The organism is Streptomyces endophytica (genome assembly GCF_026153355.1).
Classification (GTDB): Bacteria; Actinomycetota; Actinomycetes; order Streptomycetales; family Streptomycetaceae; genus Streptomyces; species Streptomyces endophytica.
Genome location: NZ_CP110636.1, coordinates 2,128,465 through 2,186,135, shown reverse-complemented (window position 1 = coordinate 2,186,135; position 57,671 = coordinate 2,128,465). Strand labels below are relative to the sequence as shown.

45 protein-coding genes and 4 pseudogenes (2 of these 49 only partly in view) are annotated in these 57,671 nt (G+C 74.0%); 29 read left to right on the top strand and 20 right to left on the bottom strand.

Annotated elements, in window-relative coordinates; all coding sequences use genetic code 11:
* The 12 genes from OJ254_RS09875 to OJ254_RS09820 all read left to right on the top strand — a co-directional run.
* On the top strand, positions 1–180 hold the 3' portion of the coding sequence (locus tag OJ254_RS09875; protein ID WP_265362043.1) for a hypothetical protein. Its footprint begins 165 nt before the window's first position; only the last 180 of its 345 coding nucleotides appear in the window; the start codon falls outside the window, past its left edge; the stop codon is at positions 178–180.
* A gap of 698 nt (positions 181–878) precedes the next feature.
* Positions 879–1,589: a Crp/Fnr family transcriptional regulator gene (locus tag OJ254_RS09870; RefSeq protein WP_265362042.1), complete on the top strand. Its 711-nt coding sequence runs from the start codon at positions 879–881 to the stop codon at positions 1,587–1,589.
* Positions 1,590–1,765: 176 nt separating this feature from the next.
* On the top strand, positions 1,766–2,686 hold the full coding sequence (locus OJ254_RS09865) for a nucleotidyl cyclase domain-containing protein (protein ID WP_265362040.1): 921 nt from the start codon (positions 1,766–1,768) through the stop codon (positions 2,684–2,686).
* Between the two features lie 5 nt (positions 2,687–2,691).
* Positions 2,692–4,389: a hypothetical protein gene (locus OJ254_RS09860; protein WP_265362039.1), complete on the top strand. Its 1,698-nt coding sequence runs from the start codon at positions 2,692–2,694 to the stop codon at positions 4,387–4,389.
* Positions 4,323–5,204 carry a hypothetical protein gene (locus OJ254_RS09855; RefSeq protein WP_265362038.1) on the top strand — a complete coding sequence of 294 codons (882 nt, stop codon included), beginning with the start codon at positions 4,323–4,325 and terminating at the stop codon, positions 5,202–5,204. Before OJ254_RS09860 ends, OJ254_RS09855 begins: the two co-directional genes overlap by 67 nt.
* The gene (locus OJ254_RS09850; RefSeq protein ID WP_265362037.1) at positions 5,197–6,384 is read left to right on the top strand and encodes a hypothetical protein; all 1,188 of its coding nucleotides are present in this window, start codon (positions 5,197–5,199) and stop codon (positions 6,382–6,384) included. Before OJ254_RS09855 ends, OJ254_RS09850 begins: the two co-directional genes overlap by 8 nt.
* Positions 6,321–6,812 (top strand): Pycsar system effector family protein, encoded by a 492-nt coding sequence (locus tag OJ254_RS09845; protein ID WP_481004503.1) that lies wholly within the window; start codon positions 6,321–6,323, stop codon positions 6,810–6,812. The genes OJ254_RS09850 and OJ254_RS09845 overlap by 64 nt, the downstream gene beginning before the upstream one ends.
* A gap of 152 nt (positions 6,813–6,964) precedes the next feature.
* Positions 6,965–7,822, top strand: coding sequence for a vWA domain-containing protein (locus OJ254_RS09840; protein WP_265362035.1), 858 nt, complete (start codon positions 6,965–6,967; stop codon positions 7,820–7,822).
* 1,535 nt (positions 7,823–9,357) lie between these two features.
* Positions 9,358–12,855: a tubulin-like doman-containing protein gene (locus OJ254_RS09835; RefSeq protein ID WP_265365108.1), complete on the top strand. Its 3,498-nt coding sequence runs from the start codon at positions 9,358–9,360 to the stop codon at positions 12,853–12,855.
* Between the two features lie 1,102 nt (positions 12,856–13,957).
* Positions 13,958–15,448, top strand: a complete 1,491-nt coding sequence (locus tag OJ254_RS09830) for a hypothetical protein (RefSeq protein WP_265362034.1) — start codon at positions 13,958–13,960, stop codon at positions 15,446–15,448.
* On the top strand, positions 15,445–17,553 hold the full coding sequence (locus OJ254_RS09825; protein ID WP_265362033.1) for a serine/threonine-protein kinase: 2,109 nt from the start codon (positions 15,445–15,447) through the stop codon (positions 17,551–17,553). Before OJ254_RS09830 ends, OJ254_RS09825 begins: the two co-directional genes overlap by 4 nt.
* Before the next feature lie 1,599 nt (positions 17,554–19,152).
* Positions 19,153–19,860, top strand: a complete 708-nt coding sequence (locus OJ254_RS09820; protein ID WP_265362032.1) for a hypothetical protein — start codon at positions 19,153–19,155, stop codon at positions 19,858–19,860.
* Between the two features lie 57 nt (positions 19,861–19,917).
* On the opposite strand, the gene OJ254_RS31565 is transcribed toward OJ254_RS09820, so the two are convergent.
* Positions 19,918–20,034: a chaplin gene (locus OJ254_RS31565; protein ID WP_423836007.1), complete on the bottom strand. Its 117-nt coding sequence runs from the start codon at positions 20,032–20,034 to the stop codon at positions 19,918–19,920.
* 443 nt (positions 20,035–20,477) lie between these two features.
* Between OJ254_RS31565 and OJ254_RS30740 the strand changes: the two genes are divergently transcribed.
* On the top strand, positions 20,478–21,557 hold the full coding sequence (locus OJ254_RS30740; RefSeq protein ID WP_279350276.1) for a TerD family protein: 1,080 nt from the start codon (positions 20,478–20,480) through the stop codon (positions 21,555–21,557).
* 99 nt (positions 21,558–21,656) lie between these two features.
* Here the strand turns inward: OJ254_RS30740 and OJ254_RS09805 are convergent, their stop codons facing one another.
* Positions 21,657–22,121 (bottom strand): DUF305 domain-containing protein, encoded by a 465-nt coding sequence (locus OJ254_RS09805; RefSeq protein WP_423835876.1) that lies wholly within the window; start codon positions 22,119–22,121, stop codon positions 21,657–21,659.
* 307 nt (positions 22,122–22,428) lie between these two features.
* Positions 22,429–22,899: a DUF6153 family protein gene (locus tag OJ254_RS09800; RefSeq protein ID WP_265362031.1), complete on the bottom strand. Its 471-nt coding sequence runs from the start codon at positions 22,897–22,899 to the stop codon at positions 22,429–22,431.
* A 288-nt stretch (positions 22,900–23,187) separates the two neighbouring features.
* On the opposite strand from OJ254_RS09800, the gene OJ254_RS31560 reads away from it, so the two are divergent.
* Together OJ254_RS31560 and OJ254_RS09795 are read left to right on the top strand one after the other, a co-directional pair.
* Positions 23,188–23,571, top strand: coding sequence for an SCO2400 family protein (locus tag OJ254_RS31560; RefSeq protein ID WP_423835875.1), 384 nt, complete (start codon positions 23,188–23,190; stop codon positions 23,569–23,571).
* The gene (locus tag OJ254_RS09795) at positions 23,532–24,098 is read left to right on the top strand and encodes a hypothetical protein (RefSeq protein ID WP_423835874.1); all 567 of its coding nucleotides are present in this window, start codon (positions 23,532–23,534) and stop codon (positions 24,096–24,098) included. Before OJ254_RS31560 ends, OJ254_RS09795 begins: the two co-directional genes overlap by 40 nt.
* Before the next feature lie 16 nt (positions 24,099–24,114).
* On the opposite strand, the gene OJ254_RS09790 is transcribed toward OJ254_RS09795, so the two are convergent.
* Positions 24,115–25,632, bottom strand: a complete 1,518-nt coding sequence (locus OJ254_RS09790; RefSeq protein WP_265362029.1) for a chitinase — start codon at positions 25,630–25,632, stop codon at positions 24,115–24,117.
* Between the two features lie 327 nt (positions 25,633–25,959).
* Positions 25,960–27,228 carry an MFS transporter gene (locus tag OJ254_RS09785; RefSeq protein WP_265362028.1) on the bottom strand — a complete coding sequence of 423 codons (1,269 nt, stop codon included), beginning with the start codon at positions 27,226–27,228 and terminating at the stop codon, positions 25,960–25,962.
* A 138-nt stretch (positions 27,229–27,366) separates the two neighbouring features.
* Here OJ254_RS09785 and OJ254_RS09780 point away from each other — a divergent pair, with 138 nt between their 5' ends.
* Positions 27,367–27,738 (top strand): LysR family transcriptional regulator, encoded by a 372-nt coding sequence (locus OJ254_RS09780; protein ID WP_265362027.1) that lies wholly within the window; start codon positions 27,367–27,369, stop codon positions 27,736–27,738.
* Complete coding sequence (locus OJ254_RS09775) at positions 27,678–28,370, top strand: substrate-binding domain-containing protein (RefSeq protein WP_265362026.1); 693 nt, start codon at positions 27,678–27,680, stop codon at positions 28,368–28,370. The genes OJ254_RS09780 and OJ254_RS09775 overlap by 61 nt, the downstream gene beginning before the upstream one ends.
* Here OJ254_RS09775 and OJ254_RS09770 read toward each other — a convergent pair.
* The 3 genes from OJ254_RS09770 to OJ254_RS09760 form a co-directional block, all read right to left on the bottom strand.
* Entirely contained in the window at positions 28,275–29,774 is a 1,500-nt protein-coding gene (locus tag OJ254_RS09770) for a protein kinase domain-containing protein (protein ID WP_265362025.1), read from the bottom strand. The two genes, OJ254_RS09775 and OJ254_RS09770, sit on opposite strands and share 96 nt — an antisense overlap.
* Before the next feature lie 155 nt (positions 29,775–29,929).
* Positions 29,930–30,670, bottom strand: coding sequence for a PP2C family protein-serine/threonine phosphatase (locus OJ254_RS09765; protein ID WP_265362024.1), 741 nt, complete (start codon positions 30,668–30,670; stop codon positions 29,930–29,932).
* Positions 30,671–30,712: 42 nt separating this feature from the next.
* Positions 30,713–31,861 carry a site-2 protease family protein gene (locus OJ254_RS09760; protein WP_265362023.1) on the bottom strand — a complete coding sequence of 383 codons (1,149 nt, stop codon included), beginning with the start codon at positions 31,859–31,861 and terminating at the stop codon, positions 30,713–30,715.
* Positions 31,862–31,984: 123 nt separating this feature from the next.
* Here OJ254_RS09760 and OJ254_RS09755 point away from each other — a divergent pair, with 123 nt between their 5' ends.
* Together OJ254_RS09755 and OJ254_RS09750 are read left to right on the top strand one after the other, a co-directional pair.
* Entirely contained in the window at positions 31,985–32,272 is a 288-nt protein-coding gene (locus OJ254_RS09755; protein WP_265362022.1) for a hypothetical protein, read from the top strand.
* A 256-nt stretch (positions 32,273–32,528) separates the two neighbouring features.
* The gene (locus OJ254_RS09750) at positions 32,529–32,942 is read left to right on the top strand and encodes a hypothetical protein (protein WP_265362021.1); all 414 of its coding nucleotides are present in this window, start codon (positions 32,529–32,531) and stop codon (positions 32,940–32,942) included.
* A gap of 71 nt (positions 32,943–33,013) precedes the next feature.
* On the opposite strand, the gene OJ254_RS09745 is transcribed toward OJ254_RS09750, so the two are convergent.
* Complete coding sequence (locus tag OJ254_RS09745) at positions 33,014–33,352, bottom strand: hypothetical protein (protein WP_341483599.1); 339 nt, start codon at positions 33,350–33,352, stop codon at positions 33,014–33,016.
* A 359-nt stretch (positions 33,353–33,711) separates the two neighbouring features.
* Between OJ254_RS09745 and OJ254_RS09740 the strand changes: the two are divergent.
* The 4 genes and pseudogenes from OJ254_RS09740 to OJ254_RS09725 all read left to right on the top strand — a co-directional run.
* Positions 33,712–35,183 (top strand): annotated as a pseudogene (locus tag OJ254_RS09740) (type III PLP-dependent enzyme domain-containing protein); the annotation flags it as partial.
* Positions 35,184–35,190: 7 nt separating this feature from the next.
* Entirely contained in the window at positions 35,191–36,510 is a 1,320-nt protein-coding gene (locus OJ254_RS09735; RefSeq protein WP_265362019.1) for a pyridoxal-phosphate dependent enzyme, read from the top strand.
* A gap of 4 nt (positions 36,511–36,514) precedes the next feature.
* Positions 36,515–37,717 carry an aminotransferase class V-fold PLP-dependent enzyme gene (locus OJ254_RS09730; RefSeq protein ID WP_265362018.1) on the top strand — a complete coding sequence of 401 codons (1,203 nt, stop codon included), beginning with the start codon at positions 36,515–36,517 and terminating at the stop codon, positions 37,715–37,717.
* A gap of 81 nt (positions 37,718–37,798) precedes the next feature.
* Positions 37,799–38,647, top strand: a complete 849-nt coding sequence (locus OJ254_RS09725) for a class I SAM-dependent methyltransferase (RefSeq protein WP_341483598.1) — start codon at positions 37,799–37,801, stop codon at positions 38,645–38,647.
* Here OJ254_RS09725 and OJ254_RS09720 read toward each other — a convergent pair.
* Positions 38,569–39,285 (bottom strand): LysM peptidoglycan-binding domain-containing protein, encoded by a 717-nt coding sequence (locus OJ254_RS09720; protein ID WP_265362017.1) that lies wholly within the window; start codon positions 39,283–39,285, stop codon positions 38,569–38,571. The two genes, OJ254_RS09725 and OJ254_RS09720, sit on opposite strands and share 79 nt — an antisense overlap.
* 41 nt (positions 39,286–39,326) lie before the next feature.
* Complete coding sequence (locus tag OJ254_RS09715; protein WP_265362016.1) at positions 39,327–40,376, bottom strand: 4'-phosphopantetheinyl transferase family protein; 1,050 nt, start codon at positions 40,374–40,376, stop codon at positions 39,327–39,329.
* Between the two features lie 326 nt (positions 40,377–40,702).
* On the opposite strand from OJ254_RS09715, the gene OJ254_RS09710 reads away from it, so the two are divergent.
* Positions 40,703–41,938: a sensor histidine kinase gene (locus OJ254_RS09710; RefSeq protein ID WP_265362015.1), complete on the top strand. Its 1,236-nt coding sequence runs from the start codon at positions 40,703–40,705 to the stop codon at positions 41,936–41,938.
* Between the two features lie 177 nt (positions 41,939–42,115).
* Positions 42,116–42,765, top strand: a pseudogene (locus OJ254_RS09705) (response regulator).
* A 41-nt stretch (positions 42,766–42,806) separates the two neighbouring features.
* Here OJ254_RS09705 and OJ254_RS09700 read toward each other — a convergent pair.
* A complete protein-coding gene (locus tag OJ254_RS09700; RefSeq protein WP_265362014.1) occupies positions 42,807–43,412 on the bottom strand; it encodes a TetR/AcrR family transcriptional regulator in 606 nt (201 codons plus the stop codon).
* A gap of 142 nt (positions 43,413–43,554) precedes the next feature.
* On the opposite strand from OJ254_RS09700, the pseudogene OJ254_RS09695 reads away from it, so the two are divergent.
* A pseudogene (locus tag OJ254_RS09695) lies at positions 43,555–44,711 on the top strand (FAD-dependent oxidoreductase).
* A gap of 72 nt (positions 44,712–44,783) precedes the next feature.
* On the opposite strand, the gene OJ254_RS09690 reads toward OJ254_RS09695, so the two are convergent.
* The 6 genes and pseudogenes from OJ254_RS09690 to OJ254_RS09675 form a co-directional block, all read right to left on the bottom strand.
* A complete protein-coding gene (locus OJ254_RS09690; protein ID WP_265362013.1) occupies positions 44,784–46,598 on the bottom strand; it encodes an FAD/NAD(P)-binding protein in 1,815 nt (604 codons plus the stop codon).
* Positions 46,599–46,686: 88 nt separating this feature from the next.
* Positions 46,687–46,764, bottom strand: a complete 78-nt coding sequence (locus tag OJ254_RS31555) for a class III lanthipeptide (RefSeq protein ID WP_410011375.1) — start codon at positions 46,762–46,764, stop codon at positions 46,687–46,689.
* Positions 46,765–47,051: 287 nt separating this feature from the next.
* Positions 47,052–47,129, bottom strand: coding sequence for a class III lanthipeptide (locus tag OJ254_RS31550; RefSeq protein WP_410011375.1), 78 nt, complete (start codon positions 47,127–47,129; stop codon positions 47,052–47,054).
* A 9-nt stretch (positions 47,130–47,138) separates the two neighbouring features.
* The gene (lanKC, locus tag OJ254_RS09685; protein WP_265362012.1) at positions 47,139–49,820 is read right to left on the bottom strand and encodes a class III lanthionine synthetase LanKC; all 2,682 of its coding nucleotides are present in this window, start codon (positions 49,818–49,820) and stop codon (positions 47,139–47,141) included.
* Positions 49,817–50,518, bottom strand: a complete 702-nt coding sequence (locus tag OJ254_RS09680; RefSeq protein WP_265362011.1) for a GNAT family N-acetyltransferase — start codon at positions 50,516–50,518, stop codon at positions 49,817–49,819. The genes lanKC and OJ254_RS09680 overlap by 4 nt, the downstream gene beginning before the upstream one ends.
* A 64-nt stretch (positions 50,519–50,582) precedes the next feature.
* A pseudogene (locus OJ254_RS09675) lies at positions 50,583–51,847 on the bottom strand (beta-ketoacyl-[acyl-carrier-protein] synthase family protein).
* Between the two features lie 449 nt (positions 51,848–52,296).
* Here OJ254_RS09675 and OJ254_RS09670 point away from each other — a divergent pair.
* Positions 52,297–52,476, top strand: coding sequence for a DUF5708 family protein (locus tag OJ254_RS09670; RefSeq protein WP_265362010.1), 180 nt, complete (start codon positions 52,297–52,299; stop codon positions 52,474–52,476).
* A 526-nt stretch (positions 52,477–53,002) separates the two neighbouring features.
* Here OJ254_RS09670 and OJ254_RS09665 read toward each other — a convergent pair.
* Positions 53,003–54,250 carry a helix-turn-helix domain-containing protein gene (locus tag OJ254_RS09665; protein ID WP_423835873.1) on the bottom strand — a complete coding sequence of 416 codons (1,248 nt, stop codon included), beginning with the start codon at positions 54,248–54,250 and terminating at the stop codon, positions 53,003–53,005.
* A 549-nt stretch (positions 54,251–54,799) separates the two neighbouring features.
* Here OJ254_RS09665 and OJ254_RS09660 point away from each other — a divergent pair.
* A complete protein-coding gene (locus OJ254_RS09660; protein WP_265362008.1) occupies positions 54,800–55,468 on the top strand; it encodes a DUF1707 SHOCT-like domain-containing protein in 669 nt (222 codons plus the stop codon).
* Positions 55,469–55,482: 14 nt separating this feature from the next.
* The gene (locus OJ254_RS09655) at positions 55,483–56,325 is read left to right on the top strand and encodes an ABC transporter permease (RefSeq protein ID WP_265362007.1); all 843 of its coding nucleotides are present in this window, start codon (positions 55,483–55,485) and stop codon (positions 56,323–56,325) included.
* 204 nt (positions 56,326–56,529) lie between these two features.
* Here the strand turns inward: OJ254_RS09655 and OJ254_RS09650 are convergent, their stop codons facing one another.
* Positions 56,530–57,671, bottom strand: the 3' portion of a protein-coding gene (locus OJ254_RS09650) for a thiamine pyrophosphate-binding protein (protein ID WP_265362006.1). 583 nt of this gene lie beyond the right edge of the window; the window shows 1,142 of its 1,725 coding nt (coding positions 584–1,725); its start codon lies beyond the right edge, outside the window — the gene reads right to left on this strand; it ends in the stop codon at positions 56,530–56,532.

Below are 57,671 nucleotides of genomic sequence, written 5' to 3'. Positions count from 1 at the left end.
AACCGGGGAAATGTCTTCGTCGGCTCTGTGCACGGCCTGGCCGGCTGGCTCGCCGGCTGGTCCCAGGACATCTTCACCATGGACACCGAAGGCCTGCGGGTATTCCTCAATTTCGGTCTGCCCGCAGTGATTTACCTCCTGGTCGGCCATGGGATCGCCGCACGGATACGCCGCCTCTGACCCGAATTCCCGCTGCCGGGGGACCGTTACGGCCGGCAGGCAGATCCGCCGGCGCCGTCGCGAGCCGGCGGATCGACCGCTCGGCCCCGGTGCGCGGACGACCTCACCCGGCCGCCGCTTCCCCTCTCGACGTCCACAACGTGCCGGTCCGCGGATCCGCCACAGTGCCGGTCCACCGATCCACCACGAGCCCGAGGGCGCCCGGTTGCGTACGACCGCGCGCGGGAGTGAATCCCGGCGGCCCCCTGTACGCCGTGTGCGCTACGTCACATACTCGCCATGTGTGGGGGAACCCTAGCGGGTGGAGAGCGGACAGGGCGGTGAAGTGCGGAAACCCGGGCTTTTTCGATCTTGGGCGTGGTGGCACCGAGGAAGGAGTGACTCCTCTTGTGTGGAATGGAATTACCGATCCGTTGGCGGAAACCTGAGTTTTGGCCAATTCGGAGTGGCGGGGGTCGCTCACACGGGTGGGGGTCTGACCTCCGGGTCGTTGGCTGAGGGACGGGGGTTGATGGCTGGATGGTGAGGGGTATCGGCCGCGCGGGCGGCTCGGGGTGGGGCCGTTTACCTGGGGGTTCGGGGGGTACTGCCGAGTATTCGAGGTGTGGCGTAATTCACTCGACCCAAAGGGTCACTCTGCGACCATCAACGCCTACGAAAAACCGGCCATACGGACTGCTGCCGTGGGGGGAGTGGCCATGGGGCTGCTCGGCGACGAGCTGGCTTTTGCGCGGGCTCTGACAGCCCAGGAGAACGAGAGCGTGATGGCTCTCGGGAGCCGGAAGCGTTATCCGGCCGATGCCCACCTTCTGACGGAGGGCGACCGGTCCAGTCACGTCATGATCATTCTGCGCGGATGGGTGACCGTTTCCGTGGCCACGGACCGGGGTGCCACCCGGCTGATACTCGGCCTGCGCGGCCCGGGTGAACTCCTCGGGGAAATGGCCGCGTTGGACAGTCATCCCCGCAGCGCCACCGTGCGCGCCCTGGGGCCGATCGAGGCCCAGGTCATCTCCGGCGACGCGTTCCGTCGCTTCCTCGCCCTGCACCCGCGGGTCAGCGGACTGGTGATCCGCCAGCTCACCTTCCGGCTCCGCAGCGCCGACCAGGAGCGGTCCGCGCTCGCCTCGCTCACCGTGTTGCAGCGACTGGCCGCCCGGCTCAGCGAGTTGTCCCGGGTCGAGCCCGCCGGCCCCTACGCCCCGCCGGTACCCGGCCGTTCCAGACCCGGGACCGTCGTCCACCTGGCCCAGGACGAACTGGCGGCCACCGTGGGGGCCACCCGCGAAGCCGTCGCCAAGGCCCTGCGGCTGCTGCGTACGCAGCAGGTCGTGCGTACCGGCAACCGGATGGTGGAGATCCTCGACCCCGCGCTGCTCGGCCTCCTCGCCGAGGGCCATCAGGAATGAGAACGGCAGGAATGCGCACCGCCGGAACGCGTGCGGCGGGAACGCGCGCGGCAGGGGCGCGGACCTGACGCAGAGCGCACGCCCGGCGTGTGTAAACGGCTACAGACGGCCCCGGTCCCGGGCCGGAAGCTGATGGGGACGGCAATCGAACGGAACGGCAGGACAGGGGGCTCGGGGTGGACGACGACGCGAGGGATGTCGCGGAGGCTCACTACGAGTTGGTGATCAGCGTCGACGCCCGGCGGTCCGGGGAATGGGACGACGTGGACAGGCCACGGATGCGCGACCGGATCTACCGGGTCCTGGAAACGGCGTTCAGCCACGCCAAGGTGGCGCCGGACGCGGTCCACATGGAGGACCGCGGCGACGGCGTACTGCTGTCGGTGGCCGGCCGGATCGCGGTGACCCGGCTGCTCGGCCTGTGGACGGTCGAGGTGCGGGAGAAGCTGCGGGACGAGAACCGCGGCCTGCGGGTCCCCCTCGGGCTGCGGGTGGGCATGCACGTCGGCCCGGTGGTGCACGACCGCCGGGGGATCAGCGGACACGCGGTCGACCTCGCCTGCCGGCTGGCCGACTCCCCCGTCGGGCGGCAGCTGCTGGACGCCGAGCGGGCGGATCTCGTGCTGGTGGTGTCCGCGTCGCTGTACGAGGACGTGGTCCGCCACGGCGGCAAGTTCATCGAGCCGACGCGCTACTCCCGGGCCCGGCTGGCGCTCAAGGAGGGCGCGGTCACCGCCTGGTTCCACCTTCCCGGACGGGACGCACCGGCGATACCGGACTGCCTCGATCCGGGCGAGGGGCGGACGCGCGCGGTGCGGGGCGCCGGGGACGCGGGGGGCGGGGCCGGGGCCGGGGCCGTGCACCACCGCGACGGCGAGGACGAACAGGACCACGAGGACGGCGGCGAGGACGGCGACCGCGACGGGGGCGGCGGATCGGGTGGGTCCGGTGGGTCCGGCGGGTCCGGCGGGTCCGGCGGGTCCGGCGGTGACCGGTACGTCGTCCGGGGCGACATGTCCCGGCACGAGAACAACGTCTACCACCAGGGCGTGCACATCGGGCGGGTCACCGGCGACACCGAGCGGCGGAAGGGCTGAGGCACATGGCCGAGGAAGAGCAGGCGGGGGGACCGGCCGAGCCCGAGGCCCCGAAGGCGGCCGGCGGGCCGTCCCCGGAGGACGGGCACAAGGCCCGCGGCAAGGACGGTGACGACCGGGCGCGCGGGGCGGACGACAAGGGGGACGGCGGGGACGCCACCGACGACGAGGCCGCGGAGCGGGAACGCGAACGGGAGCGCGCCGCGGGGCGGTTCAAGGAGCACACCGGCAATCCGCTCGCCGGGGAGGAGAGCGAGGACGGGCCGACCGACCTCGCCGCCGCGTCGCGGGCCCGCCGCGCCACCCGGATGCTGTTCGACACCGGGCGGGACCTGAACAGCTTCGACCGTTCGTACATCCAGAGCGCCCACATCGGGGACATCCACCTGCGGATGGACGCCCGGCAGGCCGCGGCGGGGGTACGCAGCGGGCCGGTGCCGGACGAGGAGCTGCGCCGGCTCCGGCGGGTGCACGTCGAACCGGAGGGGTACTTACGGCTGCGCAACGCGCTGCGGGCCCGCCGGCTGCTGGTGCTCGGCGCGGCGCCCGGCACCGGGCGCACCAGCACCGCACTGGCCCTCCTGGACGAGGTCACCGCCCTCGCGGAGGACGGCCCGGGCGAGGAAGCCGGGTCCGGGCCGCGGGTGCTGCGGGTGGACGTCGAGACGGACGGCGGCGTGCCGAAGCTCGCCGGTTCGCTGGAGGAGCGGCACGGCACCGGCTATCTGCTGGAGCTGTCGCTCGGCAAGCCCGGTGCGCTGCCGCCGGACGCGATGGACCTGGACGGGCTGGCCGCGGCGCTGGACGAGCGGGAGTCGTTCGCGGTGATCGTCGTGACGGTCGGGTCGGCGGCGAATCCGTTGCTGGCCGGGCGGTACGGACTGCTCTGCCCGCCCGTGCCCACGCAGGAGCTGCGCACCGCCCGGCTGCGGGAGCGGCTGGCGGAACACGTCGCGGCGGCCGGGGACGACGGCCCGGACGGCGGCACGCGGGTGGCCGAACTCCTCGCCCGTGCCGAGGAGTTGGCCGAGCAGACGGAGATCAGGGACGCGGTCGGGCTGAACGACCTGCGCCCCGCCGAGGCCGAACTGCTCGCCTCGCTGCTGGCCGGGCACCTGCTGGACGACGTCTCCTACGAGGAGCTGCTGACCGGCTGCCGGAGTCTCGCGACGGGCCAGGCCCACGAGTGGTTCGCCGGGGTGGACCGGGCGCTGGCCGCGCCGCCGCCGGCCGCGGACGGGAGCGCGGTGCGGCGGCCGGGGACGGCGGCGCTGTTCCACCCGGTGGCGTTCCGGATCGCGCTGGCGGTCCTGGGCGGCGCCCCGCACAGCGCGGTGGCCGCCGCCGCACACCTGCTGACCTGGGAACTGTCGGTCCAGAGCGATCCGGACCACACCCCGGCCCGGCCGCTGTTCTGTGACGACCCGGAGTCCGACCTGGCGCTGTCCCGGGCCGAACTGACCGACGGCACGGTCGAGGTGGCCGGCACCGAGGTGCCCGCCCAGCTGATCTGGTACCGGGGGCGGCGCTGCCCGGCGCGGTGCTCAGCGAGGTCTGGGACCGGCACTTCCCGGTCCGCGGCCCGGTGGTGCGCTGGCTGCGCCTGCTGGCCGACGACCCCCGTCCCCAGGTGTGGATGCGCGCCGCGGTGGCCGCCGGGGAGCTGTGCGTACGGGACTTCGACCACGGTTACGCGGAGCTGATCCGGCCGCTCGCCGAGGCGGGCACGCCGCTCCGGCGGATCTTCGCGGCCACCACGATGGACCAGGCGGCCGGGCACGCCTCGCACCGCAAGGCGGTGCGGCGGCTGGTCGACGACTGGAGCCGGTACGGGACGAAGTCGCTGCGCTGGACCGCGGCGATGGCGCTGGGCTACGGGAACGCCGCGGCCACCACGGACGACGCCCTCGACGCCCTGGCCCGGATCGGGGTGCGGGACGACGGGGAGCAGCTGGCGGTCGCCTCGTTCAACGTCGTACGGCTGCTGGCGCTGCCGGACGGGGCGACGGTGCTGCGGCGGATGGCGGAGTGGACGCACCACAAGCGCGAGCCGTACCAGGACCTCGGTCTGGTGACCACGGTCCGGCTCGCGGTGACCAAGGTGGACGAGGTGCTGGACTCCGAGCCCGACTCCGGGCTCGGGGACCGCGGGGACTGGCCGCTGCCGCTCGCCCTCGCCGTCGCGCACCCCGAACTCGTCGCCCCCATGGCCGACTTGATGTGGACCGCGCTGAACACCGCGCGGTCGCAGGAAGTGGCGATGGGCGCGCTGGAGGCCCTGCTGCGCACGGCCGTGCGCAAGGACGGCACGGAGTGGACCCAGCCAGGGCTGGCGGCGCTGCTGCCCGCGCTGGCGACCGAGGAGCACGACCGGCGGCGGCTGGACTGGCTGCTGCGCCGAATGATGAAGGATCCGGACAATCCGCTCCCCGACGCGCAGGCGCGCTCCCTGTGGTGGCTCGCCGTCCCGCCGCGGGACCGGACGGGCGAGAGGTACCAGGAGGAAACGCATGGCTGACGACCAGGGCGTGGCGGGGGGCGGGGCGGACGGCCCGGGGCCGGCGGGTCCGTTCCTGCGGGAGTACGCGCCGACGGGCCCGTTCCGGCACACGAGCGCGCGGACCGCGTCGGTGCTGTTCTACCGGAACGGCGGCTACAGCGTGGCGACCGTCTCCGGCGTCCAGCACCACGACAAGCGGGCGCTGGCCCGGCCGCACACCATCTGCGAGATCGCGCTCGGCACGTTCGTCACGACGCTCCAGCTGGAGCTGCCGGCCGCCGGGGGCACCACGTTCTTCAAGGCCGAGGTGGAGATCCACTGGACGGTGAGCGATCCCCATCTGGCCGCCACCGAGGTGGTGACCGACGTCGCGCAGCGGCTCACCGCGCCGACGCTGGAGCGGCTGCGGGAGGTCTCCGCGGAGTTCCCGGTCAACCAGGCCGAGCAGGCCGACCGCGCCATCACCCGGCAGTGCGCCGGCGGGCGCTGGGACGACCTGGGCGCCGATCTCGGGCTGCGGGTGCGGCTGTACGTACGGCTGCGGGTGGACGACCGGACGATCCATCACATGGACGACATCCGGGACGCGCACGCCTCGGCGGAGCTGACCCGGGTCCACCAGAACAAGTTCCGGGCCATGCTCCAGGGCGGGGAGCTGGACCAGCTCAGCTACATGCTGGCGGCCGAGCCCGAGGCGGCCAAGGCCTTCCTGGAGAAGATCCGCCAGGAGGGCCGGGCCGACGAGAAGGAGCGCGTCGAACGGCTCTTCGCCATGGTCGACAGCGGCCAGATCCACTCCACCGATGTGGAGACCCAGGCGCTGGAGCTGCTCAACCGGGGCCGCCACAGCGTCCAGGGCCCATCGGCTCGCTGCCCGCCCGCCGGGACACCCCGCAGCTGGGCCCCGGCACGTCCGAGCCGTTCACCCCGGACTGGGTCGCGGACGACCCGCCGTCCGGGCCGGGCGCCCGTCGTACCTGGACAAGGACGACCCGGCGGACGGCGGTCCGGTGGACGCCGAGCCCGAGCCGCCGCGCCGCCGCCGGCGCAGCCGCGACGACGGATGGTCCTGGGCGGAGGAGGACTGATGACGGCCGACGGCGGTACGAGGAACTCCCCGACCCGGTCGTGCCGGTGCCGGACGGGGGTCGGCACGGCCACGACCGGGCGGGGGAACGCATCGCCGAACGGCTGCTGAACACGGTCCGGGAGGACCTCGGACGGGCCGACTCCAAGGCGGCCGTGCTGCTCTCCGGGGCGCTGGCGCTGCCCGCGTTCCTGATCGGGTGGCACGGCGCGCCCGACTGGCGCGGTCCGGCCGACCTCACGCTGGTCGCCGCCGGGGTGCTCTGGGCGGCCGCGGTGGCCGCGCTGGTCCGGGCGCTGATGCCGCGTACCGGCACGCTCCGCACGCAGGACGGGGTGACGTTCTTCGGCGATCTGCTGGCCCCCACGACCTGCCCCGGCTGGCCGCGGAGGTCGCCGCGGCCGGGCGGGACCCGGCCGGGTGGCTGCTCATCCAGGCCGTGGACGTCAGCTCGATCCTGTCCGCCAAATACCGGGCCATCCGCTGGGCGGTGGGCGCGCTGGCCCCGTCGGCGGCGCTGGCCCTGGCCTGGAGCCTGACCGCGCGCTGACCGGCGGCCGGCCCGGCGCCGCCTGCCCGGCGGCGCACCACCACGCACACGACGCAGAAACGAAATAAGGGGACGGCCGTGGGAACAGTGAGGGGAAAACGGCGGAACGGAAGGGGCTGGGCGCGGCGCGGCGCGGTCCGTGTGCTGGGCGGCGCCGCGGTGCTGATATCCCTGCTGGCGCCCGCCGCCCATGATCCGGTGCCGGCGGCCGCGTCGAAACCGGCCTTCAAGTCGGTCAACTACGCGGTGGCGGTGGACGAGTCGGCCAGCCTGGCGCCCGACGACATGAAGGCGGAGAAGGCCGCCGCCGCCCGGATCGCGGTGGGCGACGTCTCCTCGGCGTCCCACGTCACGGTCTTCGGTTTCGCCGCCGCCGAGTCCGGTGACCAGCGTGCGGTGGACCCGGTGTGCCCGCGGACCACGCTGGACGCGGCCGGGCGGGACTCGATCGGCGGGTGCGTCGGCAAGCTGCACAGCCGCAAGAAGGACGAGGGCACCGGCACGGACTTCCCGAGCGCGATACGCCAGGGCGTGCACGAACTGAGCTCCGGCACCGACCCGTCGGTGCCGCGGGTGCTGTTCCTGCTCACCGACGGGCAGATGGACGTCACCGGCAGCCCCCAGTACGGCGACCCCGCGCACCGCAAGGACGAGGGCGAGCGGCAGCTGGACCTGGAGCTGAAGAACGCCCGGGCGCAGGGGGTGCAGATCTGGCCGCTGGGCTTCGGGCCCGACCCGGACAAGGCGCAGCTCGACCGGATGGCCGCCGGCGGCTACCAGAAGGGCTGTGTGGAACTGCCCTCGGCGCTGCCGACGGCCGACAAGGTCTCCGGCGCCAAGGACCTCGGCGCGAAGCTGGAGAAGGTCTTCGCCGCGGCGCACTGCCTGCGCTACCAGCCGGGCTCCAGCCCCCAACTGCCGCCGGCCACCATGGAGGTCGGTATCTCGCCGCTGGCGACCGTGGGCAGCATCGTGGTCGACAAGAGCGACCCAAGGTGACGATCACCTACATCGACCCGAACGGCCATCAGGTGCCCACCTCGGGGTCGTACCGCAAGTCGCACTTCGAGCTGGCGGGCGCCGGGGACACCGTCGAGGCGCTGAAGATCGTCGACCCGGTGCCCGGCGTGTGGCAGGTGAAGGCCGAGGCGCCCGAGGGGCACCGCTCGCTGCCGGTCGGGGTCAGCGTGCTGTGGCAGGGCGAACTGCGCGGCGCGATCACCATGGACCCGCCGTCGCCGCAGGCCGGCCAGAAGGCCACGGTGACCATGCGGCTGCAGACCCGCGAGGGCTACCAGATCAAGGACCCCCGGGACTACGCCGGGCTGCGGGTCCGCAGCGAGCTGACCGGGGACGGCTTCGCCGCGGTGCCGCTGCGGCTCACCGACGACGGGAAGGGGCCCGACCCCACGGCGAGCGACGGCTCGTTCACCGGTTCCGTGACGATCCCGCACGGCGCCCACGGGGCGCTGAAGGTGAGCGGCACGCTGACCGCTTCCGGGCTGAGCGCGGACACCCGCAGCGAGAGCGGCCTGGTCGCGCCGGACGTGCTGCCGGTGTCCGGCACGCTGCGGCTGCCGGCCGCGGACGCCCACCCCGGGGACGAGGTCACCGGCACCCTGAGCGTCCACAACACCGGCAAGACCCCGCACACCCTGCGGCTGTCGGTCACCGACCTCCAGCCGGGGCTGGTGTCGGTCACCCCGGCCGAGATCGAGCTGAAGCCCCATGACTCCGGGACGCGGACGGTGACGGTCCGACTCGGCCCGGCCGACGCCTTCGGCGACCGCCTCGACGACGACGGGCTGGAGCTCGGCGGCACCGTCACCGCCGTCGACACCACCGACCACGACCGGACGGTGGTGCGGTCCCCGCTGTCGGTGACGGTGACGCCGCAGCCCGGCATCTGGGACGCGTACTGGTGGGCGTTCCTCATCGCCGCCGCGGTGATCGCCGCGGTCGTCGCCGCGGTCCTCGCCTGGCGGCGGCAGTGGCGCGGCCGCGTCGACCCGTACGGCCTGGTGCTGCAACTGGTCTCCGAGGACGGCGACGTGGTCGCCACGCACCCGGCCGGACACGGGCACAAGCAGTGGTACGAGTTCGCGGTCGTCGAACCGCACCGCAGCCCGCGCATCGAGCGGCGCAACCACGGCCGGTACGCGATCCAGCGCAGCCCCGAGGGCGGCGCGTGGCTGCGCGAGCGGGGCGCCGGGCGGACCCGGCTGACCGCGCACGGCACCGTCCCGCTGGCCGACGGGCTGAGCCTCTCCCTCGGCGAGGAGACCCGCTCCACCAAGTCCCGCCGCAACCGGCCCACTGGGGGCCCGCGGTCGCGGACCGGCCAGACCCCACCACCCCCACGGCCGCCACCGAGGACGACGGCACCAGCACCTACGAGTCGTACCGGTGACGCGCGGGGCGGGCCGGTCGCGCACCGGCCCGCCCCGGCGCACCGCCCCGCGGCCGCCGGGCCGCGCGCACCGCACAGATCGACGACGGACCGGCCGCCGGTACGGCCACAACGGGAGGAACCCATGAAAATCTTCCAGCCGATGCTCTTCGTCGGCCTGGGCGGCACCGGTGGCCTGGTCGGCGCCGAACTGGAGCGCCGGCTGCGGGCCGAGCTGTGCGGTCCGGACGGCGTCGCGCTCAGCCACCTCAGCGGCCACGCCCCCTACCAGCTCCCCGACTGCCTGCAGTTCGTGTACGCCGACTACAGCGAGACCGACCTCCAGCGCCTGCCGCAGTTCAACGTGGACCCGTCGCTGCGGGCCGCGTACGCCCGTACCTCGCGGGCGACCCACAACCTGCTGCCGAACTTCGACAGTTCGCCGGAAGTGACCAAGATGCTCCGGGCGAGCCTGCGCGAGGAGGTCGCCGACTGGCTGCCGCCGCGCATCGACGAGCCGAAGGTCACCCCGCTCCACAACGGCGCCGGCCAGCTGCCCACGGTCGGCCGCGCCGCCCTGTTCGCCACCCTGCGGCACAGTCTGGCCCCGGTCCTGGAGCCGCTGCTCCAGGCGATCGACGCGATCGCCAAGTCGGCCGGTGAACTGAGCGAACTGGGCGGCGGCAAGGTCAACGGCTGCGACGTGTTCGTCGCCTTCTCGGTGGCCGGCGGCACCGGCGCCGGGATCTTCCTGGACTACCTGCACCTGATCAACCAGGCGTTCAAGATGCGCCGGTTCGACGGGGTGAAGATCTACCCGCTGGTCGTGATGCCGTCCTCGTTCTCCTCGGCCGCCGGCGGCGGGCGGGAGGCGGACCTCAACGCGGCCCGGGCGCTGGTCGACCTGTTCCGGCTGGTGGACGGGCAGAACGCGCCGACCGAGGGCGCGGAGATCGGCGACTTGGACCACGACTCCTCCGGCCTCGGCATCCGCTACCCGGGCACCACCCCGATCCGGCTGCGGACCGGCATCCTGCCCACCGCCTTCCTGTTCAGCCCGACCGCCGGCATCCGCCAGGACGACCTGCGGCGCTCCATCGTCTCCCTGGTGATGTCGCTGATCGGCACCGAACTGGGCGACGGCCGGTCCCGGGGCCGGACGACCGCGGCCGACGACGACTACCAGACCTTCGCCGCGAGCTTCATCAACCGGGGCGTGCACCGCAGCGCGATGTCCCCCACCGGCATCGGCCGGCAGGGCGTCTCCACCAGCCTGGTGGCGTCCATGACCGCGCCGATGGACCAGCTGGCCGACCTGGTGGCCGGCCGGCTGCTGCGGGAGGCGGTCACCGACCTCGTCGAGCGGCCGCGGACCACGCTGCGGGACGGCGCGGTGCCGATGATCCGGCAGCTGTTCGCCGACTCCGGCCTCGAAGAGCTGTGGGAGCGGCGGCAGTTGCCGGTCCCCGAGCCCGAGCCGCTGCCGCGCGGCAGCCGGGCCATCGAGCAGGCACTGGGCGAGCGGATCGCGGACATGCAGCGGCTGCTGGCCGACCTGCAGTCCGTCGCCGACCGCCAGACCGCCTCGATGGCCGACCGGTTCGTGCCCCGCCCCGCCATCGACAAATTCCTGCAGAGCGTCGACCCGTTCCTCGCCGAACGCATCGTGCGCGGCGTCCCGGACAGCGACGAACCGATCGCCCGGCTCGGGTTCCTGGGCATGCTCAACAGCCGCGCGGTCGCCCCCCAGCGCCCGGCGGGGGTCACCGACCAGCCGCCCAAGACACCGCGGATCAAGGGCCGGCTGGCCGGTATGTCCCCGGCCCGCTGGGGCGACGACGACGTGCAGGCGGTCCTCCAGGCACAGGACGCCTGGTACCAGTGGCGCAGCCGGATCGTCTGGCACGAGGCCTGGCGGGAGCAGCAGCAGCGCTGGCAGCCGCAGGCGGACGCCGCCGGCACCGACCTCGGGCGGCTGGTGAACGCCTTCCGCAAGCACTCCGAGCAGGAGCGGAAGCTCTCCGCGCAGAAGGGCCTCGAACTCTACGAGGACCGCACCGGCATCTCGTACCTGCTGCCGCCGCAGCGCACCCTCAACCACTTCTACGAGGACCTGGTCACCCGGCTGGTCCGCCGCGAGGGCCTGCGCGAGCACGACGACGAGGCCGCGCTGCTGCTCAAGATGATCGACGGGGACACCTGGCGCGCGGTGCACGCGCAGAGCCGCCGCAACCCGGACGGCGCGGTGGCGGCCGTCAAGGCCCAGCTGGAGGGCCGGATCACCCGGCTGTTCGCGGAGAGCGGCGAGCACCTGGAGGAGCGGCCGCTGCTGCCGCCGATGGGCACCCTGCTGGCCGCCGCGGCGGGCGACGCGGACGCCACCGACCAGGTCAGCAAGGAGGCGCTGGAGCTGTTCGGCCGCAAGCTGACCGGGCTGCTGCCGGTGGGCTTCACGCCGGAGGGCACCGGCCCGCTGCGGGTGCTGGTCACCTACCCGCGCGTCCAGGCCGTGGAGGAGGTGCAGGAGTTCCTCGGCAAGGCGCTGCGGCTGCCCTCCGACGCCAAGAACTCGGTGGAGTACCGCGGTGTGGAGAGCGACTCGATCACGGTGGTGCTGTTCCGCAGCGAGATGAGCCTCACCCAGGTGCCGGAGGCCCGCAAGGTGCTGCGTCAGTGGGCCCGGGCCAAGGACAGCGAGCAGGCGCACGACGTGCTGCGGTGGCGGCAGCGGCTCGGCTACCGGGACAGCTGGATGGTGAGCAGCGAGGAGGACCGCCGCGCCATCCTGCACCGGCTGCTGTGCTGCATGTGGAACGGCCAGGTGGACGTGGTGGACGGCGACACGTCCTCGCCGGACCGGGTGCGGCTGCGGCTGTTCCCCGAGAAGGGCGAGAACGTACCCGGGGTCCGGCTGCGGCTGGGCGACTTCCCCGGCGGGGTGTCGAGCTGGGCGGAGCTGCTCCGCTCGTACGAGCGCTGGACCGTCCTCGACGACGAGCGGATCGTCGAGGACTACTGCCGCGAGCTGATGGGGGCCCAGCCGAAGGGGCTGGCCCGGAGCGGCAGCGATCCGCATCCGCTCTTCGTCGAGCTGGTCGAGAAGATCGCGCCGGCACAACTGAGGCTGCTGGAGGACCGCCGGGAGCGCGGCGGGGAGCGGGTCGAGGGCTGGGTCCGGCCGCTGTGGGAGTTCTGGGCGGAGACCCTGCCGGCCGCGCTGGACACCGAGTTCGGCGACCAGCGCGCGATCCAGCCGACCCTGCGCACCCTGCTGGAGCACGTCCGCGGCGGCACCCCGGAGCCGCGGCCCCGCAAGGAGTTCTCCGAGCCCCGGCGCCCGGTGACCGAGGACGACGACTGGGGCACCGCGCCGCGGTCCTCGGCCGGGGCGTACCAGGACGACGACGGGTACGGCGAGGACGCGTACGGGAGCGGCCGGGACCGCGAGGACTCGTACGGGAGCGGCCGGGACCGCGAGGACCCGGGCCGCGACCGCGACCGGCTCAACGGGCACGCCGCCGGCGACGGCCGGCCGTGGGCGCCCTGGGACGACGAGGCCCGGGAGGACCGCTCGTCCGGCGGCACCGACGACGGCGGCCGGGACCGTGCCCGCCGCAACCCCTGGGACGGTGATGCGGAGTGACCACGACGGAGGAGGCCACCGCCGTCGTCCACCTGGACCTGCGGACGCAGGCGGGTCAGCTCGACACGTCCGCGGCCGTGCGGTCCGCGGTCGCCCGGCAGCTCGGCCGGGCCGGGCTGCCCGAGCCCGACCACCCGCTGTTCCTGGTGGTGGACACCCCGGCGGGACTGACCGAGCACCAGCGCCAGTACGAACTCCTCGCCGCCTACCGGGCGTTGGGCGAGGTCCGGATGCTGGTGCTGCTGGTGGGCAGCGCGCCCGCCGTGTACGCCGGCGACGAGGAGGTGCTGCCGCCGGACCGGCGGCTGGTGCGGCCCGCGGTGCTGCGCGGCTCCGGCACCGCGCTGCTGTGGGCGGGCGATCTGCGCTCCGCGCGGACCGCGCTGGAGCAGCCCGCGGCCGACGACCCGGCGGCGCTGGCGGTCCTGGTGGACCTGCTGTCGGTGCCGGACGTCTTCCAGCGGGTGCTCGACGACCTCGGGTCGCTGCCCGACACCGTCGCCGCGCCCGGGGTCCGGCTGCTGGAGCAGGACCTGCCGCCCGAGGTGCGGGACCGGGCCTGGCGCGATGCGCTCAGCCGGTTCGCCGGCGAGGACTCCGACCACGCGCCGGAGTTGCCGGCCACCCGGTCCGGCGCCGATCTGCCGGAACCGCTGCGCGGCCTGGTGGCCGGCCGCGGCGGCCGCGACCTGCGGCACCGCGAGACCGGCGGGGTGGCGGACGACGCGTACCGCGCGTGCGCGGAGGCGCTGGACGACGCCGAGGAGGAGCTGGCCGGGCTGCGGACCGTCCTCGGCCTGCTGCGGCCCGTCCACCGGGGACCTTCGAGGCCGAGCTCGACCGGGCGCACCAGGCGCTCGTCGACTACCGGGAGCTGGTCGCGACCGCCCTGCACAACGGCGGGGTCTCGGGCGCCGCACCGTCCGCCGCCGAATCCTCCGCCCGGCTCGCGGCCCTCGGCCTGCGGGTGCCCTCGGCCGAGGGTGTGGGCGAGCGGATCGGTGAGGGGCTGCGGGAGTTCGCCGGGAAGCTGCTGGGGCAGGGGCTGGCGCTGCGCGCGGTGGCCCGACGGTTCACCGCGCTGGCCGGGCGGGTGGAGCCGGTGCCGGGTTCGGCACTGCTGCCGCGGCTGGCCGAGCTCCCGATCGCCGACGCGGTGGCCGGGCGGTCCGGGGCGGCGGCGGGCCCGCTGCCGGTGGCCCCGGCCGCGGTGGTGGCGGCGGGCGGGGCGGGGCTGCTCGGCGCGCTGTGGCAGGGGCCGTTCCTGGCCCTGGCGCTGCTCGTCCCGCTGGTCTTCCTGGGCCTGGCGGCGCTCGGCGCGACCCGGCTGCGGGGTACGGGGCAGCCGGGCCGGTGGGCCGTGGGCCCCCGGATCGCGGCGTTCGTGGGCGCGGCGGCCGGAGTGACGGTGGCGTACGCGACCGACCCGCCGCTGTGGCTGAGCACCGCCGCGGCACTGGTCGGCGTCGGCGCCGCGGTGGAGACCGCGCGCCGGCTGTGGCGGAGCGCGGCCGACACCTGGGGCGCCGACCAGGGCACCCTCGCGATGCGCCGGGCCCTGGCCGGGGTGGACGCGCTGCTGGCCGAGGCGGTCCGGGAGCACTGGGCCGCCGACGAACGGCTGTACTGCGCCGACGCGGCCCGGTCCGTCGCCGGCATGCTGCGGGCGACCGCGGCCGCCGCGGACGCCGAGGCGGCCCCCGAGCCCGACCGGCCGGCCGGCACCGGCACCTCCGGCACCGAGCCGTCGGCCGCGGACGACTGGCTGTCCAGCGCCTCGGCCCTGGAGACGGGCACCTTCGCGGTGGCCGACGACGCCGACGGCGACTGGGCCAGCGCCTACGCCTGGGACGACGAGCCCTCCTGGGACGAGCCCGCCGCCCCGGCCGAGGAAGAGCGCCCCGCCGGGCCCGCCGATCCGTGGGAGGACCGCACCGCCGGCGCTCCGCGCTGGCTGGACCGGGAGAGCGGCGAGGGCGGGCCGGAGCTGGTCGCCACCCTCGCCGGGGACCTGACGGACGCCGCGATGGTCGCGATGGCGCCGTACTGGGGCGCCGTCGAACGCGGCCAGGCCGGGACGCTCGCCGTCCGGCGCACCGAGGAACGGGTCCGCGAGCTGCTCTCGGCGGCCCGCCGGCACCTCCAGCACAACGGGGTGCTGGCCGCACCGCCGTTCGCCGCCGGCCACCGGGTCCGCGCCACCTCGGCGAACCTCCTGGGGACCGACCCGCAGCGGGTGGCCGAACTGGTGGGCGCGGAGGCCGACCGGCGGGCCGTGGTGCAGCTGTCCTCGCCCGAGCAGGGCACGCTGCTCAACCGCGACCCGGCGGCCGCGGTGTGGCTCAGATTCGCGCCGGACGCGGTGCGCGGCGAGGTCGAGAAGGCCTGGCGGGCCGGCGGCGCGGGCCAGCCGGCCGACGCGCTGTGGACGTCGTCCGGCCGGTACGCCGGGCTGATCCGGCTCACCCCGCTGCGGATGGGCGTGGTCGACACCGTCCGGCCCCGCGAGAGCTCCGGGCCCGCCGGGTTCGGCGGCACCGACGGGCCCTCCCAGGTCGATGCGTACGAAGGAAGGGACGGCGAGCCCTGGTGACCAGCACCTCGCACCCCCACGTGGTGCAGCCGGACGGTACCCGGCGGGCCACGCTCGCCTTCACCGTCCCGTCGGGGCGGCGCCGGGTCGCCCCGGTCCGCTTCGGCCGCGAGTCCCGCCGCGATCCGCAACTGCCGCAGCGCATCCGCAACGGCCTGCTCGACGACGAGGGCCAGCAGTGCGTCCAGGTCCGGCTGACCGCCGCGGACGCGGCGAATCCGGCGGCCCGGGCCCTGCTGGACGCCGAGGCGGGCACCGCGCTGCGGCTGCACCGGGTGCTCGACGACCCGGAGCACGCGGCGCTCTTCCCACAGATCATCGGCTACGAACTCGACACCGCCGAGCCGTTCCTGCTGTACGCCGCGCCGCGCGGCAACGCCGCCGCACGCACCCATGTGATGTCCGCCAGCGACCAGCGGGTGTTCGCCCGGGACCTGCTGCGGGCGCTGTGCCTGCTGGACGGCCAGGGCCTGGTGCTGCGCGGCATCTCACCGGCCAACGTGCTCTGGGACGGCAACTCGGTGCAGCTCTGGGGGCTGGAGGGGGTGGCCCCCGTCGGGCGGCCGCGGACCCGGTGGGGCCGGGCCCCCTACTGCCCGCCCGAACAGCGCCGGGGAGAGGGGTTCGTGGACTCCCGGGACGCGGTGTGGAGCGCCGCCCAGGTGCTCTACCAGCTGGTGACCGGCCGGCCCGGCCCGGCCGACCGGGCGCCCGACGACCTCGCCGCGCACCGGGTGCTCGCCGAGACGCTGCGCGGCGCCTTCGCCCCGCGGGCCGCCGACCGCCCGACACCGGCCGGGCTGCTCGACCTCCTGGCCCCGGGGGCGGCCCGGCAGCTCACGCTCACCGGGCCCGCCGACGACGAGATGCGCCCGGACCGGGAGGCGTTCGACCAGTCCCTGCGCCTCAAACGGCAGGCCCCCGCCGCCGAGGCCCGGGAGGGGACCGGCGGCGGGCGGGGGACCGGCGACGTCCTCTGCCCCTACTGCCTGGAGCCCATCCAGCTCGACCTCACCGCGCTGTACGTCACCGACAGCCGGATGCAGTACCAGCAGCTGGACGTCAAGGGGATCACCAATGCCCTGCGGCGGCAGGACGTGATGCGGTCCGCCGTCCAGAAGTGCACCGCGGACCCGGACTTCCCCGAGCACTTCATCCCGGTGCCCTACCTCACCTACGGCCGGCCGCTGACCGTCGCGATGGTCGGCCAGTCGTCCACCGGCAAGAGCCATCTGCTGACCCAGATGATCGCCGAGATCACCGACGGCGGCCTGGAGCCGTTCGGCCTGAAGTGGCAGTCCGTCAACCCCGAGCAGCACGCCCGGTTCGTACGGGAACGGGTGCAGCCGCTGCGCAACGGCAAGGTCCTCGACCACACCGGCGGCATCGGGCTGGACGGCTTCGCCCGCTTCGTGGAATCGCTGCTGATCACCGACGCCCGCGGGCAGGTGCGCCCGGTCGCCTTCTTCGACCTCGGCGGCGAGGACCTGGTGCGGACCGACGCGGCGCTGCGCTTCCTGCTCGGGGTCGACGCGCTGGTCTTCGTCGTCGATCCGGCGCTGGCGCTCCCGCTGCCGCATCTGGACCACGCCAGGGAACGCTGGGGCCTGGAGGTGAACCGGGACGGCGATCTCGCCTTCGGCACGGTCCTGGACCGGCTGCCGAAGAACGGCCCGTATCTGGACGTGGCGGCCGCGATGGTGCTGGGCAAGGCCGACCTGCTGCGGTTCCAGCCGCCCGTCGACCGGTGGCTGGGCGAGGAACCGCCCACCACCCTCGACCCGGCGCGGGTGCGCGAGGAGAGCCGGGACGTCCACGCCCTGCTGCGCCGGCACGCCGGCCAGGCGTGGCTGCGCCCGTTCGACGCGATCCGCCGCTGCACCCTGCACGTCGCGTCGGCCACCGGCGGCCAGGAGGACCACGGCCGCTATCCGACCGGGGTCGGGCCCCGCCGGGTGCTGGCGCCGTTGGTGTCGCTGCTGGCGATGCACGGGGTGATCGAAGTGCCGGGCGGCGCCGAGGCGTTCGCCGTCGGAGGGGCGGCCGCGCGGCCATCGGCGCCGCCGCCGGAAGCCAGCGGATCAGGGGGAGAGGAAGCGGAGTGAGCGACTTCACGGAGCGGAGACCGGCGCACCGGACGCCGGCCGGCACCGGCGGGCCGGCCCCCGCGGGCGGAACGGCCCACACGAGCGGAACGGCCTTCACCGGCGGACCGGCCGGCGGCGGAGCCGTGGGCACGGTGCACCAGGTGGTCTTCCGGTGGGAGGGCAACCAGGGACGCCAGGGCACCGGGATGAAGGCCGTCGCCCACTCCTGCACGGCCGAGCGCGCCGAGGAACTGGGCCGGGAACTGGGCCCGTTGCTGTGGGTCTCCGGTACGGCCGCGTCCCGGCAGAGCGTCGTCCGCACGGTCTCCCGCGACGGCGACGTGATGCTCGTCCAGCGCTGGCCCACCACCGACCGGGGCGGCCGCCCCAGCACGGTCAGCCATGTCCTGCTCGGTGACCGGGAGACCCTCAAGACCCGCCTGTGCCTCGGCCTCGCCTACGGGGGTTGGGGCCCCCGGAAGTCCGCGGAAGAGGCGACCGGGAGGAAGCCTCCGGTGGAGTGCGGGGAGCTCGAAGCGCTGGCCTACGACCGCCTGCTGGAGATGGCGGAACGGCTGCCGACGGTCAAGCACCCGCTGATCCTGGTCACCGCGGAGTGGCTGCGCGACCCGTCCCAGCGGGTGTCGCTGCTCACGGACGGGGAGCAGCCGTCCGGCCGCGCGGACGGGGACCTCGCGCCGCTGGTCTACCTGGGCCTGTTCCTGCTCTTCGGCTCCTGGCTGGGGCACGAGTGGACGTTCGCCACGTACGACACGGTGGACAGCCATCCGCTGCGGCTGATGTGCGTACCGCGCTGGGAACCGGACGCGGGCGGGTCGGGCCCGCTCGCCCGGGTCGTGGTCCGCAAGCCGGCCCAGCCGCAGTTCGAGCACAAGGCGGCGAACCGGCTGGTCGAGCACCTCCTGGCCCACCCGCCGGCCAGCCCCGGCCTGCCGCAGCTGGTCGACGAGTTGCGGAACGGCGCGACGCTGGACTGGCCGCGGCGGCAGACCCTGCTCAAGGACATCCTCTCCACCGACCGGCCACCGGCCCCCCGCCCGGCCGCCGCGTCCCCCCAGCCGGACCCCGGACCGACAGCGGGCCCCGGACCGACAGCGGACCCCGGACCGACAGCGGGCCCCGCGCCCGCCCCCGCACCGACGCACCTGCCTGAGCCGACGCACGCGCCTGAGCGGACACACCTGCCGCCGCCCGTACGGGAGACACCACCGCTGCGGCAGACGGCGCCGGTACGGGAGGAACCGCCGGTGCGGGATACGCCAGCGGTGCGGGAGGAACCGCCGGTACGGGAGTCGCCATCGGTGCGGGATACGCCAGCCGTGCGGGAGGAACCGCCCGCCCGGGACACGCCACCGGTGCGGGAGGAACCGCCGGTGCGGGAGCGGGACACACCACCGCCGGTCCGCGAAACCCCACCGGTCCGGGAGGCACCCCCGGTCCGGGAGGCACCACCCGTCCGGGAAACACCCCGGCCCGGGAGACGCCACCCCCAGCGGCGCCCCGGCCCCCGGCGTCCCACGAGCCGCCCGCGGGGCACGAGCCGTCGCCCCAGGCCCCCGGCCGTCCACCACCCTCCAGACACCCAGCGCCTTCGAAGTGGCGTCCCTGCGCGAGGCGTTGCGCAATCCCCTGCCCCGGAACGACCAGCAGCGCGATCGCCTGAAGGAGCGGCTGCACGCCCTGCCCGACGAGGCGCTCCTGGACGCGCTGAGGGCCGGTGGGCTGCCACCGGAGCCCCTGGGGATGCTGCTGGACGAACTGGGGGACGACCGACGGGTGCGCGAGCGCCGGCCGGAGATGCGGCACGACCTGTGCCGGGAAGTGCTCGACAACGGCCTGTACTTCGAGCCGAACGGACCGGGCGCGGAATACGTCTCCCAGATGGCCATGGCGCGCCGGGCGGCCGCGCTCTTCCACTGGGCCGTCCTGCCCCTGGCCAAGGACGCGCGCTATCGGACCCCGCTGCAGGAGCTGCTGCACCACATGTGCCGGAACCCCAGCCCCGCCGCGGGCAACTGGCTCTGGGACAGCATCGTCGCCCCGGCGAACGGCATCGCCCCCGATCTGCCGCCCGAGGTCTGGCAGTCGCTCCTCCGGAGCATGTACGAGCAGCGCCTCGCCTCCACCCCCGCCGCCCCGGCGCCCACCGCCCAGCCGCCGGCCCCGGCGTCCCCTACGACCGCACCGGATCCACCTGCCTTCGGGAGCCGGTTCAACGAATGGACCTCCAGCCTGGGCTGCGTGGTGGGCAGCGGCGTCGGCGTGATCCTGGTGCTCCTCACCATCGTGCTGATCTTCGCGTAGCGGACAACGGGAGGGCCCCGGCCGGAAAGCAACCGGCCGGGGCCCTCCTCTGTCCGCTCAGTCGCTCATACAGGTGTTGCCGACGGCGGGGTTGACCAGCCCGATGATGTCGATGCTGTTGCCGCACAGGTGGATCGGGAGGTGGATCGGGACCTGGATGGTGTTTCCCGAGATGATGCCTGGCGAGTTCAGGGCCGCGCCCCCTGCCCCGGAATCGGCGGCCGCGACACCGGCACCCCCAGGACGGCGGTGGCGGTCAGGGCCGTGGCGGCAAGTGCGGTACGGATGCGCATGGTTCCTCCTGCTTGTGAGGGCACACTCGCCCGGAAGCGTCTCCGCGCCCCGGCCCGGAAAACGCCCATGGCGCGAGGCAGGGAACGAAACCCCCTGTACGGGTGGGAGCGTCGCGTATCGCGTTCCGCCGTATCCGCCGGCGCGCCACCGTAGTGATAGCGGCGCAATCTTGACCCTGCGTCAGGACCGGAGCGTCACCGCTGCCGCCACCGTTGCCGCCCAGCCCTCATCACTTCACGTATTGCGCAACTCAGGAACCACTGGGCCGGGTCCCGCGTTGAAGCCGACGGATGCTGCACGCCCGGACAGTTGTGGAGGAGCAGATGAGTGTGGCCCTGACCAAGGGCGGCAATGTGTCGCTCAGCAAACAGGCGCCCGGCCTGACCGCCGTGAGCGTCGGGCTGGGCTGGCAGGTGGGCGCCGCCGGCGGAGCCGGCTTCGACCTGGACGCCAGCGCCCTGCTGTGCGGCCGGTCCGGCACGGTCCTCTCCGACGACCACTTCGTCTTCTTCAACAACCTCCGCAGCCCGGACGGCTCGGTCCGCCACTCCGGCAGCGAACCGGTCGGCGGCAGCGGTGGTGACGACGAACGGATCCACATCGACCTGACCACGGTCCCGCCGGAGGTCGAGAAGATCGTCTTCCCGGTCTCGGTCTACGAGGCCGAGCAGCGCGGGCAGAGCTTCGGCCAGGTCCACCGCGCCCACATCCGGATCGTCGACGAGACCACCGGCACCGAACTTGCCCGCTACGACCTGCGCGGGGACGCGGCCGCCGAGACCGCCATGGTCTTCGGTGAGCTCTACCGGCACGGCGCGGAGTGGAAGTTCCGGGCCGTCGGCCAGGGCTACGCCTCCGGGCTGGCCGGGATCGCGCAGGACTACGGCGTGGACGTCCTCCGGCCGCAACCGCCGGCCGCCGCAGCAGCAGGCGCACCGGCCGTGCCCGTCGCGCCGTACCCGCCCGCCCCTCAGACACCGCCGGCAGTCGCCCCGTCGGCCCCGCCCACCTCAGCCGCCCCCTCACCCACCGGGAGTTCCCCCATGACCTGCTTCTTCGACCCCGGCCACGGCCCCGGCAGCACGCCCGTCACCTGGTCCCCGCAGTGGGGCGTCCCGCGCCAGATCCAGGCGTGCCCCGGCTGCGCCCAGCGCGTCCAGACCACGCCGCCGCCGTACTACTCCGCACCCCAGGCCGGGTACCCGGATCCGTACGCGCAAGGGGCCCCGCAGGGCTACCCGGCGCCGATGCAGCAGGGCTATCCGCAGCAGCCGGACCACCACCAGCAGGGCGGCGGCCGGCGGTTCGGCACCGGTGCGCTGATCGGGCCGGCGCGGCCGGGCTGGTCGGCGGCGCCCTCCTCAACGAAGCCTTCGACGACGACGAACCGGACGTCGTGGTGAACAACTTCTACGAGGAGTAGGCGCAAAGACGTGAACGAAGGGGCGGGCACCGGCGTCCGGGTGCCCGCCCCGTTCCGCGAATGCCGCGGAGACGACGCGTCAGCCGAGCAGCTTCCGCATCCGGGCGATCTCCGCGTTCTGGGCGGTGATGATGTCACCGGCGAGCGTCTTGGCCGGGCCGTACGCGCCCTGCTTGCGCTCGGTGCCGGCCATCGCGACCGCGCCCTGGTGGTGCTTGACCATCAGCTTCAGGAACTGGGTGTCGAACGCCTTCCCGGTGGCGTTCTTCATCGTCTCCATCTCCTGGGCGCTCATCATGCCGGGCATGGCCTTGCCACCGCCGTGGTCCATGCCCTCCATGCCGTGCGTACCGCCGGGCATGTCGGTCATGTCGTGGTCCTGCGGGACCTTCTCGCCCCAGGACGTCAGCCAGCCGGACATGGTGGTGATCTCCGGATCCTGGGCCTTCTTGATCGTGGCGGCGAGCGTCTTGACCTCCGCCGAGCCGGCCCGGGTCGCGGCCAGGTCCGCCATGGCCACGGCCTGGCGGTGGTGCGGGATCATCTCCTTCGCGAAGGTGATGTCGGCGGCGTTGTGCGTGCCCGCGGACGCGCCGGCCGTCGCGGACGGCTTGCCGCTCGGGGACGTGTCGTCGGTCCGCCGCCGCTGCCGCTGCCGCAGGCGGACAGGGTGAGGGCCGCCGCGGTCACGGCGGCCGCCGCCAGCGCGGCGCGACGGATCAGGACGGTTCGGGCATTACGGATCGCGTGCATGACGCAGAGCTCCTGGGATGTGGTGAAAGTGAAGGCGTGCTCGTCCGCGACGCGGGCCGGCCACGAGGGCGTACGGCGCCGCGCCGGGCGGGCGCGTCCTATATCCGCAGGACCTGGAGCTGGGCGAGGGAGGGCGGGGCGCGGGCCCCGGTGGTGCCGTCCGCCAGCCGCCCGGCGAGCGGCACCGTGCGGTCGGCGGTGTCGGGCAGGGAGGCGGGCAGCACGGGCAGGACCACGGCGCCGGGAAGCGCGCCCGAGGCGCACGTCGGGTCGGCGTGGTGGGCGTGCCCGGTGCCTCCGCCACTGCCGTCGGCGCCGTCGTCGTGGCCCGGGCAGCAGACACGCTGTCCGTGGTCGCGGGAAGCGGAGCCGGGGGCCGGCGCCGGGGCGGCCATCGCCCTCGCCGGCCGGAGGTGGTGGGCGGCGTGCGAGGGGGACGAGGTGGCCGGCAGCGCGCCGGTGTTCGCCAGGCCGTGCATGCCCAGCAGGCCCGCCAGCACGGTGAGGACGAGCAGCGCCTTCAGCCGCAGCCTCGGCTGCGGGGCGGACGCGTGCTGGCGGATGCTCACGGGCCCATCGTAGGGAAGGCCGCGCGAGGGGCCCGCGCCGGTACCGCGGGGGCCGACTGTGATCCGTGTCGCACAGCGGCGCCGTGAAGTCCAGCCTGCCCGTACCGGATTCATCAGGGCTTGTCGGTCATGCCGGGGCCGCTGCCCGGGGATCTGCACGGAAGCGTCACAAGCTCTTCGTATCGCGTCCGGGGGGTGCCGTTAGCGTTGCTGGTCGCTCGATCCCTCGTGCGAAAGTGAACCGGTCTCCGGCGTCCCTGGCGGCGCAACAGCACAGAAAGCTCGCAGATGGACTACTGCTCCTCGTGCCGCCGGAACCTCAACGGGGCGCTCGTCTGCCCGGGTTGTGGCGATTACGCCCCGGACATAGCCCCGCCCGCCCACCACCGGGCCCGTACGGGTGCCGAGGCGGCCGCACTGTGGGAGTCCTGGCAGGCGCCGGAAGCCACGGCCGCCGCCCCTACGAGGACGCCATGGCGCCGGCGCGGGCGAAGACGGCTGCCGCGACCGCCACCGAGGCGGGCCTCGCGGCCTCCGAGGGCACGGACGTCCCGGCCGCCACCGGCACCGGACAGGGCCGCGCCGCGCGGCGCCGCCAGCTGGCGCGGTGGAAGAAGTACCGCCGCCGGGCGGTGGCCGCCACCGCGTTCGCGCTGGTCGGCGGCACGGTGACCGCGACGCTGCTGCAGAACAACCGGCCCGCCGCCACCCACACCCAGGCCGCCTCGTCGCCGGACCCGGAGACCGTGTCCGCGCCCGGCACCCCGACCGCCTCGGAGGAGCCGGACGGCCGGGCCTCCCGGCACCCCGGCGACCGCGCGCCCCTGGGCCGCCACCGCAAGCCCGACGCCGGCACCGGCCACTCCTCCGCCCCGGCGGCGCAGCAGCCCGCCGCCGCCCCGACGCACTCCGCCACGGCCCCGAGCACGGCACCGCACACCGCTTCCGCGCCGGCCCCGGGCGGGCACTCCGGCCACACCGACTCGGCACCCGCGGCCGCACCGGCCTCCTCCGGACAGTCCGATCAGGGCTCGGGCGGCTCCTCGGCGCAGCAGCCCGCCGGTTCCGGCTCCGACTCGGGCTCGTCCACGACGAGCCCGACCGCCCCGGCACAGCAGCCGTCGACGACGCCGAGCTCGCCGTCCACCGAGCCGACCTCGCCGTCGCACCTCTGCGTGCTCGGCGTCGTCTGCCTCTGACCGGCCGGGCCGTCGTTCAGCAGGCCCCGAGGTCCTGCCAGACGCCCCATTCGCCGGTGGTGCCGGGTTCCTCGCCGGTCGTCCACCACTTGGCCTTCCAGGTGTGGCCCTGGTGGGAGACCTGCTGGCCGCCGGTGTAGACCGTGCCGGCCGACCAGGCCGCGGCGGTGCACTGGTGGCCGCTGCCGCCGGTGACGGTCAGGGCGTAGGTCGTGCCGTGGCTGCCGGTGGTGCCCGTACCGGTGACGGTGAGGGTGTACGTGCCCGACGCCGTCTCCGGGGTCGTGGCGAGGGTGAGCGTCGAGGTGCCGCCGGCGGTCACCGAGGCGGGGCTGAGCGAGGCGGTGACGCCCGCGGGGGCGCCGCCGACCGTGAGCTTCACCGGCTGCGCGGCGCCCGCGGTCACCGCCGTCTTCACCGTGGTGGTGGCCGTCCGGCCCGCGGCGACCGAACCGGCGACGGGTGCGGCGGTCACCGAGAAGTCGTCGGCCGGCGTGCCCGAACTGCCCGTGAAGGGCGCGAAGGTGTGGGTGAAGTCCCAGGTGTTCTGCTGGATGCCGGAGCAGTTGTCGGCGGCCGCGCCGCCGGGGCAGCCGCCGTTGTCCCGCTGGAGCGCCCAGAACGACAGGGTGTTGAGGCCCTTGGCGACCGCCCAGTCGTAGACCTGGGTGGCGTGGGCCGGGGTGAAGGTCTCGGCCGGGCCGAAGTCGTCCACGCCGGGCATCTCGGTGACGCCGATCATCCCCCACAACTGGGCGGCGGACTTGCCGGGGTAGAGCTGGGCCAGCTGGTCGTGCAGGCCCTGGGCGGCGGTCTTGGTGTCGGCCGCCATGTCGTGGGCGGCGTTGTCGTAGTAGTCGAACGTCATGATGTTGGCGACGTCCACCCGCGTGCCGTTGCCCACCGCGTTCCGCAGCACCGCGAGACCGCTGTCCGCGAGGCCGTGGGTGGTGGTCGGCAGGGTGTAGGAGATCTGCAGGGTGCGCCCGTTGGCCGCCGCCCAGTCCTGGACCTGCTTGAGGGCCTTGTTCCGGCGGTCGATGCCGGCGGCGTTGTTCAGCGAGTCGACCTCGATGTCCATGTCGAGCCGGGCCACGTCGTAGGTCGTGACGACCTTCTCGTAGGCGGCGGCGATCCTGCTCACGTCCGTACAGCTGTCGGCGATCTCGGTGCCGGTGGTGTCGGCGGTGTAGCCGCCGAACGAGGGGATGGCGTCCCCGCCGCGGGCCTGGAGGGTCTTGATGTCGTCGCCGAACGCGGCCGGGGAGACCGGCAGCCCGGTGTCGCCGTTCCAGTAGGGCGTGCACGAGCCCTTGGCCTCCGTCTGGAGGAAGGCCATGGTCAGGTGCTTCGCGCCGGAGGCGGCGGCCAGCGCGGCGGGGCTCTCGCCGGTCCACGCCTCGAAATAGGGGGCGAAGACCCGGCCCGGAAGGGGGGTCGCCGCGTGGGCGGTGCCGCCGCCCAGCGCGGTCAGGCCGGCCGCGGCCACCACGGCGGCGGCGAGAGCCGCCCGGAAGGAGCGCATACGTCTCATGTCTGTCCCAGGGGGGTGAGAGGGGAGGACGTCGCCAACTCCCGCCACTGACACGGGCGTTGGGCACGAGATACGCACTATGGGATAGCCCCGCGGGCGACGGCCCGTCAATGGACTGGACCAAGACAGGATTAGACCAATTCGCGTGCGGCGGCGCTGCGCGCCTGCCCAGCTTTCAGGCGGCGCCCTGGACCACTCGCCCACCCCGGGCGAGGAAGACGACGGCGAGCAGCCCGACGGCGACGAGCACGGCGCCCGCCACAGACGGGCCGGGCAGGGTGCCGAGGACGGCGACACCGAGCGCGGAGCCCGCCTGGCGGATGCCGTTCAGGGCCCCTGGCCGGTCGCGGCGGAGTCGGGCGGCGCGGCGGCGGCCATCTCGGCGGCGGCGCCGGGGATGGACAGGGTGCCGGTGGCGGCCAGCGCGAGTTCCGCCGCGACGAGGAGGGGCAGCGGCGGGTGCGGGCCGGTGGCGCAGGCCAGCAGCACACCCGCGAGCGCGGCGGCGGACATGCCGGTCAGCAGCACCGGGCGCGCCCCGTACCGCGCCACCAGCCGCCCGGTGAAGAACGGCATCACACACACCGGGAAGGTGAGCGGCAGGACGGCCAGGCCGGCCCGCAGCGGCGGCAGCGCGTACGCGTGCTGGAGCCACACGCTGAGCGTGTACAGCCCGCCGAAGTAGGCGAAGCAGGACACCGCCGCGGCCACCATGGCGACGCGGACCCGCGGCAGGGTGAACAGTGCGGGCGGGAGGACGGGCGCGGCGGCCCGGCGCTCCCAGAGGGCCAGTACGGCGAAGGCGAGCAGTGCGGCGGCGATCGGGGCCCAGGCGGCGGGCGCGGCCCAGCCGTCGAGCCCCGACTCGACCAGCCCGAAGGTGAGCGCCCCGAGCGCGGCGGTGGAGAGCAGCAGACCGGGGCGGTCAACGGCCCGGGTGGCCCGGACGGGCGGGGCCGGCAGCCGGCGGGCCAGCAGCAGCGCGGCCAGCGCGAGCGGCGGGTTGACCAGGAAGACCAGCTGCCAGCCGCCGAGTTCGACCAGGGCGCCGCCCAGGACCGGCCCGGCGGCGGCGCCCAGGCCGCTCAGCGCGGTCCAGGCACCGATGGCACGGGTGCGGCGGGCGGGCTCCGGGTGGAGCGCGATCAGCAGGGCGAGCGAGGCGGGCACCAGCCCGGCACCGGCGGCGCCGAGCAGCGCGCGGCCGGCGATGAGCAGACCGGCGTCCGGAGCGGCGGCACAGAGCGCGGACAGCACGGCGAACGCGCCGAGCGCACCGCGGTAGAGCCGGCGGGCGCCCCAGCGGTCGGCGAACACCCCGGCGGCGAGCAGCAGTCCGGCGAAGACGACGGTGTAGGCGTCGACGGCCCAGGGCAGCGCGGCGGGCGCCGGGTGGAGGTCGTGCGCCAGGTCGGGGACGGCGACGTTGAGCACGGAGGTGTCGAGGAGGACGAGCAGGTTCCCGGCCGCGATACCGGCGAAGGCGAGCCGCGAGCGGGGCGGCGCGGACGGCGGGGCGGACGGAGAACTGCCGGTGGTCGGGGAACTGCCGGTGGTCAGGGAACTGCCGGGGGACACGGCACGGTCGGTGGACATGGCAGAACCGTCGCCCGGGGACCGTTCGGCGCGCGACGACGCAACTCCGATGGCCCCATCGGGAATTCCGATGGCCGACGGCACGGAGCCGGCCACCGCCCCCTCAGGGGCGCCTGCGGCCGGTGGCATCCTGATCGGGTGGACACTCGCTATCTGCGTGCCTTCGTCGCCGTGGCCGAGCACGGCGGGATATCCGCCGCCGCGCAGCAGCTGGGCTACGCCCAGTCGAGCGTGAGCGCCCAACTCAAGCGGCTGGAGGCGGAGCTGGGCGCGACCGTACTGACCCGCGGCGGGACGGGCGCGGCGCTCACCGACGCCGGGCGGCGACTGCTGCCGCACGCGCGCGAGGCGCTGGTGCTGGAGGACCGGATGCGCCGGGCCGCGCTCGGGGACCGCCCCGGCTGCGGATCGGTGCCCAGGAGTCGCTGGCCCACGCCTGGCTGCCGGAGGTGCTGGCGGCGCTGGAGTACGGCGCGGGCGGCCCCGGCGCGAGCGCCGACATCGAGCTGACGGTGACCAGCCGCAGCCGCCTCCACCCCGCCTTCGCCGCGGGCGAGCTGGACCTCGTCTTCCAGTACGACAACGGGGTGCGCGCGCTCGGCCCGCACGCCGTGGTGGGCCACGACCGCACCGTCCTGGCGGCCGCGCCCGGCCACCCGCTGGCCCGGCAGGACACGGTGACGGCCGGGGAGTTGCTCGGGTACGACTTCCTGGTCGCCGAGCCGGGCTGCACCTCCGAAATGCTGGTGGACCGCCTCGGCCGGGACCTGCTCGCGGGGGCCCAGCTCACGATGGTCGTGGGCTCGTTCTCCGCGCTGCTGCGGCTGACCGCGCACGGGCACGGCCTGGCCCTGCTGCCGGAACTGGCGATCGCCCGCGAGCTGGCGGCCGGCGAGCTGACCGCGCTGCGGCTGCCCGGACGCCTCCAGCCGGTCGCCATCGTCGCCCACTGGCACCCCCGCCCCGGCCTGGCCGAACCCGCCCTGCGGGCCCTGATCGACCTGGCCCGCCGGGCGGACCCGCTGCCGGACGTCGCCCGCGGAGGGTCAGGCGGCCGACCGCGTGCGGGACTTGAGGACCTGGGTGCCGATGGCGAGGGTGACGGCGAGGAGGAGGACGTAGAAGACGCCTATCTTGCGTAGGTCGTCGAGGAAGAACCAGACGGCGGTCAGGGCGGTGAACCAGAAGGCCACCAGCGCGAAGCCGCCGGCACGTTCGTCGCGGTACCCGGCGGCGAGGCACAGCGCGGCGACGACCGCGAGGAGCAGGGCGATGACGACGTAGTGGGTGTCCCAGCCCAGGTAGCCGCGGGCCAGTTCGGACCACACGGCCACCGCCTCGGCGACCGGGCCCCACACCACCGCGCAGGCGAGCCGCGCCGACCAGAGCAGGAGCACCGCACCGGCGACCGCGGCGAGCAGCGCGACGCGGGAGAACTGGCCGACCTCGATCACCTGCGAGCGGGAGATGACCAGCGACAGCACACAGCCGAGCAGCGCCACCGCGCCCTCGGCGGTGGGCCGGAAGACCACCCCGCCGGCCAGCCACCGGCGCCGCGGCCGCGGTGCCGGCTCCGGTGCGGCGGCCGGCCCGCCCGACGGGGCCGGGTCGTGCGACGGTGCCGGGCCGGCCGGTGCCCCCGCCCGCGGATCGAGCGCGGTGGGGGTCGGGACGACGGCGGGGACGGCCGCGGGTACCCGTTCGGCGGCCGGTACGGGCTCGGGGGCGGGGGCGACGGCCTCGGTCAGGGCGGTGCGCATCGCGGCGGCGCTCGGGTACCGGCCGTCGCGGTCCTTGTGCAGCGCCCGGAGGATCACCGTGTCGAGGGCGGGCGGCAGTGCCGGCCGGAGCCGGGACGGCGGGACCGGGTCCGCCGCCAGGTGCTGGTGCATGACGGAGAACGGCGAGTCCCCGGTGTACGGCGGGCGCCCGGTCAGCAGTTCGTGGAGCAGGCAGGCCACCGCGTAGAGGTCGGTGCGGTGGTCGGTCTCGGCGCCGTTGATCTGTTCCGGCGCGAGGTAGGCGGGCGTGCCGACCGCCACCCCCGTGCCGGTCAGCCGGGTGGCCACCTCGCTGAGCGCCTTGGCGATGCCGAAGTCCACGACCTTGGCGGTGCCGTTGCCGGTGAGCATCACGTTGGCGGGCTTGATGTCCCGGTGGACGATGGCGTGCCGGTGGCTGTGGTCGAGCGCGTCCAGCACCTGGCAGGTGAGGTCGACGGCCTGCGCCGGGGGCAGCGGGCCCGCGTCGAGCACCCGGCTCAGGGTGCGGCCCTCGACGTACTCCATCACCAGATAGGGCTCGGTGGACCCGTCCGCGGTGTCCTCGCCGACGTCGTGCACGGTGGCCACACCGGGGTGGTTGAGCGCGGCCGCGGCCCGCGCCTCGCGCTGGAACCGGCTCAGGAACTCCGGCTGCCGCGCCAGCTCGGCGGAGAGCGTCTTGACCGCGACGGTGCGGCGCAGCCGGTGGTCGACGGCCCGGTGGACGGTCCCCATCCCGCCCTGCCCGAGCTGTTCCACCAGCTCGTAACGCTGCCCCAACATCCTGCGCTCCACCGGGTTCCTCCACGGACCGTCACCGTTTGCACCACGGCCGAAGACGTCACCGGGCGGGGGCGGGTTCCGTGCGGGGAGGGCGTGTGGGATCCCCCACTGCGCCCCGCGGTGGCCTGGGGTGGTCCGGGGCGCCGCCGGGACCGTCACTCCCCGATGCCGATCAGCGCCAGCGTGATGTTGTCCGGCCCACCGGCCTCGATGGCGGTCTTCCACAATTCGAAGGCGGCCCGGCCGGTGTCGTGGGCGCGCAGGAGGTCGCCGAGGGCGGATTCGGGGACCGGGTCGGTCAGGCCGTCGGTGCACACCAGGTAGCGGTCGAGCGGGGTGAGCGGGGCGGTGGTGACGTGCGGGGTGATCTCGTTGTACGTACGGGTGCCGCCGAGCGCCTGGGTGACCAGGGAGGTGGTGCGGTGGCCCGGGGCGAGCGGCGGGCTGTCGTCCACGCTCATCCGGTGCAGGCCCTCCTCGGTCACGGACAGCACCCGGCTGTCGCCGACGTTGAACACCACCAGGGACTCGCGCAGCACCACCGCACCGGCGACCGTCGTGCCCATGGTGCTCAGCTCCGGATCGCGCCCGGCGGCCGCGTACACCGCCCGGTTGCAGACGTCCAGGGCCTCCCGGACCGCCTGCTCGCTGCCGAGCCCGGGGCCGACCGCGGCCAGTTGCCGGACGGTCAGCGCACTGGCCACCTCGCCGGCCGGCTGGCCGCCGATGCCGTCGGCGACCGCGACCACGAGCGGGGTGCCCAGCGGGAACACCAGCGTCTGCGGGTTCTCGGTCACCGTGCCGCACAGCGTCCACGGCCCGGCCACCAGGCTGTCCTCGTTGTGGTCGCGCAGCAGCCCGGGATGGCTGAGGGCGGTGACGGTGATGTACGGCATGGCGGGTCCCGTCTCTCTCCGGCCGGCGCGGGCCGGCCGTGGTCAGCCCTGGCCGCCGCTGCCGCTGCCGCTGCCGTCCAGCGTGCGGCGCCGCAGGAGCCGGGTGATGTCCTTGGCGGTGACGATCCCGACGAGGTGGCCGCCGTCGACGACCAGGATGCGCGGGCCGGTGCGCAGCCCGATCCGGTCGATCGCCTCGCCGAGCTCCTCGTCCGGGGCGGCGACCGCGCACTGCGACAGCGGCACCGCCACCTCGCGCACCCGCAGCGTCTCCCGCTCGGCCGGCGGTACGGCCGCCAGCCGGCGCAGCTGGACGAGCCCGCTGGGGCGGCCCTCGAAGTCCAGCAGCGGCAGCGCGGAGTGGTGCGCGGGCACGGCCACCTCGTCGATGAACCGCTGGACGCTCAGCCAGTCGGCGCCGCTGGTCACCGGGGCCGTCATGGCGTCGGCGACCCGCAGGCCCCGCAGCTCGGTGTGGAGCGCGGCGCGGCGGTGTTCCGCGCCGGCCACGACCATCACGAAGAGCCCGACGAAGACGATCCACAGGCCGCCCGGCGCCCCGCGCAGCACCGAGATCCAGCCGCCGGCCACCAGCAGGACGGCGAGCACCTGGCCGCTCCGGGAGGCCGCCAGGTCGGCCCGCTCGCGGTCCCCGGTCCGCCACCACAGGACGGCCTGGACGACCCGCCCGCCGTCGAGCGGTACGGCCGGCAGCAGGTTGAAGACGCCGAGGAAGAGGTTGGCCCAGCCGAGCCACATCAGCACCACCGCGGGCACCTCGGCCCAGCCGGTGAGCTGGGCCAGCCCGATGCCGGCGCCGAGCGCGGCGCCGCCGATGAGCAGGCTGGTGAGCGGGCCGCTGACGGCGACCGCGAAGGCCGCGGCGGCGGTCTGCGGCCGGCCCATCCGGGTCATCCCGCCCAGCGCCCACAGCGTCACGTCCTCGACGGAGATCTGCTTCCGGCGGGCGGTCGCGGCATGGGCGGTCTCGTGCAGCAGCAGGCTGCCGGTGAGCAGCGCGGCACCGACGACCCCGGCGAGGGCGTAGACCGCCTCCGGCCGGCCCGGGGTCCAGGCGGGCAGGGCCTGCCGGCCGAGTCCGTAGGCGAACATCACCACCAGCAGGGGCACGCTCCAGTGCATCCGCAGCGGTACCCCGGCAACCTGTCCGACACGCACCGAGCCGTTCATCGCCGTCTCCCACGCCCATTGTCGCTCGCGGGCCGGGTTCTCCGCTGGACAGGCGTCCTACGCTGGTCATACGGCCGCGATCGCGGTCGCACCGTCCGTACCGGGCTCTGCCGGAGGTGCGCCATGGGGCACAGCCACCACTTCCACCTTGATCAGGGGGGCCACTCGATCACCGTGAACGTCGGTCCCGGCCGGGACGGGGAGGTCGAGCTCCTCGTCGACGGCAAGGTCGTCGCCTACCGCAAACACCACGCGCCGGGGATGAACGTGCTGAGCGGTGAGCTGCCCGACGAACCCGTCCACCCGTTCCGGGTCCTGCTGCGGCAGCCGCACCTGGTTCCGTCCATGCCGCGCTGCACGCTGGAGCTGGACGGGGTCAAGCAGCCGATGCCGGAGCGGCTGGTGCTCTGAGCCGGGGTGCGCGGCCGCGGGCCGTCCCGGGGCCGCGCCGGCCCGATGCCGGGGGTGCGCCGTGGGGCGTTCCGGGACGAGGCCGGTCCCGGGGACGGTCCGTCCCTAACGGCAGCGCCCCTGCCCGAGTTGTTGGGCCACCCGGCTGATTCTGGCCGACGAGCGTTTTACCTCCTGCGGGTTGAAGGGGGATGCGGACCGGCGGGCGCAGCACGATACGTCTGGCATCGGAACGATGAACAGGCGAGGGAGCATCGTGAGAAGACTTGCGCAGGCGGGCACCGTCATCGGAGCATGCGGGCTGGTGCTGCTCAGCACCAACACCGCCCAGGCCGTGACCATTCCGGGCGAATCACTGCTGTCGGCGGCGGTCGGGGCCGACCTCGGCACCGTCACCGGCATGATTTCGGGCGTGGTGTGCAACAACCGCTTGGCCGATTTCCACTACAAGTCCCCCAGGATCAACTCGCCGTCGCCGCAGCCCTGCATCAACGGTCCTGTCCACAGCGGCAACAGCGTGCACAGCGGCAACTTCATCAACCACGGCAACCCGAACCACAGCGGCAACTTCGCGAACACCAACGGCTCGACCAACAGCTCCAACCTGGTCAGCGGCGCCCAGCAGGGCAGCGGCAACACCGTCCAGAAGATCCTCAAGCTGCATCCCTGACCCGTCCGCACCTCACACAGCGGCCCCGCTTCCCGGTACGAACCGGGAAGCGGGGCCGCCGCAGTTGGCCGTCAGATCTTGGTCGATCCGGGGCCGTTGTGCTGGATGTCGTTGCCGGTGTGGTTCTCGGCACCCGTCGTGCCACCACTGTCGACGTTCGTGTTGCCGTTGCTGTTGGTCGGGCTGCCGCTGTCGCTGTTGTTGCCGGACATGTGGACGTTCTGCGAGTTCTTCGTATTACCGGAGTTGACCGGTCCGTTGACGCAGACCCGGGCCCGCGGCGAGCAGCGGATGATGGAGTGGAAGGAGGCCCAGACGTCGCTGTCGATCACGTTGCCGCCCGTTCCGAACCCCCCGTACCCGCCGTCCCAGGCCAGGGCGGGGCTGACCCCGCCGGCGGCCAGGAGCATGCCGCAAGCTCCTGCGATCACGATGCTGACGCGTGTTCTCTTCTTCACTGTGCGCTCCTGCACTTCGCGATGGATGAACCCGCGGTCTTGCTACCGGGCGGGCCCGCCTGCACCAAGCCTGTGCAACGGCCCGTCCCTCTCATTCACCCTCTCCGACCACTGGATTCACCGTGACGGCCCTCGCTTTCCGGCATCCCTGGTGGGCCGTTGCTCCCCGGCACAACCCGGCCACGGTGCCCGCGCGCCGGCCGGATCCGTCTCCCCGCCGCCGGGTAAACGGCCCGGCGAATGGAAAGGGTCATAGGGCCCAGGTCGAACTGGGATCCGTCTCGTTCCTCGCCGGGGAGGGAAGTTCCGGGATGCACGGTGCCCCTCTTCACCTGGTACCGCGCCTGGAGCCGCCGCTGTCGTCGTTGCTGTCCGAGCCGGGCCTGCTGCACGCCCTCGTCGACGGCCTCGGCTCCCCGCTCAACGTCGTCCTGCCGGAGCGGATCGCCACGAACGTCGGCCGGTTCCGCGCCGCCCACCGCCGGCACGGCCTCGGCGGCCAGGTGTTCTTCGCACACAAGACGAACCGCTCGCAGGCCCTGGTCCGGCGGCTGGCGGCGACCGACGCCGGCATCGACGTGGCGTCGCTGGACGAGCTCCGGCACGCCCTCGGCGCCGGGTTCGCGCCGGAGCGGATCCTGGCGACCGGCCCCAAGGACCCGGCGTTCCGCTGGCTCGCCGCCCTGTCCGGCGTCCTGGTCGGTGTGGACGGCGAGGAGGAACTGACCGGCCTGGCCGCCCTCGTACGCGCCCGCGGCCTGCCCCGATTACGCATCCTGCTGCGGCTGTCGGGGTTCGAGTCGGCGTCCGGGGTCACGGTCCGCTCGCGGCCGAGCCGGTTCGGGACGCCGGTACGGGCGCTCAAGGGCCTGCTGGACGCGGTCGACCGCCACCAGGACGCCGTCGAACCGGTCGGCGTCGCCTACCACCTGGACACCACCAGCCTGGACGAGAAGGCCATCGCGCTGGAGGGCTGCCTGACGGCACTGGATGCCCTGCGCCGCCGCGGGCACCGGCCCCGCGCGCTCGACGTCGGCGGCGGCTTCGGCGTCAACTACCTCGCGGACGGGGCCGCTTGGGACCGCTACACCACCGCGCTCACCGAGGCCGTGCTCGGCATCCGCCCGCCGCTGACCTGGGGCGGGCACGGATACGGCCTGCGCGCCGAGGGCGGCACCCTGCGCGGTGCGCTCGGCCTCTACCCGGCGTACCGCCCGGTCGCCGGGCCTGCCTACCTCGACGCGCTGCTGGCCCGCCCGGCCGCGGGCCTGGGCGGCCGCCCGCTGGGCACGCTGCTGCTGGAGAACCTCTACGACCTCTACAGCGAGCCGGGCCGGGCGCTGGCCGACCAGTGCGGGCTGTCCCTGGCCCGGGTGCTGGAGGTGCGGGAGCACGGCGACGGCCCCCGCTCGTGCGGCTGGCGATGACCGCGGGCGACGTCGGGCTGGAGGAGCACGGCGTCCTGATGGACCCGGTGGTCGTCCCGCGTACCCCGGCCGAGGGGAACGGCCGGGGCGGTGCGGGGCCCGCGTACCCGGTCCATCTCACCGGCGGCCTGTGCCTGGAGACCGATCTGATCACCCGCCGGACCGTCTTCCTGCCCCGGCCGCCCCGGCCGGGCGATCTGCTCGCCTTCGCCAACACCGCCGGCTACTGCATGGACTTCCACGCCACCCGCGCGCAGGGGCAGCCCCTCGCGCGCAAGGTCGCCGCCTGGGAGGAGGGCGGCACCTGGCGGTGGTGCCTCGACGAGCAGTACTGGCCGCTCACACCTCCTGGGGACTCACGGCATGAGGTACGACAGCATCACCGACGCCATCGGCAACACCCCGTTGGTACGCATCGACCCGGCCGTGCACGGCCTGCGCCACATCGACCTCTACGCGAAGCTGGAGATGCTCAACCCGTTCGGCTCGGTCAAGGACCGGGCGGCCTGGCACATGGCCCGCCCCGGCCTGCCCGGCGCGGTCGAGCGGGACGCCACGCTCGTCGAGCTGTCCAGCGGCAACACCGCCAAGGCCCTGGCCGTGATCGCGGGCATGCACGGGCTGTCGTTCAAGAGCGTCACCAACCGCATGCGGGTGCCGGAGATCAAGGAGCTGCTGCTGTTGCTCGGCGCGCGGATCGAGGAGCTGCCGGGCCGGACCGAGTGCCTGGACCCGACCGACACCGAGGACCCGCTGACCCTCTTCCACCAGGAGCTGGCCCGGCCGGGCGGGACGAGCCTGCACACCGACCAGTACTTCAACGCCCGCAACACCGAGGCCCATGCGACCGGCACCGGCCCGGAGATCCTCGCCGACCTGGACGGGCGCGCCCCGGACTGGTTCATCGCCTGTGTGGGCACCGCCGGCTCGTCCACCGGCGTCGCCCGGGCCCTGCGCGCGCACGACCCGGCGGTCCGGGTCATCGGCCTGGTCGGCCAGAAGTCGGACTTCATACCGGGCATCCGGACCCTCGACGAGGTGCACGAGGTCGGGCTGTTCGACCCGGCCACGTACGACGCGATCGAGGCGGTGAGCGCGGACGAGGCGATCGACGGGATGCTCACGCTCAACCGCCGCTGCGGTCTGCTCGCCGGGCCCACGGGCGGCGCCGCGTACCACGGCACGGTGCGCCATCTCCGGCCGCTGGACGACGGGTTGACCGAGCGCGCCACCGCGGTCTTCATCGTCTGCGACCGGGTCGAGAGCTACCTCAGCTACGTCCGCGACCGCCGCCCCGAGCTGCTCGGCCGGCCGCCGGTGACGAACTCCGTCGCCACCCTCACCGACGCCGAGGTCAGCGCGGCCACCGTCATCGAGGTCGCCGACGCACAGAAGTGGCTCGCGGCCGAGCGCCCGCTGGTCGTCGATCTGCGCGGCCCGTTCGCGTACGCCGCGCTGCACATCGACGGCTCGATCAACATCGTCGACGAGCTCTTCGACGAACTCGTCCGCGGCGGGCTGCCGTTCAGCACCCGGCAGCCGGTGCTGCTGGCGTGCCCGGTCGGCGAGAAGTCCCGGAGCTACGCGGCGCTGCTGACGCGGATGGGCCATCCCGACGTCCGCAGCCTGGCCGGCGGCATCATCGCCTGGCGCGACGCGGGCGCCCCGCTGGTACGGGACTGACGCGGTGGCCCCCGCGGACGACGTGGCCGCGCTGCGGTCCTGGCAGCGCCCGTTGCGCGAGCAGTTCCCGATCATCACCGCCCACCCGGAGCTGGCCTACCTCGACAGCGCGGCCACCACCCAGAAGCCGCGGGCCGTCCTGGACGCCGTGCACACCTACCTCACGACCTCCAACGCCAACGCCGGCCGGGGCACCTATCCCTGGGCCAACGCCACCACGGCCCTGGTGACGCGGACCCGGGACCGCGTGACGGAGTTCCTGCACGACCCCGCCCCGGACCGCTCCACCGTCCACTTCACCGGCGGCACCACCGAGGGCCTGCGCACCGTCGCCCGGGACTGGCTGGCCACCTGGCTCACCGACGGCGACGAGATCGTCGTCCCCTTCGCGGACCACCAGGCCAACCTCGCCCCCTGGCTGGAGGCGCAGGCGCTGCTGGCCGCCCGCGGTCTGCGCATCGAGGTCCGCGCCCTGCCGTACCAGGACGGATCCGGTGACTACGACCCCGCCGCGCTCGCCGCGCTGGTCGGCCCGCGCACCCGTTTCCTCGCCGCGACCCATGTGCACCACGTCTACGGCGCCGACATGAACGTCCACCGCCTCCGCGCGGCGGTCGGCCCCGAGGTGCCGATCTGCCTCGACGCCGCCCAGAGCATCGGCCACCTCCCGGTCTCGGTGGCCGACCTCGACGTGGACTTCGTCGTCTTCTCCGGGCACAAGGCGCTGGCCCCGCCCGGCACCGGCGCGATCTGGTCCCGCGGGCTGCGCGGCCCCGCCTTCCGCCCCGGCGGCTGGCAGGGCACCCCCAACACCGCCGGGATCGCCGGACTGGCGGCGGCCCTGGACTGGCTGGACGCGGCGGGCCCGGACCGGATCGAGCGCTGGACGGTGGCGCTGACCACCCGGCTCACCGACGGCCTGAGCCGGCTGCCCGCGTACGAGGTCCTCGGCTGCCGGGCCAGCCTGTCCGCCGCCTCCCCGGTGCAGCGGCGGCGCAGCCTGGTGACCTTCCGCCACCACGCGATCAGCTCCCAGGACCTCGGCTTCATCCTCTACAGCCACGGCTTCATGGTCCGCTGTGACCACCACTGCCAGGCCGGCGCGGCCACCGGTGCGACGGACGGCTCCGTAAGGGTGAGCCTGCACCTCCACAACACCCCTGAAGAGATCGATGCGCTACTCTCCACCCTCACCAATCTACAATGATTTTCACTACCATTGACGGGTCGCGGCCTTCCCCCGGGCGCGCGCCCGGACCCGGGTGGAACGGCAGAGGTGCACGGCGGAATGAGCGTCAGCATGGCGACGGCCGCACACTGGGTGCGGCGCTGGGAGGACCAGCAGCAGCGGTACGCGATCGACCGGGACGAACGGCTCACGGTCATCGCCGACGTCGTCGAGCACGCCACCGCCGGCCACGCCCAACCCCTGGTCGTCGACCTCGGCTGCGGCCCGGGCGCGCTGGCCGCCCGGCTCACCGACCGGCTGCCGCACGCCGAGGTCCTGGCCGTCGACGCCGACCCCCTCCTCCTCGCGCTCGGCCGCTCCCACTACGGCACCGCCACCCGCTACGTCGAGGCCGTCATCGGCCGCCCCGGCTGGCTCGACGCCCTCGCGCTGGCCCGCCCCCTGGACGCCGCCGTCTCCACCACCGCCCTGCACTACCTCGACGAGCGCGCCCTGCGCCGGGTCTACCGGGACCTCGCGGCCGTGCTCCGCCCCGGCGGCGTCCTCGTCAACGGCGACCACCTCCGCCCGGACGCCCACAAGATCTCCGAGCTCGCCCGGGCCGTCGGCCGCCGCCGCGCCCGGCGCCAGCGCGTACTGCACCACGAGGACTGGGAATCCTGGTGGGCCGCCGCCGGCACCGACCCGGAACTCGCCGACCTGCTCGCCGAGCGCCGCAGCCGCCCGCTGCCCGCCAGCGAGGGCGAACACCTCACCCTCCCGCCACCTCACCCTGCTCCACGAGGCCGGCTTCGACCAGGCCGGCCCGGTCTGGCAGTTCGGCGACAGCCACGTACTGGTGGCGGTGCGCTGAGCTCGCGGGAGGTCCGCTACGCCCGCAGGCGCAGCCGCTGGCCCGGGAAGATGTGGTCCGGGCCGTGCGGGAGCCGGTGCTGGTTGAGCTCGTAGAGGGCCTGGGTGCCACCGGGGACGTGGTTCCGCTCGGCGATGACGGAGAGGCAGTCACCGGTGCGGACGACGTAGGTCGCGCGGTTGGGGTGGTGGTACGCCGCGGCGCGGACGGAGGGGTGGAGCCCGGTCGACGGGGCCTCCTGGACCAACTGGTCGGCGTCGGCGGGCGGTTGCTGCGCCGGGTCCGTTGTCTGCGGGGGCGGGGCGGAGGTCCGCTGGGCCGGCTGGTCCGGGGCGGCGGCCGGTGGGGCCTGCTGGCCCGGGGAGGTGGCCCTGGGGGACTGCTGGGTGTAGCCGCAGCGCGGCCAGGCGGAGAGGCCGCGGTCGCGGACGATGCGCCGGCCGACGGCGATCTGCTCGGAGCGGGTGGCCAGGTCGGCCCGCGGGGCGTAGCGCCGGCCGCCGTAGGCGCGCCAGGTGGCGGGGTCGATCTGCAGGCCGCCGTGGTAGCCGTTGCCGGTGTTGATGTGCCAGCGGCCGCTGCTCTCGCAGTCGGCGATCCGCTCCCAGTCGGGCACCGGCCCGGACGGCCCGGCCGCGGCGGACCGGTGCGCGGCGAGGCCGACGACGGCCAGCACGGCGAGCAGCACGGACAGGACCGTGTGGGCGGACCGCTTGGCGAGGGGCGACGGCATCACGGGATTCCTCCGCTGTGCTCCGGCGGCGCCGTGACGCGCTACTCGCCACGGCCGGTGGGCACGCACCAAGTAACCCGGCGATATGGTTTTCGGCCTGTCCGGGGGGTACGACATGCGCGAGTTTCACCCCGGTGGTCCATTGCCCGGTGCCGGTGCCGTAGTGGTCCCTTACGGTGCCGCCGCCCACGCCCGCCCCCGTTATGGCCCGAATTCCGGCCAATGGCGGGAATTCCCCGCCGACCGGATTCCCGGCCCGGATGTGGGAACGGGCATTCAGCTGACCGAATAGGCGAAGGAAGGGGCGAGCGGGAGCGGTTCCGGGTCGCCACCGCGAACTCGTAGGAGGGGGAGAAGGTGAAGTTCCGTACCGAAACCGGAACGTCGCAGCCGTAGGGGCCGGGCACGGTGACCGTGCCGTGGTCCGCCGGGAAGCCCGCCTCGATGCGCTCCGGAGCGCTGGACAGCCCCCCGCCGGCGGCCTGCATGGCGGCGTCCTTGCGGACCCAGAAGCGGGTGATCATCCGCTCCCGCTCGGTCTCCGGGAAGCGGTCCGCGGCGCGCAGTTCCCGGGCGGTCAGCACCTCGTACGGGGTGTGCGGCGGCGGACTCCCGCGCCGCACCGACTCCACCGAGAAGCCCATCTGCCGGGCGTCCTCCCCGCAGGCCACGACCAGCAGGCCGCGCGTTCCGTACAGCTCCCAGTAGGAGGCCTCGGCCATCGCGGTGCTCACCCGGGCGGGGAGCCCGGACAGCAGCCAGCGGCGCGAGGCGTCGTCGAGGGTGGCCGCGGAATGGCCGTTGAGGCCCAGACAGCTGTCCGGGGACAGCGCACTGCCCGAGCCGCGGAGGGCGGAGGACGAGCCGGCGGAGGAGGGGGCGGACGGCAGGTACGACAGGGAGGGGGAGGGGGAGGGGACGAGAGCGGACGGGGACGACGGGGAGGGGCCGTCCTCGCCGATCGGGACGATGAATATGGGGACGGGGGCGAGGGGCGCCAGGCGGGGCCGGGCGGGGTGGTGCGGGCGGCCGGGGACGTCCTGGTCAAGGTATCCCGGACAGAGTTCGAGAAGAGCGGCGTTCGTTTCCACGTACTTTCCGTCCTCCACTGGTGAGCGGTGCCAAGACTGCCCTGGGTGAGTGGCAGCCCGTCAAACAGCTGGAGTCTCCCCCTATTCCACCTACATCGATCGATACAGACAGCCCAAGGTTTGCAGATCCTCCGGATCCTTCGAGTCATCCCTCTTGCTGATGTCCGGCTACATACTTCGATGTACGGGAGACCGACCCAAATTCGGGCGCCAGGGCCAGGAGAACGGGCAACGCCCGGAAGTACTGTCCTCGTGTGTGGTTACGTCTTTTCAGAGGTACGAACGCGCGCCGCCCTCCCCTGCCGCTCCGTGACCTCAGACTGGCCGTGGGCTTCTTCGCCGCCTGTCTGATTCTCTACGTCCTGGGCGGGTCCCGGGTCATGGGCGACATCCCCGTCTGGCAGGCCGTCCTGCCGGTCGTCGTGCTGTGCACCGCGAGCGCGTTCCGCAGCACCCTGCCGACGGCCGCGGTCTCGGTCGGCACCGTCACCGTCCTCGTGGAGATGACGTCGAGCGGCGGCCTCGGCCCGGTCCTGGTCTACACCGACCTGCTCTACGCCGCGGCGCTGTACGGCGCGCCCTGGCTGTGCCGGGTGCTGCAGTTCGGGACGGTCGCGGTCACCATCGCCACCACCATCACCCTGATCGCCATCAGCGACCGTTCCGAGGGCGTGACCACCGGCGTCATCGTCGCGATGCTGCTCATCTCCCCCGTGTGGACCGGCATCCTGATACGCAACCACAAGGAGCGCGCCGACGCCGAGCGGGAGCGCGCCGCACAGATCAACCGGCTCGCTGAACTGGACCGCAAGACCATCCTGCAGACCGAACGCACCCGGATGGCCCGCGAGTTGCACGACCTGGTGGCCAACCACCTCAGCGCGATCGCCATCCACTCCAGCGCGGTGCTCTCCCTGACCGAGGCCCGGCGGGACCGGAACGGCGAAGCCGGATCCGCCGACTCCGCCGGATCCACCGAATCCGCCGGGTCGGCCGACTCCGGGGAGGACGACCCGGTTCTGCGCGCCCTGGCCGTCATCCGGGAGAACAGCGTGCAGGGACTGGCCGAAATGCGTCGCATGGTGGTGCTGCTCCGCTCCGACCGGGGCGTCGACGACGACTGGGACCGGCCGCAGCTCAACGCCCTGGGCGCACTGGTCGAACAGGCCCGCCCGGCCGCCGACGCCGCCGCGCTGACCCTCCACACCGAGTTCCCCGAGACCTTCCCCGAGGTCTCGTCGGTGATCGAGGTGACCGCGTACCGCATCGTGCAGGAGGCACTGACCAACGTCCTCAAACACGCCTCGTCGGGCCGGGTGCGGATCCGCTGCGAGGCCGGCACCGAACGGCTGACCATCTCGGTGGACAGCCCGCTGGCCCTGCCCGACGTCCGCGCCCGGCAGCGCCCGGTGGCCCAGCTGACCACCGGCGCGGGCGCCGGGCTGACCGGGATGTCCGAGCGGGCCGCCCTGGTCGGCGGCATCTTCGACGCGGGACCCGACCGCACCGCCCCGGGACGCTGGCGGGTACGTGCGGTGCTCCCCCTGACCCAGAACACCTAACGAACCGGAACGGGGGCGACGACGAGAGGCCCAGCGGCCGAGAGGCGGACCAACGTGAACGAATCGGTGCAGGCATTACCGGCACGGCGAGCCATACGGGAGGACCTGGTGCAGGACACGGCGGCGGACGGGCGGACGGAGCAGCCGGCGGAGCAACCGTCCGAACGGCCCCCGCACATCCGGGTCCTGGTGGCCGACGACCAGGCCGCCGTCCGGTCCGGCCTGGTCCTCGTCCTGCAGACCGACCCCGGCATCACCGTCGTCGGCGAGGCCGGCGACGGCGAGGCGGCGGTCCGCATGGCCGACGAGCTGCGCCCCGACGTGGTCCTGATGGACATCCAGATGCCCTGCTCAACGGGGTCGCCGCGACCCGCCTGATCGTCGAACGGCAACTCGCCGAGGTCCTCGTGCTGACCACCTTCGACATCGACGAGTACATCTTCGGCGCCCTGCGCGCCGGCGCGGGCGGCTTCATCCTCAAGAACGCCGAGCCGACCGTCCTGGTCGGCGCCGTACGCGAGGTCGCCCACGGCGAGGGCTTCCTCACCCCGGCCATCGCCCGCCGCCTGATCACCGAATTCGCCCACCGCCCCCCGTCGGCCCGCCCGGCCCTGCCGCACGGCACCACCCAGGCCCTCGACACCCTCACCAAACGCGAACGCGAAGTCCTCGCCTGCATCGCCCGCGGCCTCCCCAACAGCGCCATCGCCGCATCCCTCAACCTCGCCGAGGGCACGGTGAAGACCCACACCAGCCGCATCCTGTCGAAGCTGAACCTGCGCAGCCGGGTGCAGGCGGCGATCCTGGCGCAGCAGCAGGGGATCTAGTCCGGCGGGTGGGAGGGAGCGGGCCGGGGGGCTGACGCCGGTCAGCCGTCCTCGCCGGGGTGGTCTTCGCCGCGGGCCAGGGGGGTCGTGGACCAGCCGTGTTCCAGGAGGGCGAACAGGTCGCGGATGGCCTGGGCCGGGTCGGGGCTGGTGCGGGCGAGGGTGGGGGCCTCCAGGGCGAAGCGGGCCAGGCCGGTGACGGCGAGGTCGTCCGGGGGCAGCCCGGTGGCGTCGGCGAGCGTGGCGGCCAGTGCCTTCTCGTGGCGCGACCACATGCGCCGGGCGGCATCCCGCAGCGCGGGGGTGGATTCGACGAGGACGAGGACGGGGTCGTCGGCCCGCAGGGCCGTACGGGTCCGCACCAGGTGGTCGCGCAGGGCGTGCAGGACGGGCCGGCCGGGGGCCCGGTCGCGAACGGCGGCGACCAGGGCGCTCTCGACGTCCGCGTCCAGGTCGAAGACGAGGGCTTCCTTGCTGGGGAAGTGCTTGAAGAGCGTGCTCAGCGAGACGTCGGCCGCCTCCGCCACTTCGCGGACGCCGACGTTGTCGTAGCCGCGTTCCGTGAACAGCCGCAGCGCGGCATCCGCCAGGGCCTGCCTGGTGCGGGCCTTCTTGCGCTCGCGGCGCCCGGTCGTCGTCTCGGCCATGCCCCCACCCTACCCCAGCTGAGGTGACTCGATCAGAAACGCAGTCGGATAGGAAATCGAATCAGTTGTACTTTTGTAGCCGCTGTGCTTCTGTGGTTGCGCATCCGCACCCTCTCGATCCGTGGAACGGAGCGTGGCCCTCATGTCCACCACCCCTCGCATCGCGATCATCGGCGCCGGTCCCGGCGGCCTCGTCTGCGCGCGCGTCCTCCAGCAGCACGGCCTGCCCGTCACGGTCTTCGAGCGCGAGCACGACCCCCGCTCCCGCTCGCAGGGCGGCACCCTCGACATCCACGAGGACACCGGCCAGGTCGCCCTGCGCGCGGCCGGACTGTTCGACCGGTTCCGCGCGCTGTCCCGGCCCGAAGGCCAGCAATGGCGCCTGTACGACCGCCACGCGGCCCTGATACGCCACGACCGGGCCGGCGAGGACGATCTGAGCAAGCCCGAGATCGACCGCGGCCAGCTGCGCGCCCTCCTGCTGGACTCCCTCGCCCCGGCACCGTCCGCTGGGGCCACGGCGCCGAGGCCGTCACCCCGCTGCCCGACGGAACCGTCCGGCTGCACCACCACGACCGCACCGTCGAGGACTTCGACCTGGTCATCGGCGCCGACGGCGCCTGGTCGCGGGTGCGCCCCGCGCTCTCCGACGCCCAACCGTCCTACGCCGGGGTGACGATGGTGGAGATCCGCTTCGACGACGTCGACCGCCGGCACCCCGGCATCGCCCGCCTGGTCGGCGACGGCACCATGTCGGCCAAGGCCGGCCGCCGCAGCCTGGTGCTGCAACGCAACAGCGACGGCCACATCCGCGGCTACGTCAACTTCCGCGGGCCCCAGGACTGGCACGCCGGCCTCGACCTCGCCGACACCGAAGCCGTACGCGCCCGCCTGCTCGCCCAGTACCAGGGCTGGGACGAGAGCTTGCTGGCCATCCTGCGCGACAACGAGGGCGCCTTCATCAACCGCCCGATGTTCGTGCTTCCCGTTCCGCACGCCTGGCAGCGCGTCCCCGGCATCACCCTGCTCGGCGACGCCGCCCACCTGATGCCGCCGGTCGGCGTCGGCGCCAACCTCGCCCTGCTCGACGGCGCCGAACTCGCCCAGGCCGTCATCGACCACCCCACCGTCGACCAGGCCCTCGACGCCTACGAGAGCGTCATGCTGCCCCGCGCCGCCGACCACGCGAAGACCGCCCAGCAGATGCTCACCAGCCTCATGCCGGACACCGACTCCGACACCGCCGCCTTCCCCGACACCCAGTGGCCGACCGGTACCGGATCCACGCCCGCCCGGTAAGCGGATCGATCACGGCCACCCCCACCGGCCCATTCGGGAAGACCCGCGGCGCCGCAGACAGGTACGTGGGAATCAGCCATCCACCAGCAAGCGCCGCGCCACCGCATCGTTCTGGCGGAAGAAGATCGCGTCCGTCCCCGGCCGGGGGAACTGGGCCGGGCCGACGATGACGCGGTCGTGGTGGGTGGTGCCGTGGGCGTCGACCGGGTGCAGGTCGGGGCCGGACAGCCGGAGTTCGCCGGTCGGGGTGCCGTCCTCCGTGCGGGCCTCGGTGAGTTCGCCGCGGGAGAGGAGGGCGCGGAGCAGCGGGTCCGCGAGGCGGTCGGGGGCGGGAGCCGACAAGCGGGCGTCGAGAAGGACGGCGGCGTCGTGGGCGGCGCCGGGCACCGCGGGGCTGGTGGCGCGGAAGACCGGCCCGGTGCCGTCCGTGGCCGGCGTCGTGATCTCCACGCGCATCTCGGGGCCCACGAACACCACCACTCCGGCCTCGGCCAGGGCCAGCAGTTGCTCGGCGCGCAGGGGCGGGGGGCCGGAACTCAGGTACGTGCCGAGGGAGAAGCGGGCGAACGCGTCCGCCAGCTGGTCACCGGCCAGGTCGCCGGAGCGCCACAGGTCCTCGATGACCGCGCCGGTGCGCTGGAGGCCGTCCACCAGCGCGGTGGTGACGGCCCGGGCCGGGCCGGTGCGGCGGTGGTGGACCTCGGCGAGGTGCGCGCGCAGCCAGCGCTGGAGGCCGTCGGCGTCGGCGAAGCGGCGGCCGGCGAGCGGGGCGGACACGAGATCGAGGTCGAGGCGGTCGGCGGGGTCCGGAACGGCCTCCCGGGCGAGCTTGGCGAGGCGGTCCGCGTCGGTGAGCAGAAGCGCGTACTGGGCGTCGAAGTCGTCCCACGTCATACGGACACGGGCGGGCTGTTCGGCGAAGAGCGCGCGGTAGTGGCACCAGCCCAGCTCGGCCAGGACCAGCGGCCAGACGTCGCGGCCGAAGGTGGCGCCGGGCCGGGACAGCCGGGCCCGGCAGGCGTCGGCGGTGGCGAAGCGCGGGGCGGCGGGGCGGGACGGGACGGCGGCGCGGGCCGGCTTGGGCGGGAGGGGGACACCGCGGCGGGAGCCCGCGTACAGACGGGGCTCGCGGCCGGAGGGCAGGTAGCGGAGCCGGCCGTCCGGGGTGCGGTCGAAGCGGCCGCCGCGGCCCTCCGTCAGCAGGGCCAGGCAGTCGATGAAGACCAGGCCGAGGCCGCGGACGACGACCGGCGCGCCGGGCGGGACGGCGTCCAGGGCGGCGGGGTCGGCGGGGCCCGGCCCGATGCGGGTCAGGCCGGCCGGCGCGGGCTCGGTACGCACGTCCGGGTGCCCTTGCGCCAGGACCACCCGGTCGGCGAGGAAGGGCGGTTCGGCGGAGTCGAGGACCACCTGTTGGCGGGTGCCCGGTGCCGCGCCGTCCGCGGACGTCCGGCGCAGGTCGATCGCGCGCGCCCGGTGGACGTACAGGCGGACTGAGGAGGGTCGTCCGGCGGTCACCGTCTCGAAGAAGTGGCGCAGGTAGCGGCCCTGGTCGCGGCGCGCGGCGTAGGCACCGTCGTGCAGCGGGCCGGTCAGCCACTCGGCGGTGGTGGGGCCGGGGCGCGGCGGCCCGGCGCAGGAGACGCTCGGGTCGGGGTAGAGGGTGACCTGCTCGGCGGCGGAGTTCATCCACAGCAGGCCGGGCTGGTCGGTGCGCCAGGTGCGGCCGGCGCCCGGCGGGTACGGGTCGACGAGGTGCAGGTCCAGGGGCCGGTCGCCGTACAGGGCGGGGACGTTGGCGAGGATCCGCTCGACGAGGGAGGTGCCGCGGGGGCCGCAGCCGATGATGCAGAGGGAGCGGGCCGCCGGCTCGGTACGGTCGTTCAACTCGGCTCTCCCCCCGAGGAGTTGGGCTACGCGGAAAAAGGGAACCCGGTGGCCCCGCGCCGGGAGCACGGGACCACCGGGTACCGGGTCAGCAGCCGGTGCTGACGGTGGAGCCGAGCGCCTGGGCGTCACGCTCGCCCGGCACCTCCAGACCCTGAAGATCCATGATGCTCATTTACGACACCTCCCTTCCGTTGTCCGTTCCGGATGCGTACAGTGCGTAGGACGACACCGAACTCGGTGTCAGCAGCCGCCGCTGAGGGTGGAGCCGAGCGCCTGAGCGTCACGCTCGCCCGGCACCTCCAGACCCTGAAGATCCATGACCGACATGTGAACCTCCCTCCGGGGGGTGAGCAGGAGCGGTGGACAGCGCCGATGACGTATCAGGTGCCGTTGCGGGACACCTGGACCCGACGGGCCGTGCAATGACGGTGCACGGCCCGTCGGCGTCATTCAGCAGCCGGTGCTGACGGTGGAGCCGAGCGCCTGGGCGTCACGCTCGCCCGGCACCTCCAGACCCTGAAGATCCATGATGGTCATTTACGACACCTCCCTTCCGTTGTCCGCAGTGCCCGCCGGCCCGGTCGGGACGGTGGGGGTCGCGGTGCCGTGGGCACCACGGGCGCGCTCCGGGACGGCCGGTTGACCGGCCGCGGCGGACCGCGGGTCAGGGAGGAACGGCAGCAGCGGGGTGCCCCGTTCGGCGGCGGAGAGTGCCAGCAGTACGCCGGCCCCGCCGGTGGCCACGTCCATGGAGATCCGGGCCCGGCCGTCACAGGGGAAGACCGTTGCGCCGTTCAGCGTCATGGCGTGCTGGTGGAGGTTGGTCAGATGGCGGCGCAGATACCGCTCGGCGGTCTCCGGTGGCCAGGGGGCCTGCGCGCGCAGGGTGGCGAGGGTGCCGATGAGACCGGCACGGCCGCCCCACAGACCCGACTCGATGACGAAGTCGGAGGAGCAGGCCCGGAGCAGCCCCGGTAGTGCCTCGCGGAGGCGGGCGTCGTCGCGGTGGCGGAGGAGTTCGGCCGCCACGAGGGCGATGCCCGCGCTGCCGTTGTCGAGGTAGGGCAGCAGGCGGAAGCCCTCGTCGACCTGGAGGGTGTCCTGCGGTCCGGGGCTGCAGCGGTCGAGGTCGCGGTGGACGGCGCGGACCGCCTCGTCGAGCAGGGCGGGGTCGCCGGTCGCGCGGTGGGCGCGGAGCAGGAAGAGCGCGGGGCCCGACCAGCCGTACATCAGGCCGCCGGCGTGGGTGGAGCCGCGCCGGCGGGTGCGCTCGATGGGTTCGGTGCGGGCGGTGGCGAGCCGCGCGGTGACGCGGTCGGCCAGATCGAGGGCCTGTTGCCGCAGGGCGCCGTCGTCCAGTACGTCGGCGAAGTGCAGGAGGTTCAGGCCGGCGCCGGACAGGCCGCGATAGAGGCTGGGGCAGTGGCGTACCGGGAGCCGGTCGGCGGCCCGGTCGAGGGCTCGCAGGGCTCCTTCGCGGTCGCCCAACTCCGCAAGGACGTAGGCGATTCCGTGCAGGCCGTCGTAGAAGCCGATGCGTTCGGCGGTGACCCGGTCGACGGCGGCGCGCAGCCAGGCCGCGCCCTCCTCGTCGCGTTCCCCGAGGGCGGTGTGGCGGGCCCACAGGACGCCGGCGGCGCCGTGTCCGAAGCCCGCGCCGCCCTCGGCGAACTGCGCGAAGTCGCCGGGGTGGAGCCGGTCGGTGCGGTGCGGGGTGGCGCTGTCGCGCAGCCCGCGGTCGATCGAGGCCAGGATGTCGGAGGGTGGGAACGCCTCCGGCACGCTGCGCAGCGGCGACGTGGTGTTGTCGTTCGGGGCGAGCTGGGGGGCGAGCCGGGACACCAGGTGGCCGGGGAGGCCGAACCGGCGGGTCGCGGTGTCGAGCAGGGCCGACGCCTTGTCGGGGGCCAGTCCGCCGAGCGCGGCGAGCGGCAGGAACATCCACAGGGCGATCGCGGCCAGTGCGTAGTGGTCGCCGTCCGCGCCGGTGGCGTCGGCCCGGTGGAAGCCGGGGGCGCCGAGGCTGCTGGGGGTGGCCAGGTCGATCTGGTCGGCCACCTCGAAGTCCAGGAGGACGGGGACGTCGCCGGGCTGGATGATGAAGTTGCCCGGGTGCAGGTCGCCGATGCGCACCCCGCGGTCGTGCACCGAGGCGAGCAGCTCCTCGATCCGGCCGAACAGGGCGAGGGCGCGGTCCCGGTGGGCGGCCACCGCCGCCTCGTCGGGTTCGGGGACGGTCAGCGGGTAGAGCCCGGCGAGCCAGGACTGGAAGTCCTGTCCTTCGATGTCCTCCAGGACCAGGAAGAGGTGTTCGCCGGCCTGGAAGGTGCCGAAGGTGCGGGGGATGCCGGGCAGTCCGGCCAGTTGGGTCAGGATCCGGTGCTCGTGGGCGAGCCGGGCGACCGCGTCCCGGCCGACTCCGTCGGTGCCGGAGTACGGCCGGCCCTCCTTGAGGACGACGCTGTGCTGTCCGGCGCCGAGGGCCTGTTCACCGGCCGGTTCGGCGCGGTAGACGCCGCCGCCGTGCGAGAAGTGCAGTGCGCCGGTGATCCGGTACGGGAAGTCGTCCACGGCCTGCCGGGCGGCCAGCGAGTCCTTGAGGACGTCGGGGACGGTGACCCAGTCGGGGGTGTGGAAGACCGGAGTGCGACGGTCCGGTTCGGGCGTCCCGTCGGGGCGCCGGAAGGCCGGGACCAGCTCGCCGTCGGCGTCCTCCACGTAGTGGGTGCGGAATCCGCCGTAGCGGACGTAGAGCGGGCCCTGGCGGAAGCGCAGGTCGGTCAGGACGTACGGGCCGGGGCGGCCGCCGACGATCGCGTCCAGTCCTTCGAGGGTGCGGGCCAGTTCGGCCTCGTCCTCGGGGTAGACGGTCAGCAGCTTGCCGGCGGAGGAGCGCTGGGCGTACTTGCGGCTCAGGGCACGCTGGACGTTGGCGCTCTTGAGGTACTTGAAGGCGATGCCGTGCCGGGCGCAGTAGCCGGCGACGTCGGCGAGGGTGCGGGGGGCGTCGTCGGGGGACGCGCTGACGTGGATCTTCCAGCCCTGGTCGGGGAGCCGGTCCTCGGGCGGGCGGCAGATGGTCCAGGCCTCGTTGTCCTCGCGGGTCCAGCCGTCGGGCAGCGGCGGGGCGGGGAAGCGGGTGGCCTCCAGGTCCCAGTTGCCGGGCCAGTCGAAGAAGGTGCGGTCGGCCAGGGCGAAGCTCTCGGCGCCGTCTCTCATGCGGCACCCCGCTCGGCAGGGACGATCGCGTTGGGGGTGGTGACGTCCGGTTCCAGGTAGGGCGTGAGCGCGGTCCGGTCGGCCGTGGCGAGGTGCGCGGCGAGCACCGCCCTGGCCTGCACCTTGTCGTCCTCGGACACGAAGTCCTCCAGCCCGACGGCCAGTACGCGGTTGTCCTCGCTGGGCTTGAGCGAGGCGTAGTGCTCGTCGCGCAGCAGGCCCCACACGATCGCGTCGTGGTACTCGCCGTCGAGGTAACAGTGGTCCCGCAGGATGCCCTCGACCACGAACGGGGTCTTGGTCATCAGCCGGATGATGCCCTTGTTGTAGCCGGCGGTGGTGACCTGCACCCGGTGGGCGTCGAGCTGGTGGAAGAGGTAGTCGACGAGGAGGACGACGGCCTCCGCGCCGTAGCCGCGGCGCCACAGTTCGGGCGAGCCGATCGCGCCGCCGACGGTGTAGCCGCCGATCCTGCCCGACCGCTGGTAGCTGACGGTGCCGATGCGGGTGCCGTCCTTGGTGCGGATCACCAGGTGGTGGACCCGGCCGGAGCGGTTGGCCTGCTCGACCTCGGCGGCGCCCAGCAGCTCCCAGTCACCGCTGAGCACGGCCGCGGGCGAGCCGGGGCGCAGCCAGGAGGCGATCGCGGCCCAGTCGTCGTCGCCGGGCCATTCCAAGGTCACCAGTCGTCCCTGCATGGTGCGTGTCCCTCCTCTGTGGTCTCGTGTGTCAGCGGGTGCGGCGCTCGGGGCGCGTACGGGGTCATGTGCGGTAGCGCTTCAGGACGAGGACGGCGTTGTGACCGCCGAAGCCGAACGAATTGCTCAGCACCGCGTCGCCGTCCCATTCGCGGGCACCCTTCACGACCAGGTCGAGGTCGTCGTCCTCGGGGTGGTCGCAGTTGCGGATCGGCGGGATCCTGCGGTCCCGCAGCGAGAGCACCGCGGCCGCGGCCTCGGCGGCCCCGGACGCGCCGAGCATGTGCCCGGTCATGCTCTTGACCGCGGTGACCGGTGTGCGGCGCAGCTGGTCGGGGCCGAGCACCTCGCGCAGCGCGGCCGCCTCGATGCGGTCGTTGAGCACGGTGCCGGTGCCGTGGGCGCTGATCTGCCCGACGTCATCGGGGTCAGGCCCGCGTCGGCGAGCGCCCCGCGCATCGCGCGGACCGCACCGGCGCCGGTCGGATCGGGGGCGGTGGCGTGGTGGGCGTCGGTGGTGGCGGCGTAACCGGCGACCTCGGCGAGGATCGTCGCGCCGCGGCGTTCCGCGTGGCCGGCCTCCTCCAGGGTCAGGACGGTGGCGCCGACCGCCATCACGAAGCCGTCGCGGTCCCGGTCGAAGGGCCGGCTGGCGCCTTCGGGGTCGTCGTTGCGGCGGGACAGTGCCCGGGCGTTGGCGGTGCCGGCCAGGTCGGCGGCGGTGAGGGAGTCGTCCGTGCCGCCGGCCAGGACCACGTCGGCCCGGCCGTGGCGGATCAGTTCGGCCGCCTCACCGATGGCCACCGCGCCGGTCGCGCAGGCCGCGGAGACCGCGCAACTCGGGCCGCTGATGCCGTACTTGATGGACAGCAGACCGGCCGGGTGGTCGATGGCGGTGAGCACCGAGTGGTACGGCGAGACCCGCCGCGCGCCCTGGTTCTTGAGCACGTCGTACTGCTGCTGGATGGCGTGCGCGGCGCCGTAGCCGGAGCCGATCACCGCGGCGAAGCGGTACGGGTCGACGTCGGCCCTGGGTTCGAGGCCGGCGGCCCGCATCGCCTGGCCGGCGGCGACCACCGCGTACTGCGTGAAGAGGTCGGTGCGCCGGACCTCCTGCGGGGTGAGGAAGCCGGAGCCGGCCGGGTCGAAACCGGTGAGGTCGCCGCCGATGCGGACCGGGAGGCCGGAGGTGTCGAAGCGGGTAAGCGCGGTGACACCACTGCGGCCGGCGAGGAGGGCGGTCCAGAAGTCTTCGGTGGTGTTTCCCACGGGGGACACCACGCCGCAGCCGGTGACGACGACGCGCCGCCGATCTGTGCGTAACTCCATGAAACGCCTCCTGATTTCCTGCCCCGTTGTCACGCTCGGGGCGTCCTCATGACCAGAAACATGACAGCTGAGTCATCGTCTTGTCAACAGGTTGCGGGAGACGCGGTCAGTCGAGGTTTCCTGTCGATCCGTGTCATCAGGCCTCGCACCAGCGGAAACGCTCTCAGGGCGATGACTGACAGAGTCAGGAAAATTGACTATGGCGAGGGTTCGAGGAGGCGAGGAGGGGGGCCTGGGCGCGGGGGCGGGCTCCGGGGGCGCGCGCCCCACGGCCCCCTGGTAGGGCCCGGCGTACATAGAAAGTGACAGTCCGCGGGCCGGAAAGTGCCTACCTGCGGACGATCCGGAGACCGGGCCGCGACGGGACGCTGGTGACTACCACCGCCCCGCGCCGGCCGGCCGGGGCGCCATCACCGGGCCATCACCGGGACGAGGAGACAAGGGAACCGATGAAGGGTATTGCGATAGGCATTGTTCTGGCGGTCATCGGACTGGTCCTGTGGCTGACCACAAAGGAAGTCGAGACACCGATCGTCTCCCTGCACAAGGCGGGGCTCATCCTGGCGATCGTGGGCGGCGCGGAGGCACTGTTCGCGCTCCTCGGATTGGGAAAGAAAGCTAATAAATGAATGCGTCAATTACGTGCAATAACGACATAAGGGCATAGCACCCCAGGGCCCATTGCGCCGCCGCGGCGTCTTTCCGTCCCGGCGGTCGCCCGCCCACTTTTGCAACCGGTCGCAGCGCAAATCCCGTTCACCGGCCACGTATATACGGACCGCGGCCTTGCTTTTGTGCTCAACCACATGGGTGCCGATGCGGCCGTCCGCCGGCTTTTCCGGCCGCCGGCCGCGGATCTGCCATTGCCGCGTTTGCTTTCGCGTTCGCCGGGCGGCCTCGACAGGCCCGCTATCGCGCTCACCGGACGTCGTCGACCGGCGGCCCACGCACGCACCGGAGCGGCTTCACGAGTCGCTCCGGAGCCGTATCGGAGCGGCTTCACGGGCCGCTTCGGGGCCGTATCGGAACGACTTCAGGGCCCTCTCGGAGCGGCTTCAGGGCGGCTTCAGATCCATCCCGGAGCGGGTTCAGGGCGGCTTCAGATCCATGCCGGAGCGGGTTCCGCCCGGCTCCAGCGCCGCCCGAGGGCTGGTGTCAGAGCTGGTCTTGCGGCTGCCTGGCCGGGCTCTCGGCGAGCCGTACGAGCCGTTCCCGGGCCCGCTCGGCGTGCCGGTACGCCTGGGCCCGCCGGAACAGGTCGGCGGCCTGCCGGTAGTGTCCGGCCGCCCGCTCACGGTCCCCCACCCGCTCGCACGCCGCCGCGATCTCCTGGAGCGCGGCGGCCTTCTCATGGCTGCGGCCGGTCTCGGGCAGCGCGGCCAGCTCCTCGCCCAGGGCGGCCAGCCGGTCCCGGTCGCCGGAGGCCTCCGCGCAGACCGCGTCCGCGGTGGTGAGCCAGAGCGGGAATTCCGGTTCCTGCGCCACCGAGGCGACGACCAGCCCGCGTTCGACAATGCTGCGCGCCGCCGCCGCATCGCCGCGGTGCAGCAACAGCAGGGCGTACTGGCCGTTGACCTTCTCCCACAAGGGGAACCCGGCGGCCGGGGTGACCCGGCGCGCGCACTCGCCCAGCAGCTCGGCGGCACGCTCCCACTCGCCGCGGTCCCGCAGCGCGAGCGCCCGGTGCAGATCGATGGTGGCGCGCGGCCCGGGAAGGATGCCGTCGGCCGGCGGGCGGGAGAGCTCGGGCTCGGGGGCCCAGTCCGGGCAGCCGCTCCAGTAGGCGCAGCGGGTGAGCACGTCGAGGACGAGCAGCAGGTGGAAGCCGGTGCCGGGGCCGGTGGCCGGGCCGCCGGCGGGGCCCTGGGCCGGCCGGCGGTCGGTGCATTCGAGGTGGCCGGTGAGGGCGTAGCGCAGCCCGTCCTGCACCCGGCCGGCCGATTCCAGCAGGTCGGCGAGGGCGATCAGGGCACGCAGCCGGGCCTCGGCGTACGGCGCGGGGGCGAGCGCGTCCAGCATCCGCAGCAGGACGTCGGCGCCCTCGTCGGCGCGGCCGAGCGAGCCCAGTATTTCGGCAATGGCGAGCTGCGCCTCGGTAAATACGTCGTCCTGCCGGCCGGCCGGCTCCATCGAGGCCAGTGCGCGGAATTCTGAGAGCGCTCCCTCGGCGTCGCCACCCTCCCATTGCCGGCGGGCCGCGACCAATCGTCCGACCAGGTCCAGCCGGCGGGCCAGGCCGGGGCTTTCGGCCGGCTGGGGGCTGCTGGAGATTTCGTCCACGCCGACGCCGAGGCGGGCTGCGAGGATCTTGAGCGCCCGGCCACTGGGAATGCGCTTCCCGCGCTCGACCAGCGAGATGTAGCTGGACGACATTTCGGACCCGGCAAGGTCGTGCTGCGTCATTCCCGCGCTGACCCGAAGCTCTTTGATTCGCCGCCCGGTGTCCGCCAGCTCAGGCATTCGCCAAACCCTCCGGATTTCGAACAGTGGATGACTCCGGCCGGTCGGATCAAAACGCCGAGTCACAATGAGTGCTGGGCACTTTACCAAGCAGTCAAGAAGAAGTCGACCGATATTCGGATTCCTTCACCGGTCTTCACCGGTGGTCACCGAGATCATTTCCCGGGTGACTACCGGAGCGGAAAACCGGCCGCCGAGTACACCAAAGCCGGGGAAGTCCGCCGCCCCGTCAATCCCCCGGAACCGTCGCGCGCGGCGGTCCCTCCCCCGGCGGCCCCCGTCCGCCGCGTCCCGTAGCCCCGTTCCGAAGCCCCCGTTCCGAAGCCCCGCCCGCTCCGTACGCCGCGACCGCCACGTACGCCGAACTGTGTGCCCGGGGCCGCGGGTCAACCTTTCGATGTACTACCCCGCGCCGATGCCCACGCCCGGCCCGACGTGGTGCGATGAGCACGCACACGCCCCACCTCGCCGGACCCCGCGGAGGCACCCTCCATGACCCAGCCCCAACGTCCCGACCTCACCAAGGATGTGGCGCCCACATCCGCCTCCCCCGGCCCCTCCGGATCCGCCCGCTCGGTGCTGGCGTCGGACGCCGAGCGGGAGACCATGGTCGAACGGCTCAGGGAGGCCACCGCGGAAGGCCGGTTAACCCTCGAAGAGCTCGCCGAGCGCTCCGAGGCGGCGTATCTGGCCCGGACGCGCGAGGAGTTGGCGTCCGTGGGCGAGGACCTGCCCCATGTCACGGCCCCCGCGACCGCCGGCTCCGGCCAGCGCTCGTTCCGCGCCCTCTTCGGCGACCTCGTGCACCACAGCCCCGCGCTGGAACACGGCATCGAGGCCACCGCGGTCCTCGGCGACCTCACCCTCGACCTGTGCTCCTCCCCCGCCCCGCCGACCGGTGAGCTCACCATCGAGGCCAAGGCGCTCGTCGGCGATGTGCACCTGCTGCTCCCCGAGGGCGTCCGGGTGGAGATGAACTGCAGCAAGGTCTTCGGCGACCTCCGCGATCTGACCCGGGCGCACTCCGGCCCCGAGTCCGTCACCCCGCGCATCCGCGTGAACGGCTCCGCCGTCTTCGGCGACATCATCGTCGCCCACCCCAGCAGCGACCGCCGCTCGTACTGGCAGAAGTGGCTGGACGAACGCCGCGGCCGGGCCTGACCGGAGGAGCAGCCGTGACGACCCTTCAGGCCGCGCCCCGCCCCGAGGCGCCCGCCCCCCTCCGCGACGAGGGCCGGATCGGGCCGCGGGCCACGGCCCGGCACACCGGCGCGCTGGTCCGCCGCAACCTCCTCCGGATCCGGCAGAACCCGGAGTCGATGATCGACGCGCTGCTGATGCCGATCGTGCTGACGCTGCTGTTCGTCTACGTCTTCGGCGGGGTGATCGGCCGCGGCGGCAGCCGCGCCCAGTACACCGCCTTCCTGGTGCCGGGCCTGATGGTCATCCTCGGCATGACCATCGCCATGGCCGTCGGCACCGGCGTCAACGACGACTTCCGCACGGGCGTGATGGACCGCTTCCGCACGATGCCGATCGCCCGCTCCTCGATCCTCGTGGCCAAGGTCGTGGTGGAGACGGGCCGGATGCTGGTCGCCATCACGGTCCTGCTGATCGTCGCCGCCCTGCTCGGCTTCGACTTCTCCGGCCGCTGGCCCGGTATAGCCGCGGCCATCGGCCTGACCACCCTCTTCGGCACGTCGCTGATCTGGATCTTCATGCTCCTCGGTCTGACCCTGCGCACCGCACAGGCCATCCAGGGGCTCTCGGTGATCGTGCTGACCCCGCTGCAGTTCGCCTCCTCGATCTTCGTCTCGCCCACGACGATGCCGGACTGGCTGGCCGCCTTCACCCGGATCAACCCCCTGACCCACATGGCCGACGCGGCCCGTGGACTCGCCCTGGGGGAGGGCCCGGTGGCCGGCCCGGTGCTCTGGACGGTGGTGTGGTCGGTGGGCCTGACCGCGCTCACCGCCCCGCTGGCCGTCGCCAAGTTCCGCCGCAAGACCACGAACTGACACCATCCGTACGCAAGGGAGCGCATCCCCGTCACGCCTTCGGCGTGGCTCCCCGTACGAAGAAGACGTGGACCGGCCCCGCCCCCGGCCACCCCCGAGCCGGGGAAGGGGCCGGCCCACGCACGCCCCGACGCACGCACGCCCCGACGCACGCGGGGGCCGTGCCGCCGACGGCGGCACGGCCCCCAAGAAGCCGGGTCCCTGCTACTCCTCCTCCGCCCGCTCCGGGAAGTCGCCCGCCGCGCCCGTCATCCCCGGTGGGGTGTCCGCCAGCGCGACCGCCACCTCGACGACGGACGTGGTGCCGGCGGCGACCTCGCGCCAGGCCGCGGCCAGCGCGTCGGACAGCCGGTCGGGGTCCGTCACCCGGCGGTGGCCCAGGCCGTAGGCGCCGGTCAGACCGTCGGTGCCGGTGGGCCGGGGGCGGGTGAAGGCGAAGCGCGAGTCCGGGCCGGAGACCCGGTCGAGGTTGGACTGCAGCCAGCCGTAGCCGCCGTTGTCCAGGACGACGTAGAGGACGGCCGCGCCGGCGTCCGCGACCGTCGGCAGCTCGGCGCGGAAGAGGTGGAAGGCGCCGTCGCCCACCACCGCGACCACGGGCCGCCCGGCCGGCTCGGCCAGCCGTACGCCGACCGCGGCCGCCGCGCCGAAGCCCAGCGGCGTCTGCTCGCTGGGGACGACGGAACCGCCATCGGCACCGAGCGCGTAGTGCGGGAAGAAGTACGACCACATGTCCTGCAGGCCGTTCTCCTGGACGAGGACCCGGCCGGCGGGGACGGCCCGCTCCAGCTCGGCCAGCACCCGGGCGACCGGGACGGTGCCGTCCGGCGTCCGTTTCCCGGCCTCCTCGGCCCGGTCCGCGGCGCGCTGCGCCAGCGCGGCCCGTACGGAGCGGACCCGCTCGGCCCAGGCCCCGTCCGGCCGGTGCCCGTCGAGCAGCCCGGCCCAGCCGTCCACGGTCGACGCCACGTCCGCCAGGACGTACGCCCCCGGACGGTCCAGGACCAGGCTCTCCTCGCCCAGGACGGCCTGGACGACGGGGAGTTGGTCGGCACCCTCCGGCCAGCCGAAGGTGGCCGTCTCCTCCAGGCGGCTGCCCAGCGCGACGACCAGATCCGCCTCGCGCCACAGGGCGTCCACGGGCCCGACGGTGTAGAGGCCGCTGACGCCGCAGTGCAGCGGGTGGTCCTCGGCGACGGTGCCGCGGCCGGAGGCGGTGGTGAAGATCCCGGCGCCCAGCCGCTCGGCGAACCGCTCGATCCGGCGGTCCGCGTTGCGGTGCCGGGCACCCCCGCCGACCAGCAGCAACGGCCGCCGTGCGGCGGTGATCCGGGCCGCGGTGGCGG

Coding starts and splice junctions, on each gene's coding strand:
- OJ254_RS09870 (WP_265362042.1), top strand. CDS start 879: ATGGGGCTGCTCGGCGACGAGCTGGCTTTTGCGCGGGCTCTGACAGCC.
- OJ254_RS09860 (WP_265362039.1), top strand. CDS start 2,692: ATGGCCGAGGAAGAGCAGGCGGGGGGACCGGCCGAGCCCGAGGCCCCG.
- OJ254_RS09855 (WP_265362038.1), top strand. CDS start 4,323: ATGCGCGCCGCGGTGGCCGCCGGGGAGCTGTGCGTACGGGACTTCGAC.
- OJ254_RS09850 (WP_265362037.1), top strand. CDS start 5,197: ATGGCTGACGACCAGGGCGTGGCGGGGGGCGGGGCGGACGGCCCGGGG.
- OJ254_RS09835 (WP_265365108.1), top strand. CDS start 9,358: ATGAAAATCTTCCAGCCGATGCTCTTCGTCGGCCTGGGCGGCACCGGT.
- OJ254_RS30740 (WP_279350276.1), top strand. CDS start 20,478: ATGAGTGTGGCCCTGACCAAGGGCGGCAATGTGTCGCTCAGCAAACAG.
- OJ254_RS09805 (WP_423835876.1), bottom strand. CDS start 22,121: ATGATCCCGCACCACCGCCAGGCCGTGGCCATGGCGGACCTGGCCGCG.
- OJ254_RS31560 (WP_423835875.1), top strand. CDS start 23,188: ATGGACTACTGCTCCTCGTGCCGCCGGAACCTCAACGGGGCGCTCGTC.
- OJ254_RS09790 (WP_265362029.1), bottom strand. CDS start 25,632: ATGAGACGTATGCGCTCCTTCCGGGCGGCTCTCGCCGCCGCCGTGGTG.
- OJ254_RS09785 (WP_265362028.1), bottom strand. CDS start 27,228: ATGTCCACCGACCGTGCCGTGTCCCCCGGCAGTTCCCTGACCACCGGC.
- OJ254_RS09770 (WP_265362025.1), bottom strand. CDS start 29,774: ATGTTGGGGCAGCGTTACGAGCTGGTGGAACAGCTCGGGCAGGGCGGG.
- OJ254_RS09765 (WP_265362024.1), bottom strand. CDS start 30,670: ATGCCGTACATCACCGTCACCGCCCTCAGCCATCCCGGGCTGCTGCGC.
- OJ254_RS09760 (WP_265362023.1), bottom strand. CDS start 31,861: ATGAACGGCTCGGTGCGTGTCGGACAGGTTGCCGGGGTACCGCTGCGG.
- OJ254_RS09755 (WP_265362022.1), top strand. CDS start 31,985: ATGGGGCACAGCCACCACTTCCACCTTGATCAGGGGGGCCACTCGATC.
- OJ254_RS09745 (WP_341483599.1), bottom strand. CDS start 33,352: ATGCTCCTGGCCGCCGGCGGGGTCAGCCCCGCCCTGGCCTGGGACGGC.
- OJ254_RS09735 (WP_265362019.1), top strand. CDS start 35,191: ATGAGGTACGACAGCATCACCGACGCCATCGGCAACACCCCGTTGGTA.
- OJ254_RS09725 (WP_341483598.1), top strand. CDS start 37,799: ATGAGCGTCAGCATGGCGACGGCCGCACACTGGGTGCGGCGCTGGGAG.
- OJ254_RS09720 (WP_265362017.1), bottom strand. CDS start 39,285: ATGCCGTCGCCCCTCGCCAAGCGGTCCGCCCACACGGTCCTGTCCGTG.
- OJ254_RS09700 (WP_265362014.1), bottom strand. CDS start 43,412: ATGGCCGAGACGACGACCGGGCGCCGCGAGCGCAAGAAGGCCCGCACC.
- OJ254_RS31555 (WP_410011375.1), bottom strand. CDS start 46,764: ATGGATCTTCAGGGTCTGGAGGTGCCGGGCGAGCGTGACGCCCAGGCG.
- OJ254_RS31550 (WP_410011375.1), bottom strand. CDS start 47,129: ATGGATCTTCAGGGTCTGGAGGTGCCGGGCGAGCGTGACGCCCAGGCG.
- lanKC (WP_265362012.1), bottom strand. CDS start 49,820: ATGAGAGACGGCGCCGAGAGCTTCGCCCTGGCCGACCGCACCTTCTTC.
- OJ254_RS09680 (WP_265362011.1), bottom strand. CDS start 50,518: ATGCAGGGACGACTGGTGACCTTGGAATGGCCCGGCGACGACGACTGG.
- OJ254_RS09670 (WP_265362010.1), top strand. CDS start 52,297: ATGAAGGGTATTGCGATAGGCATTGTTCTGGCGGTCATCGGACTGGTC.
- OJ254_RS09665 (WP_423835873.1), bottom strand. CDS start 54,250: ATGACGCAGCACGACCTTGCCGGGTCCGAAATGTCGTCCAGCTACATC.
- OJ254_RS09660 (WP_265362008.1), top strand. CDS start 54,800: ATGACCCAGCCCCAACGTCCCGACCTCACCAAGGATGTGGCGCCCACA.